Origin of the sequence: Diaphorobacter sp. LR2014-1 (genome assembly GCF_002916785.1) — a bacterium.
GTDB lineage: Bacteria > Pseudomonadota > Gammaproteobacteria > Burkholderiales > Burkholderiaceae_C > Diaphorobacter > Diaphorobacter nitroreducens.
Window position 1 is genome coordinate 1 of sequence record NZ_MTBE01000005.1, and the last position, 55770, is coordinate 55770.

53 protein-coding genes and 1 pseudogene (1 of these 54 only partly in view) are annotated in these 55770 nt (G+C 68.2%); 22 read left to right on the top strand and 32 right to left on the bottom strand.

Annotated elements, in window-relative coordinates; all coding sequences use genetic code 11:
* From trbG to gshA, 7 genes are all read left to right on the top strand, one after another.
* The coding region (gene trbG / locus BV908_RS05965; protein ID WP_103737517.1) for a P-type conjugative transfer protein TrbG at positions 1-586 on the top strand (586 nt) is incomplete at its 5' end.
* A gap of 2 nt (positions 587-588) precedes the next feature.
* The gene (locus tag BV908_RS05970) at positions 589-1854 is read left to right on the top strand and encodes a TrbI/VirB10 family protein (protein WP_103737518.1); all 1266 of its coding nucleotides are present in this window, start codon (positions 589-591) and stop codon (positions 1852-1854) included.
* The gene (locus tag BV908_RS05975; protein WP_028839645.1) at positions 1851-2093 is read left to right on the top strand and encodes a DUF2274 domain-containing protein; all 243 of its coding nucleotides are present in this window, start codon (positions 1851-1853) and stop codon (positions 2091-2093) included. The genes BV908_RS05970 and BV908_RS05975 overlap by 4 nt, the downstream gene beginning before the upstream one ends.
* 699 nt (positions 2094-2792) lie before the next feature.
* On the top strand, positions 2793-3836 hold the full coding sequence (locus BV908_RS05980) for a Ku protein (protein ID WP_103737519.1): 1044 nt from the start codon (positions 2793-2795) through the stop codon (positions 3834-3836).
* Between the two features lie 30 nt (positions 3837-3866).
* Positions 3867-6380 carry a DNA ligase D gene (gene ligD / locus BV908_RS05985; RefSeq protein WP_103737520.1) on the top strand — a complete coding sequence of 838 codons (2514 nt, stop codon included), beginning with the start codon at positions 3867-3869 and terminating at the stop codon, positions 6378-6380.
* 205 nt (positions 6381-6585) lie between these two features.
* On the top strand, positions 6586-7497 hold the full coding sequence (locus tag BV908_RS05990; RefSeq protein ID WP_103737521.1) for an SDR family oxidoreductase: 912 nt from the start codon (positions 6586-6588) through the stop codon (positions 7495-7497).
* 172 nt (positions 7498-7669) lie between these two features.
* Complete coding sequence (gshA, locus tag BV908_RS05995; protein WP_103737522.1) at positions 7670-9202, top strand: glutamate--cysteine ligase; 1533 nt, start codon at positions 7670-7672, stop codon at positions 9200-9202.
* 169 nt (positions 9203-9371) lie between these two features.
* Here the strand turns inward: gshA and BV908_RS06000 are convergent, their stop codons facing one another.
* Positions 9372-11069 (bottom strand): thiamine pyrophosphate-binding protein, encoded by a 1698-nt coding sequence (locus BV908_RS06000; RefSeq protein ID WP_103737523.1) that lies wholly within the window; start codon positions 11067-11069, stop codon positions 9372-9374.
* 213 nt (positions 11070-11282) lie between these two features.
* Here BV908_RS06000 and BV908_RS06005 point away from each other — a divergent pair, with 213 nt between their 5' ends.
* On the top strand, positions 11283-12200 hold the full coding sequence (locus BV908_RS06005; protein ID WP_103737524.1) for a LysR family transcriptional regulator: 918 nt from the start codon (positions 11283-11285) through the stop codon (positions 12198-12200).
* 46 nt (positions 12201-12246) lie between these two features.
* Here the strand turns inward: BV908_RS06005 and BV908_RS06010 are convergent, their stop codons facing one another.
* The 5 genes from BV908_RS06010 to BV908_RS06030 are packed head-to-tail and all read right to left on the bottom strand — an operon-like array spanning position 12247 to position 15860.
* Positions 12247-13413 carry an MFS transporter gene (locus tag BV908_RS06010; protein WP_041836022.1) on the bottom strand — a complete coding sequence of 389 codons (1167 nt, stop codon included), beginning with the start codon at positions 13411-13413 and terminating at the stop codon, positions 12247-12249.
* 16 nt (positions 13414-13429) lie between these two features.
* Positions 13430-14512 (bottom strand): ACR3 family arsenite efflux transporter, encoded by a 1083-nt coding sequence (arsB, locus tag BV908_RS06015; protein WP_103737525.1) that lies wholly within the window; start codon positions 14510-14512, stop codon positions 13430-13432.
* A 1-nt stretch (position 14513) separates the two neighbouring features.
* Positions 14514-15011 (bottom strand): arsenate reductase ArsC, encoded by a 498-nt coding sequence (locus BV908_RS06020; protein WP_015912967.1) that lies wholly within the window; start codon positions 15009-15011, stop codon positions 14514-14516.
* A gap of 17 nt (positions 15012-15028) precedes the next feature.
* On the bottom strand, positions 15029-15514 hold the full coding sequence (locus tag BV908_RS06025) for an ArsI/CadI family heavy metal resistance metalloenzyme (protein WP_103737526.1): 486 nt from the start codon (positions 15512-15514) through the stop codon (positions 15029-15031).
* Between the two features lie 22 nt (positions 15515-15536).
* Positions 15537-15860: a helix-turn-helix domain-containing protein gene (locus BV908_RS06030; RefSeq protein WP_047350588.1), complete on the bottom strand. Its 324-nt coding sequence runs from the start codon at positions 15858-15860 to the stop codon at positions 15537-15539.
* Positions 15861-15973: 113 nt separating this feature from the next.
* Here BV908_RS06030 and arsA point away from each other — a divergent pair, with 113 nt between their 5' ends.
* Positions 15974-17734, top strand: coding sequence for an arsenical pump-driving ATPase (gene arsA / locus BV908_RS06035; RefSeq protein ID WP_103737527.1), 1761 nt, complete (start codon positions 15974-15976; stop codon positions 17732-17734).
* Between the two features lie 72 nt (positions 17735-17806).
* On the opposite strand, the gene BV908_RS06040 is transcribed toward arsA, so the two are convergent.
* Entirely contained in the window at positions 17807-18016 is a 210-nt protein-coding gene (locus BV908_RS06040) for an oxidoreductase-like domain-containing protein (protein ID WP_103737528.1), read from the bottom strand.
* 15 nt (positions 18017-18031) lie between these two features.
* On the bottom strand, positions 18032-18253 hold the full coding sequence (locus BV908_RS06045) for a hypothetical protein (RefSeq protein ID WP_103737529.1): 222 nt from the start codon (positions 18251-18253) through the stop codon (positions 18032-18034).
* A 56-nt stretch (positions 18254-18309) separates the two neighbouring features.
* Between BV908_RS06045 and ylqF the strand changes: the two genes are divergently transcribed.
* Entirely contained in the window at positions 18310-19269 is a 960-nt protein-coding gene (ylqF, locus tag BV908_RS06050; RefSeq protein ID WP_103737530.1) for a ribosome biogenesis GTPase YlqF, read from the top strand.
* 106 nt (positions 19270-19375) lie between these two features.
* Here ylqF and BV908_RS06055 read toward each other — a convergent pair whose 3' ends face one another.
* The 7 genes from BV908_RS06055 to BV908_RS06085 form a co-directional block, all read right to left on the bottom strand.
* Complete coding sequence (locus BV908_RS06055) at positions 19376-19849, bottom strand: OsmC family protein (protein WP_011805708.1); 474 nt, start codon at positions 19847-19849, stop codon at positions 19376-19378.
* Between the two features lie 85 nt (positions 19850-19934).
* A complete protein-coding gene (locus tag BV908_RS06060; RefSeq protein ID WP_210433996.1) occupies positions 19935-21926 on the bottom strand; it encodes a hypothetical protein in 1992 nt (663 codons plus the stop codon).
* 179 nt (positions 21927-22105) lie between these two features.
* Positions 22106-22315, bottom strand: a complete 210-nt coding sequence (locus BV908_RS06065) for a hypothetical protein (RefSeq protein WP_011805706.1) — start codon at positions 22313-22315, stop codon at positions 22106-22108.
* Positions 22316-22369: 54 nt separating this feature from the next.
* Positions 22370-22939: an MgtC/SapB family protein gene (locus BV908_RS06070; RefSeq protein ID WP_103737531.1), complete on the bottom strand. Its 570-nt coding sequence runs from the start codon at positions 22937-22939 to the stop codon at positions 22370-22372.
* A gap of 224 nt (positions 22940-23163) precedes the next feature.
* Positions 23164-23922, bottom strand: coding sequence for a pseudouridine synthase (locus BV908_RS06075; protein ID WP_246867455.1), 759 nt, complete (start codon positions 23920-23922; stop codon positions 23164-23166).
* Between the two features lie 44 nt (positions 23923-23966).
* The gene (locus BV908_RS06080) at positions 23967-24254 is read right to left on the bottom strand and encodes a hypothetical protein (protein WP_011805703.1); all 288 of its coding nucleotides are present in this window, start codon (positions 24252-24254) and stop codon (positions 23967-23969) included.
* Positions 24255-24365: 111 nt separating this feature from the next.
* Positions 24366-24629 carry a hypothetical protein gene (locus BV908_RS06085; RefSeq protein WP_246867456.1) on the bottom strand — a complete coding sequence of 88 codons (264 nt, stop codon included), beginning with the start codon at positions 24627-24629 and terminating at the stop codon, positions 24366-24368.
* Positions 24630-24773: 144 nt separating this feature from the next.
* Here BV908_RS06085 and BV908_RS06090 point away from each other — a divergent pair, with 144 nt between their 5' ends.
* Positions 24774-25721, top strand: coding sequence for a DHH family phosphoesterase (locus BV908_RS06090; protein ID WP_047351103.1), 948 nt, complete (start codon positions 24774-24776; stop codon positions 25719-25721).
* Between the two features lie 59 nt (positions 25722-25780).
* Here BV908_RS06090 and BV908_RS06095 read toward each other — a convergent pair whose 3' ends face one another.
* Positions 25781-26272, bottom strand: coding sequence for a thermonuclease family protein (locus BV908_RS06095; RefSeq protein WP_047351104.1), 492 nt, complete (start codon positions 26270-26272; stop codon positions 25781-25783).
* Positions 26273-26673: 401 nt separating this feature from the next.
* Here BV908_RS06095 and rarD point away from each other — a divergent pair, with 401 nt between their 5' ends.
* Entirely contained in the window at positions 26674-27576 is a 903-nt protein-coding gene (gene rarD, locus BV908_RS06100) for an EamA family transporter RarD (RefSeq protein WP_103737533.1), read from the top strand.
* Positions 27577-27664: 88 nt separating this feature from the next.
* Positions 27665-28339 carry a hypothetical protein gene (locus BV908_RS06105; RefSeq protein ID WP_103737534.1) on the top strand — a complete coding sequence of 225 codons (675 nt, stop codon included), beginning with the start codon at positions 27665-27667 and terminating at the stop codon, positions 28337-28339.
* A gap of 61 nt (positions 28340-28400) precedes the next feature.
* Here the strand turns inward: BV908_RS06105 and BV908_RS06110 are convergent, their stop codons facing one another.
* The 3 genes from BV908_RS06110 to BV908_RS06120 all read right to left on the bottom strand — a co-directional run bounded on the left by BV908_RS06110 (position 28401) and on the right by BV908_RS06120 (position 30988).
* The gene (locus tag BV908_RS06110; RefSeq protein ID WP_103737535.1) at positions 28401-29441 is read right to left on the bottom strand and encodes a tetratricopeptide repeat protein; all 1041 of its coding nucleotides are present in this window, start codon (positions 29439-29441) and stop codon (positions 28401-28403) included.
* A 102-nt stretch (positions 29442-29543) separates the two neighbouring features.
* Positions 29544-30200, bottom strand: coding sequence for a pseudouridine synthase (locus BV908_RS06115; protein WP_103737536.1), 657 nt, complete (start codon positions 30198-30200; stop codon positions 29544-29546).
* Positions 30197-30988, bottom strand: a complete 792-nt coding sequence (locus BV908_RS06120) for a peptidoglycan DD-metalloendopeptidase family protein (protein WP_348639064.1) — start codon at positions 30986-30988, stop codon at positions 30197-30199. The genes BV908_RS06115 and BV908_RS06120 overlap by 4 nt, the downstream gene beginning before the upstream one ends.
* Positions 30989-31395: 407 nt before the next feature.
* On the opposite strand from BV908_RS06120, the gene BV908_RS06125 reads away from it, so the two are divergent.
* Positions 31396-32799 carry an aspartate ammonia-lyase gene (locus BV908_RS06125; protein ID WP_103737537.1) on the top strand — a complete coding sequence of 468 codons (1404 nt, stop codon included), beginning with the start codon at positions 31396-31398 and terminating at the stop codon, positions 32797-32799.
* A 234-nt stretch (positions 32800-33033) separates the two neighbouring features.
* Here the strand turns inward: BV908_RS06125 and BV908_RS06130 are convergent, their stop codons facing one another.
* The gene (locus tag BV908_RS06130; protein WP_103737538.1) at positions 33034-33597 is read right to left on the bottom strand and encodes a phasin family protein; all 564 of its coding nucleotides are present in this window, start codon (positions 33595-33597) and stop codon (positions 33034-33036) included.
* A 269-nt stretch (positions 33598-33866) separates the two neighbouring features.
* Here BV908_RS06130 and BV908_RS06135 point away from each other — a divergent pair, with 269 nt between their 5' ends.
* The 6 genes and pseudogenes from BV908_RS06135 (at position 33867) to BV908_RS06160 (ending at position 41229) form a co-directional block, all read left to right on the top strand.
* A complete protein-coding gene (locus tag BV908_RS06135) occupies positions 33867-34355 on the top strand; it encodes a thioesterase family protein (protein WP_103737539.1) in 489 nt (162 codons plus the stop codon).
* A gap of 179 nt (positions 34356-34534) precedes the next feature.
* Complete coding sequence (pncB, locus tag BV908_RS06140) at positions 34535-35734, top strand: nicotinate phosphoribosyltransferase (RefSeq protein ID WP_103737540.1); 1200 nt, start codon at positions 34535-34537, stop codon at positions 35732-35734.
* A gap of 64 nt (positions 35735-35798) precedes the next feature.
* Positions 35799-37214, top strand: coding sequence for a sodium:proton antiporter (locus BV908_RS06145; RefSeq protein WP_103737541.1), 1416 nt, complete (start codon positions 35799-35801; stop codon positions 37212-37214).
* Positions 37215-37293: 79 nt separating this feature from the next.
* On the top strand, positions 37294-38274 hold the full coding sequence (locus BV908_RS06150; protein WP_011805690.1) for a D-glycerate dehydrogenase: 981 nt from the start codon (positions 37294-37296) through the stop codon (positions 38272-38274).
* Positions 38275-38337: 63 nt separating this feature from the next.
* Positions 38338-40038 carry a DNA recombination protein RmuC gene (gene rmuC, locus BV908_RS06155; RefSeq protein WP_103737542.1) on the top strand — a complete coding sequence of 567 codons (1701 nt, stop codon included), beginning with the start codon at positions 38338-38340 and terminating at the stop codon, positions 40036-40038.
* Position 40039: 1 nt separating this feature from the next.
* Positions 40040-41229, top strand: a pseudogene (locus tag BV908_RS06160) (MFS transporter).
* 54 nt (positions 41230-41283) lie between these two features.
* Here the strand turns inward: BV908_RS06160 and BV908_RS06165 are convergent.
* From BV908_RS06165 to BV908_RS06185, 5 genes are all read right to left on the bottom strand, one after another.
* Complete coding sequence (locus tag BV908_RS06165; RefSeq protein ID WP_103737543.1) at positions 41284-42147, bottom strand: TIGR00730 family Rossman fold protein; 864 nt, start codon at positions 42145-42147, stop codon at positions 41284-41286.
* Positions 42148-42278: 131 nt separating this feature from the next.
* The gene (gene crcB / locus BV908_RS06170) at positions 42279-42674 is read right to left on the bottom strand and encodes a fluoride efflux transporter CrcB (RefSeq protein WP_103737544.1); all 396 of its coding nucleotides are present in this window, start codon (positions 42672-42674) and stop codon (positions 42279-42281) included.
* A 42-nt stretch (positions 42675-42716) separates the two neighbouring features.
* Positions 42717-44021, bottom strand: coding sequence for a TRAP transporter large permease subunit (locus BV908_RS06175; protein ID WP_103737545.1), 1305 nt, complete (start codon positions 44019-44021; stop codon positions 42717-42719).
* A 15-nt stretch (positions 44022-44036) separates the two neighbouring features.
* Positions 44037-44546: a TRAP transporter small permease gene (locus BV908_RS06180; protein ID WP_011805684.1), complete on the bottom strand. Its 510-nt coding sequence runs from the start codon at positions 44544-44546 to the stop codon at positions 44037-44039.
* Positions 44547-44583: 37 nt separating this feature from the next.
* A complete protein-coding gene (locus BV908_RS06185) occupies positions 44584-45561 on the bottom strand; it encodes a TRAP transporter substrate-binding protein (protein WP_103737546.1) in 978 nt (325 codons plus the stop codon).
* Between the two features lie 203 nt (positions 45562-45764).
* Here BV908_RS06185 and BV908_RS06190 point away from each other — a divergent pair, with 203 nt between their 5' ends.
* Complete coding sequence (locus BV908_RS06190) at positions 45765-46337, top strand: winged helix DNA-binding protein (RefSeq protein WP_246867457.1); 573 nt, start codon at positions 45765-45767, stop codon at positions 46335-46337.
* Positions 46338-46382: 45 nt separating this feature from the next.
* Here BV908_RS06190 and BV908_RS06195 read toward each other — a convergent pair whose 3' ends face one another.
* The gene (locus BV908_RS06195; RefSeq protein ID WP_103737547.1) at positions 46383-48206 is read right to left on the bottom strand and encodes a peptidase M14; all 1824 of its coding nucleotides are present in this window, start codon (positions 48204-48206) and stop codon (positions 46383-46385) included.
* A gap of 119 nt (positions 48207-48325) precedes the next feature.
* Between BV908_RS06195 and BV908_RS06200 the strand changes: the two genes are divergently transcribed.
* The gene (locus tag BV908_RS06200; RefSeq protein WP_103737548.1) at positions 48326-52045 is read left to right on the top strand and encodes a hydantoinase B/oxoprolinase family protein; all 3720 of its coding nucleotides are present in this window, start codon (positions 48326-48328) and stop codon (positions 52043-52045) included.
* A gap of 70 nt (positions 52046-52115) precedes the next feature.
* Here BV908_RS06200 and BV908_RS06205 read toward each other — a convergent pair whose 3' ends face one another.
* The 6 genes in view from BV908_RS06205 to BV908_RS06230 are tightly spaced (each overlapping or abutting the next) and all read right to left on the bottom strand, a layout consistent with a single transcriptional unit that may run on beyond the window.
* Positions 52116-52484, bottom strand: coding sequence for a monovalent cation/H(+) antiporter subunit G (locus BV908_RS06205; RefSeq protein ID WP_011805679.1), 369 nt, complete (start codon positions 52482-52484; stop codon positions 52116-52118).
* The gene (locus BV908_RS06210; protein ID WP_011805678.1) at positions 52481-52762 is read right to left on the bottom strand and encodes a K+/H+ antiporter subunit F; all 282 of its coding nucleotides are present in this window, start codon (positions 52760-52762) and stop codon (positions 52481-52483) included. The genes BV908_RS06205 and BV908_RS06210 overlap by 4 nt, the downstream gene beginning before the upstream one ends.
* On the bottom strand, positions 52759-53250 hold the full coding sequence (locus BV908_RS06215) for a Na+/H+ antiporter subunit E (RefSeq protein WP_015912998.1): 492 nt from the start codon (positions 53248-53250) through the stop codon (positions 52759-52761). Before BV908_RS06215 ends, BV908_RS06210 begins: the two co-directional genes overlap by 4 nt.
* Entirely contained in the window at positions 53247-54983 is a 1737-nt protein-coding gene (locus BV908_RS06220) for a monovalent cation/H+ antiporter subunit D (protein WP_103737549.1), read from the bottom strand. The genes BV908_RS06215 and BV908_RS06220 overlap by 4 nt, the downstream gene beginning before the upstream one ends.
* A complete protein-coding gene (locus BV908_RS06225; RefSeq protein WP_047349161.1) occupies positions 54980-55345 on the bottom strand; it encodes a Na+/H+ antiporter subunit C in 366 nt (121 codons plus the stop codon). Before BV908_RS06225 ends, BV908_RS06220 begins: the two co-directional genes overlap by 4 nt.
* On the bottom strand, positions 55345-55770 hold the end of the coding sequence (locus BV908_RS06230; protein WP_103737550.1) for a monovalent cation/H+ antiporter subunit A. It continues 2529 nt past the right edge of the window; only the last 426 of its 2955 coding nucleotides appear in the window; the start codon falls outside the window, past its right edge; it ends in the stop codon at positions 55345-55347. Before BV908_RS06230 ends, BV908_RS06225 begins: the two co-directional genes overlap by 1 nt.

The window sequence follows — 55770 nt, forward strand, 5'->3', positions numbered from 1 at the left end:
GGTGACGGTGGCCGCCGGCGATACCGTGCGCTGGATCGTGGGCGACACGTCCAGCGGCAGCGGTGCCGACCTGCGCGTGAACGTGCTGGTCAAGCCGATCCGCTCGGGCCTTAAGACGAATCTGGTTATCACCACCAGCCGTAGGACGTACCTGCTGGAGCTGGCTTCGACGGAAAAAACGTGGATGGCATCGGTGTCGTGGGAATACCCGCGCGACCGGGTGCTGGCCTTGCAGCGCCAGGCGCAGGCTGCCAGCGCCGCCGCGCCGGTGGATTCCGGCTTGTCGCTGGAGAACCTGCGCTTCCGCTACGCGATCAGCGGCAGCAATCCGCCCTGGAAGCCACTCCGTGCCTTCGATGATGGCGCGAAGGTCTATATCCAGTTCCCTCCCGGTATCGCTCAGGGTGAATTGCCGCCGCTGTTCGTGATTGGGCCGCAAGGTGACGGGCAACTGGTCAATTACCGCTTCCGCGCGCCGTACTACATTGTGGATCGCCTCTTTGGCGCTGCCGAACTGCGCCTGGGTGGTGACAAGGGCGACGTGGTGCGGATCGAGCGCACGGATGGCGTGGCACGGAGGAACTGACCATGAGCCAGGACGACACCCCCGACCTCGCCACGCCGCAGGCGGGCAAGGTCGCGCCCGAGGCGGTTGCGCTGCGCGCCCAGCCGCGCCCGGTCACGCGCCTGAACCGGCGGACGCTGGCCATGCTCACCGGCGGCCTGTCGGTCGCCGTGCTCGGGGCCACGATCTGGTCATTGCAGCCGCATCGGCGCGGCGCAGGCGAACAGACCGAGCTTTACAACGTGGATCGTGTGTCGAAGTCTGAAGGGCTGGACGGCCTACCGTCCGACTATTCCAAGCTGCCGAAGGTGCCCGAACTCGGGCCGCCGCTGCCGGGCGATCTCGGCCCGGCCATCGTGAAATCGCAGCAGCCGGTTACGGCCGCCTACACGGCCCCCGGCCACGATCCGAACGATGCGCTGCGCAAGGAAGCCGAAGCGGCCGCAGCCTCGTCCGTGTTCTTCCGTTCAGGTGCGCAGGCGGCCGCTCCCGTGGCGCAGTCGCGGGTCGCCGCCGCGCCGGGCTTCGCCGCCAATGCAGCGTTCGACCCGATGGCCGCCGGACCGGCCTCGACGGCGGCCCAGCCCGCCGACCCGACCGCCGTGCAGAACCGGCAAGACCAGAAAGAGGCGTTCCTGAAAGGCGGCTCTACGGAAACTCGCAATTCCGGCAATCTGGCGCTGCCGGCGTCGCCGTATCAAGTCATGGCCGGAACGGTGATTGCCGGGGCGCTGGTGACGGGCATCAAATCCGATCTTCCGGGCGACGTGATCGCCACAGTGACGGAGCCGGTCTATGACACGGCCACGGGAAAATTCCTGCTGATCCCGCAGGGATCGCGCATCCTCGGGCGCTACAACAGCCAGGTCAGCTACGGGCAGAGCCGTGTCCAAGTCGTCTGGAACCGGATCATCCTGCCCGACACGTCCTCGCTGACGCTCGACAACCTTGTTGGCACCGATCCCGCAGGCTACGCGGGCCTGGAAGACGATGTGGACTGGCATTGGAATCGCATCGTCGCTGGCGCGGTGCTGACGACGCTGCTGGGTGTCGGCGCCGAGCTGGCCGCGCCGGAGAGCCGCCAGGACGGCAATCGCATCGTGATCGCGGGGCGCGACAGCGCGCAGGACAGCATCAATCAGGTCGGCCAGGAGATCACTCGGCGCAACATGAACATCCAGCCGACGCTGACCACGCGGCCGGGCCTGCCGGTGCGGATCATCGTCAATCGGGATCTGGTGCTGCGGCCCTACCAGCCGCTGTTCTTCAATCGGGGAGCTTCGCAATGAGAACGACCAAGACGCTGCGACTCGGGCCGCTGCCTAAGACCGAGAGCGTCAAGCTGACCTTCGCTTGCCCGGCCAGCCTGAAAGCCGACCTCGACCGCTACGCCGCGCTGTACGCGCAGACGTATGGCGAGGCGGTCGATGCCATGACTCTGATCCCGCACATGCTGGAAGCGTTCATGGCGGGAGATCGTGGGTTCAGGAGGGGAGGGCGGGAGGCTCCAAAGGTTGCAGCGAAGTGAGGCTTGGAGGAAGACCGCTGTGCTTTCTGCGCTATCCTAGAGGGTGATTGACGATGGAGTTGCCAGAGTCGTCGCCCCTCAAATCCCTACATCTTCCGCACCAGACAAAGCTCTTGTCGGATGACGGTAAAAGCGACGGTAAAGGCTCAAGTCAATCACCGCCAATCCCTTTAATCATGCGTGTTTGGGGGCCTGTTGATGATGGAGTGGGAGTGACGCTTACCGGCGTCTAGGAGGCAGTAGGTGCTGCTCCTGTAACCCACGTCAACTTCCGCACAACGCCCGGTCTGAACGCCGGGCGTTGTTTTTTTGCTCTAAAAATAGGAGCTGCTGGCGCTTGCTAGGTAGGGGTTGAAGCCTTTTTTTGTGAATATGGATTGCATTGGGGAAGAGGGGGTGGATTGCGCCGAACGGGGCGCACACGGGGCTGCCTATGAACGTGTGGCTTAGTGCTGGTGCCTGCCAGGCTGCCTGAACAAGCAGCGCGAGCCGCTGGTCCGCGTGCGGGCAGCGCAGTTGTCGGTGCAGGGCGATGCACCGGGGGCGCGGCGATGGGGATGCGGCAGCGTCCGCACATCAGGCCGACGGCAAGAAGCCTCCGCACATAGTCCAACGCCCCAGGATGACTGGAGATTCCACCACGATAGAAGCAACCGCTGTCCTACATCTGCGCCCCTGCGCCATGGATAGCGTTTGCACATGCGATCTAAGCAACCGACCGCGAGCGACGCTCTGCCATCTAACGCGAAGCAGGGGCAGGGCAAGGCCCCCACCTCGACACGCACCCTCTGGAAGGGGGCGATCAGCTTTGGCCTCGTCCATATTCCCGTGGGCTTGTACTCGGCGACCGTCAGCTCGGGCATCGACTTTGACTGGCTGGACCGCCGGTCGATGGAGCCGGTGGGGTACAAGCGTGTGAACAAAATCACGGGCAAGGAAATCGCCACGGTCGATATCGTCAAGGGTGTGGAGTATGAAGAAGGCCGCTACGTCATTCTGACGCCCGAGGAAATCGCGGCCGCCTTTCCCAAGGTCACGCAGACGATCGAGATCGAGGCGTTTCTTGACGCCGACGAGATCCCCTTTGTCTACCTGGAGCGTCCCTATTACACGGCACCCCTCAAGCGTGGCGAAAAGGTGTACGCACTGCTGCGCGAGGCCCTGCGCCAGAGCAACCGCGTGGGCGTGGCCAAAGTGGTGATCCAGTCCAAGCAGCACCTGGCCGTGCTCATTCCGTGCGGCCGAGCGCTGATCCTCAACCTGCTGCGCTGGGGAGGGGAGATCCGCTCATTCGAGCAGCTGGCCCTGCCGCCGCTGGATGCGAAAGCCGCGGGTATCAAGGACGCGGAGTTGGCCATGGCCATGCAGCTCATCGAGGACATGACGCAGGAGTGGAACGCGGACCGCTTCCGCAATTCCTTCTCTGAGGAGATCCACAGGCTGGTCGAGGCCAAGGCCTCCGCGGGAGAGATTGCCCATGTCGCTCAGCCGGATGAAGGACCGGCGGTGGCTGCGGGGGCGGAGGTGCTGGACCTCACCGCGTTGCTCAAGCGCAGCCTGGAGGGCGCCTCGGCCACCCCGCCGCGCAAGGACAAACCCGCCTCCGTGACCCGCCTTGCACCGTCGGGCAAGACAGCGGCCAAATCGACCGCCGCCAAAAAGTCACCGGCCCGCAAGACGGCGGCCAAGGCGGCGCCTGCCAAGCCCACTGCGGCCAAGAAGCCTCGCCGCGCGCACGGATAGCCGTGCGTACACCGGACAAGGCGACGGACCATGCCCCGCAAAGACCCGCTGGCGGTGTACAAGCAAAAGCGCAACTTTGCCGTGACGCCAGAGCCCGCGGACGGCGGAGCGCAGTCGCAGGCGCTGCAGTACGTAATCCAGAAGCACTGGGCCAGCCGCCTGCACTATGACCTGCGCCTGGAGCTGGACGGCACCATGAAGAGCTGGGCCGTACCCAAGGGCCCCAGTTACGACCCGGCGGACAAACGCATGGCCGTGCAGGTGGAAGACCACCCGATTTCCTACAACCAATTCGAAGGGCAGATCCCGCCGCGCCAATACGGCGCGGGGCGGGTCATCATCTGGGACCGCGGCTATTGGGTACCGCAGGGCAATCCGCGCGAAGACTACCGCAAGGGGAAGCTCAAGTTCGAGATCCACGGCCACAAATTGCACGGCCACTGGACCCTGGTGCGTATGCATGGCCGGGACGACGATAAGCAGCCCCCCTGGCTGCTGATCAAGGAGTGCGACGGGCTAGAGCGTGCGGCCGAGGAGTTCAACGTGGTGGACGAAATGCCCGACAGCGTGGCAGACCAGCCGCCGGTTGCGCCACCAGCGCGCGCATTCGCTCAGCGGGCCGGGCCCGCGCAGATTCAGCCCACGGCAGCGGCGGTGCCGTGGACATCCGCGCCCACGGCACCGCTGCCTGACCAGCTATCCCCGCAACTTGCCACGCTGGTGGACGGACCGCCGGCCGACCTTACGCAGTGGCTGTGGGAGCTCAAGTTCGACGGCTATCGCATGCTGGCCCGGGTTCAGCGCGGCAAGGCACGGCTGTACACCCGTAACGGCAACGACTGGACCGCCAGGATGCCCGCCCTGGCGCAAGCGCTGGCCGCCTTGCCGCTGTCCTCTGCATGGATCGACGGCGAGGTGCTGGTGCTGGACGCCCAGGGCGTCCCCGACTTCCAGGCGCTGCAGAACGCGTTTGACGGGCGATCGACCGACGCGCTGGTCTTTTACGCCTTCGACTTGCCTTTTGCGCACGGGCGCGATCTGAGGCAGATGCCCCTCACTGAACGGCGCGCGCTGCTGCGCAGCGTGCTGCAGCCAGCCTCCTCAGACCGGGTGCGGTTCAGCGAAGCGTTCGAAGCCCGGCCGGCGGACCTGGTGGCCTCGGCCTGCCGGCTGGGATTTGAAGGGGTGATCGGCAAGCGCAAGGACAGCGTGTATGCCTCCCGCCGCAGCACGGATTGGATCAAGCTCAAGTGCAGCCATCGGCAAGAGTTCGTCATCGGCGGATACACCGACCCGCAGGGCTCACGCACAGGGATCGGTTCACTGCTGCTGGGCGTGCATGACGAGGGCGGTGCCCTGCGCTATGCCGGCAATGTGGGCACGGGTTTCAGCGAGCGCGTTCTCGCGGACCTGGCCCGGCGGCTGGGCGCTTTGCGCACCCAGGACAGCCCGTTTGCCCAGCCGCGCTCCATCCCCCGCAAGGTGCATTGGGTGAGGCCCACGCTGGTGGCGGAGGTTTCCTTCGCCGAATGGACGAAAGAGGGCAAGGTGCGCCACGCCGTGTTCCGCGGGTTGCGCGACGACAAGCCCGCCGCCGCCATCGTCCACGAGGAGCCTGCGCACCTGCAGGGGGCTGCGCCCAGCCGCGCCGCGCGCGTGGGGGGGCTGCAGGTGACAAGCCCGGCGCGCGTGGTGGATCCCTCCACCGGGTTCACCAAGCTTGATCTGGTGCGGTACTACGCCACGGTAGCGCCCCTCATGTTGCCCCACCTGCAGGGGCGGCCGGTATCCCTGCTGCGGGCGCCGCAAGGTCTGGAGGGCGAGCTCTTCTTTCAAAAGCACCTGGACACGGGGGCATTGGACGGGGTGAGTGCGCTGTCACCCGACCTGGATCCTGGCCACCCGCCGCTGCTGGAAGTGGCCACGGCGCAGGGCCTGCTGTCGGCCGCGCAGATGAACACCGTCGAGTTTCACACCTGGAATGCTCGCAAGGACCGGATCGAGCGGCCCAACCGCATCACCTTCGACTTGGATCCGGGCGAGGGCGTGCCGTGGGCGCACGTGCAAGAGGGCGCAGCGCTCGTGCGCTTGATGCTCACCGAGCTGGGCCTGCCATCGTTCCTCAAGACCAGCTGCGGCAAGGGACTGCATGTGGTGGTGCCCATCAAGCGACTGCACGGCTGGGATGCCGTGAAAGACTTCAGTCAAGCCGTGGTGCAGCATCTGGCGCGCACCCTGCCGCAGCGTTTCGTGGCCAAGAGCGGACCCCGCAACCGTGTGGGAAAGATCTTCGTGGACTACCTGCGCAATGGCTTTGGCGCCACCACGGCCTGTGCATGGACGGCGCGCGCGCGGCCGGGCATGGGCGTGTCCGTGCCCGTCGCCTGGCAGGAACTGGACGCGCTCACGGGTGGCGCCCACTGGACGGTGCAGACCGTGGGCCGGCGCTTGAAGACGGGCAATGGCCCCTGGTCGGGCTATGACGAGGCTGCCGTGTCCATCGGGCCGGCGATCAAGGCGCTTGGGGAAAAACGCCACCCATAGCCCTGGTGGCCCTGCATGCAATCATGGTGGGGCGAAGGCATACAAGCGGTCTAGGCGGCCGCTGATTGAACCTGGTTGCTTCCTGTATCCTTTGAATCGCCCCGGTCATCGGCCGGGGCCATTTCTTTTCGCTGCGCGTGTGTCCGGCCACCGGTGGCCGCGGGCCTGCGTGTCTGGTGGCAATCTTTCGTTCAAAGACTTCAACATGTCCCTTGATTTCCACGGCCGTGTGGCCATCGTGACGGGTGCGGGTGGCGGCCTGGGCCGTCAGCATGCTTTGGCGCTGGCAGCGCGTGGCGCCAAGGTGCTGGTCAATGATCTGGGCGGTGCCGTGGACGGCAGCGGCGGCTCGGTGTCCGCCGCGCAGGCCGTGGTGGATGAGATCCGCGCCGCAGGCGGCGAGGCGCTGGCCAACGGTGCGTCGGTGACCGATTTCGCGGCCGTGCAGGCCATGGTGCAGCAGGCCATGGACGCGTGGGGTCGCGTGGACATCCTGGTCAACAACGCGGGCATCCTGCGCGACAAGTCGTTTGCCAAGATGGACATGGCGGACTTCAACCTCGTGGTCCAGGTCCACCTCATGGGCGCGGCCCATTGCTGCAAGGCGGTGTGGCCGCACATGCAGGCGCAGAACTATGGGCGCATCGTGATGACGACGTCCTCCACGGGGCTGTACGGCAACTTCGGCCAGGCCAACTACGGCGCGGCCAAGCTGGCCCAGGTGGGGTTGATGCAGACGCTGGCGATCGAAGGGGCCAAGTACGGCATCCATGTGAACGCCTTGGCACCCACGGCCGCCACCCGCATGACCGAGGGCCTGATGCCCGAGGAAGTGCTGGCTGCCCTCCAACCCGAGGCGGTGGTACCCGCCATGCTGGTGCTGGCGCATGAGAGCGCGCCCACGCGCACCATTCTGTGTGCAGGCGCGGGCACATTCGAGGCCGCGCACATTACGCTCACCCAGGGCATCCACCTGGGACAAGGTGCCGATGTGCCGGAGCAATTGGCCGCGCGCCTGGCCGAGGTGACGGCCCGCGGAGCGGGTGAGCAGGTACCGCAAAGCGGCGCCGCACAGGGGACGAACGAGGTGGCGCAGGCCCTGGCTGCGCACCGCTGACACGGCCTGTCCGGGGCGGTGCTGCCCCGCTGCTACCGTACCAAGAGCGACCGGGCAGAGGCCGGCGGCAGTTCCCCGGTGTCAGGCCGGCGCTTGATGTGGGCGCGGGCAGGCCGCAGCGCGGCGTGCTAAGTTTCGGCCCCACATCAAAAAAGATGGAACAACCACCACCATGAGCACACTCCCACAGCGAATCGCAGCCCTGTCCGCCGACCGGTTGGCAGGCATGCGCCGCGGCATCGAGAAGGAGGGGCTGCGCGTGCTGCCCACGGGCGCCCTGGCGCTCACACCCCATCCGGTGGCGCTGGGCTCGGCCCTCACGCACCCCTGCATCACCACGGACTACAGCGAATCGCAGATCGAGCTCATCACCGGTGCCCACCGCACGGTGCAGGAATGCCAGGATGAACTGACCGAGATCCACCAGTTCGTGCACCGCGTGCTCCAGCAGCAGCCGGGCGGCGAGATGCTCTGGGTGTCCAGTATGCCCTGCATGTTGCCTACGGACGAGACCATTCCGCTGGCGCGCTATGGCTCGTCCAACCCGGGGCGTGCCAAGAGCGTGTACCGCATGGGCCTGGGCCACCGCTACGGCCGGCGCATGCAGACCATCTCGGGCATTCATTACAACTGGTCGCTGCCCGGCGTGGGCAGCGACGAGTACTTTGCGCTGATCCGCAACTTCCGCCGGCACGCGTTCGTGCTTCTGTACCTGTTTGGTGCATCGCCTGCGCTGTGCCCGTGCTTCGTCGAAGGGCGACAACACAGCCTGCAGCCGCTGGGCGACGGCAAGCGCGCGCTGTACCTGCCGCATGCCACTTCGCTGCGCATGGGGCGCCTGGGCTACCAGAGCGACGCCCAGGCCACGCTGGCCGTCAGCTACAACGGCTTGCAGGGCTATGCCGATTCGCTGCACGAGGCGCTCACGCGGCCTTATCCGGCCTACGAGGCGATTGGCGTGCGCAACCCCGGCGGCGACTACAACCAGCTGGGCACCAGCCTGCTGCAGATCGAGAACGAGTTCTACGGCACCATCCGGCCCAAGCGCACCGTCCACAGCGGCGAGCGCCCGCTGCACGCGCTGCGCGAGCGCGGCGTGGAGTATGTCGAGGTGCGCCTGATGGACCTGGACCCGTTCGTGCCCGTGGGCATCACCGCCGACACCATGCGCCTGCTGGACGTGTTCCTGCTGCACTGCCTACTGTCGGACAGCCCGCCCGACACGCCGGCCGAGATCGCCGAACTCAAGAACAACCAGCACCTGGCGGCCGAGCGCGGGCGCGAGGCCGGCCTGCAGCTCATGCGCCGCGGCCAGCGTGTGCTGCTGACCGATTGGGCCGCCGAGGTGCTGGCCGAATGCGCGCCCATTGCCGCCACGCTGGATGCCGCCCACGGCGGCGAGGCTTATGCGCACGCGCTGACGGCGGCCCAGGCGACACTGGCGGCCCCGCACTCCACACCGTCCGCGCGCGTGCTGGCCGAGCTGCAACAGCAGCATGACAACGACTTCATCGCCTTCGCACTTGCGCATTCCCAGTCGGCGCAGGACATCCTGATGGGGCAGCCCTGGAGCGAGTCGCAGCAGGCGCGCTACCAGGCGCTGGCCGAGCGGTCGCTGGAGGAGCAGCGGGCCATTGAAGTGGCAGATGACCTGCCGTTCGAGGCGTGGCGCGAGCGGTTCATGGCGGTCGAGCAGTTGGGGTAGTTTTTTGAGGGTGGCGCTTATGGCGTAAGCGCCGCCAGCTATTCTTTTTGATGTTGCTGCGCGGGGGCGCATAACCCGGTCGGCACCCAAGCATTCGGCAGCAAAAACTCAAAAACGATAGCTGTCCGCGCTTGCCCCACAAGCGCAGAGCCCCATTTAGCCCTTCAGATCACCCCTTGCGCGCCATTGCCGCCGACCGGATGCCATCCAGCGTTCCCGTGGGTGTGATCGCCTGCGGATCGATCAGGCAGTGCAGCACGCTGGGCAGCCCGCTCGCCCGTGCGCGTGCCAGTGCCGGGGCGAAGTCTTCGGTGCGCTCCACGCGCTCGCCGTGCCCGCCGAAGGCCTGGGCATAGGCCTTGAAATCGGGGTTCTTGAGCTGTGTGGCGCTAATGCGCCCAGGGTACTCGCGCTCCTGGTGCATGCGGATGGTGCCGTACATGGCGTTGTCCAACAGCACCACTATCAGCGGCAGGCCGTACTGCACGGCGGTGGCGAACTCCTGGCCGTGCATCAGAAAGTCGCCGTCGCCCGCAAACACCACCACCTCGCGCTCGCGCCACAGGCGCTTGGCGCCCACGCCGGCCGGCAGGCCGTAGCCCATCGAGCCGCTGGTGGGGGCCAGTTGGCTGGCATAGGTGGTGAACGGCCAGAAGCGGTGCACCCAGGTGGCGAAGTTGCCCGCGCCGTTGCAGAAGATGGTGTTGGCGGGCAGCACCGCGCGCAGGTGCTGCATCACCTCGCCCATCTGCAGCTTGCCGGGGATGCGGATGGGCGCCGGGTCGCTCCAGGCCAGGTACTCGGCGCGCGCAGCCTCGGTGTGCGCGGTCCAGCGCGGCTCGGCCGCGGGGCGCAGGCCGGCCAGGGCGGCGGCCATGGCCTGCGGCGTGGCGTGGATGGCCTGCACCGGGCGGTAGAGCCGGCCGAGCTCGTCGGCGTCGGCATGCACATGCACCAGCGGCTGCGCCGGCACGGGAATGTCGAACAGCTCGTAGCCCTGCGAGGGGATCTCCGACAGCCGCCCGCCCAGCACCAGCACCAGGTCGCTCGCGCGGATGCGCGCCAGCAGTTGGGGGTTGACGCCCAGGCCCAGGTCGCCCGCGTAGCTGGCGTGGCTGGCCGGGAATAGCATCTGCCGGCGGAACGAGCAATACACCGGCAGCCGCCAGGCGCTGGCAAAGGCCTGCATGTCGCGCACCGCCTGGTCGGACCAGCGGCTGCCGCCCACGATGACCACCGGCCGCTCGGCCGCCTGCAGCCGCGCCGCCAGTGCCTGCAGTGCGGGCGCGCCGGGGTAGGTCTCGGGCACGGAGTAGGGCAGGGCATCGGCCACCTGCACGGCATCGGTCAGCATGTCCTCGGGCAGGGCCACCACCACGGGGCCGGGGCGGCCCGAGGTGGCGACGTGGAATGCGCGCGAGACCAGCTCCGGCACGCGCCGCGCATCGTCGATCTGCACCACCCACTTGGCCATGGTGCCGAACACGGCGCCGTAGTCCAGCTCCTGGAACGCCTCGCGCCCCAGCGCACCGCGCGCCACCTGGCCTACGAAGACGATCAACGGCGTCGAATCCTGGTGCGCGATGTGGATGCCCGCCGATGCGTTGGTGACCCCCGGCCCGCGCGTCACGAAGCAGATGCCCGGGCGGCCGGTCAGCTTGCCCTGCGCCTCGGCCATCATGGCCGCGCCGCCCTCCTGGCGGCACACGGTGACGGCGATGTTGGCGTCGTGCAGGGCGTCCAGCACGGCCAGGTAGCTCTCGCCCGGCACGCAAAAGAGCTGCTGCACGCCGTGCACGATGAGCTGCTGGACGAGGATCTGCCCGCCCGTGCGGGATGCGGCGGTGGAGGTAGCGGTGTGCGGCATGGAGGTCCAAGAGAAGGCGAAGCTGCAAATATCGCCCAGCCATGCGCGCTTGCATAGCAAAAAAGCGGAACGACTTGTTGCTTAAATCGCATCAAGTGGCAATATCCCGTCCCAGCCCTGCCTGCCGCCAGCGCTTATGGATCAAGCGCTGGCGCCTTATGCGTTACCACAAGCCTTGGTCGGGTTCATTCTTTGATTGCATGAATTAACGCCATGTTTCGCAAACTTTTCCTGCCGCCCCTGGCCGACCTGCTCGCCTTTGAGGCCGCCGCGCGCCACGCCAGCATCTCACGTGCGGCGGAGGAGCTGCACCTCACGCAAAGCGCCGTCTCGCGCCAGGTGCGTCAACTGGAGGCACAGCTCGGTCAGGCCCTGTTCACCCGGGTGCGCCAGCGCGTGGTGTTGACGGATGCGGGGCGCCTGTACGCCGCCGACGTACGCGCCGTGCTGCAGCAGCTCGGTGCCGCCACGCAGAAGGCCATGGCCCTGGCCGATGGCGGCGGACTCCTGCACCTGGCGGTGCTGCCCACGTTGGGCGCGCGCTGGCTGGTGCCGCGCCTGCCTGCGTTTGCCGCGCTGCACCCGGAGCTGACGGTGAATCTTTCTGCCCGTGGCGAGCCTTTTGACTTCGCCCAGGAACCGTTCGATGCCGCTATCCACTACGGTGCGCCCCATTGGGCCGGCGCCGTGTGCGACTACCTGCTGCACGAAGAAGTGGTGCCGGTGTGCAGCCCCGCGCTGCGCACCCGTCACCGCATCGAGACCCCTGCCGACGTGGCCGGCCTGACCCTGCTGCACCAGACCACGCGCCCCATGCTGTGGGCCGACTGGTTCGAGCAGGAGGGCGTGCCCGCGCCCCAGGCCCTGCGCGGCCCGCGCTTCGAGCAGTTCGCCATGATCGCCCAGGCCGCCATCTCCGGCCTGGGCGTGGCCCTGCTGCCGCGGTTTCTGATGGAGGAGGAATTGGCGAGCGGTGCGCTGGTGGAGCTGCCCGGTGGCGTGCTGACCAGCAGCGATGCGTACTACCTCGTGGTGCCGCTGGCGCGTGCAGAGTCGGCGGGGGTGAAGGCCATCAGGGCGTGGCTGCGGGAGGTAGCGGGCCAGCAGGAGCGGGGCCGCGTTGGTGGATGAGCGTATGGTGCGCACCGCGGGCGGACACCTTCCCTGGCAATAGCGGTCAAGCGTCGCCGGACCGTTTCATGCCTGCGGCCAGGGCGGCCAATGCCAAAGATGCCAGGACCGCCAGTGTGGCGGAGAGCCAGAGCGCCGCGCCGCCCCAGCGCTCCACGGCCAACCCGAACAGGAATGGCGCCCCGGCCTGCACGATGCGCGCGGGCACCATCAGGAACCCCTGCCGCTGCCCATAGCCTTGTGCGCCGAAGATCAGCAGCGGCAGGGTGCCGATGGCAATGGTCAGGATGCCGTTGCCGAGCCCGTGCAGTACGGCGAACGCGGGCGCCGCGTGGCTGCCCAGCAGCATCAGCAGTACGACGCCCAGCGGATGCGCCAGCGTGGCCAGCCGCGCCGACAACAGCGGATGCGACCGCTTGAGCACGGTGAATTCGACCCATCGCCCCGCGACCTGGGCCGGCCCCACCAGCGCCGCAATGCCGATCGCGCCAGCCAAGGCCACGCCCGAAGCCTGCAGGACCTGCGGCAGATGCGCCGCCATCGCGGTGCTGTTGAACCACGCAATGGCAAACACGCAGGCCATGAGCACGGCCGCACGCCGCCGGGCCGGTGCCGGGCTCGCCGCTGCCTGTGGATGAGGACTCCCTGCCGCAGCGGCCTGCGCACCGGCCGAAGCGGCCGGCGCGGCCGTGGGCAGCATCGCGTTCAGCGGCAGGCCGATGAGCAGATGCAGCGCCGCCCATGTCAGGCAGGCCTGCCGCCAGCCGAACGCCGACTCCAGGGAGGCCGTCAATGGCCAGCCGATCGTGCTTGCAAAGCCTGCCAGCAAGGTGATGCCGGTGATCGCCCGCCGGGCGTCCTGGCCATGCAGGCGGACCACGGTGGCGAACGCGGCCTCGTAGAGGCCGCTGCCCATGGCCAGGCCCATCAGGGCCCAGGCAGCAAAGACATGGGCGGGCTGTGAGGCCAGGCTGAGCGCCGCGAGCCCTGCGGCAAACACCAGGTTGCTGACGATCAGTACCGGCCGCCCACCAGCCCGGTCAATGGCGCACCCCGCCCAGGGGCCGGTTGCTGCGGCAACCAGCAGCGCCATCGAGAACGCCCCAAACACCGCCGACGAAGACATGCCGACGTCTCGCCCCATCGGCGCGGCCACCACGGCCGGCAGGTAGTACGACGACGCCCACGCCAGTGTCTGGGCCACGCCCAGCATCAGCGTGGTGGTGGTTCTACGCTGCACGCTTTGCACCCGCGTCGTACCAGCCCTTGGATGAATTCACGACTTTGACGACCAGCAGCATCACCGGCACTTCGATGAGCACGCCCACCACCGTGGCCAGTGCCGCGCCCGACTCGAAGCCAAACAGGCTGATGGCGGTGGCCACGGCCAGTTCAAAGAAGTTGGATGCGCCAATCAGGGCGGACGGGCAGGCGACCGCGTGCTTCTCGCCCGCCGCGCGGTTGAGCCAGTAGGCCAGCGCCGAGTTGAAGAACACCTGGATCAGGATGGGCACGGCCAGCAGCGCGATGATCAGTGGCTGGCGCAGGATGGCCTCGCCCTGGAAGGCGAACAGCAGCACCAGCGTGAGCAGCAGCGCCGCAATGGACCACGGCCCGATGCGCTGGAGTGCCGCGTCGAACGCGGCCTGCCCCCGTGCCAGCAAGGCGCGCCGCCACCACTGGGCCAGCACCACCGGAATGACGATGTACAGCGCCACCGAGGTGAGCAGGGTGTCCCATGGCACCGTGATGGCCGACAGGCCCAGCAGGAAGGCCACCAGCGGCGCGAACGCCACGATCATGATGCTGTCGTTCAACGCGACCTGGGACAGCGTGAACAGGGGATCGCCGCCGGTCAGGCGGCTCCACACGAACACCATGGCCGTGCAGGGGGCGGCGGCCAGCAGGATCAGGCCGGCGATGTAGCTGTCCAGTTGGTCCGCTGGCAGGTAGGGGGCAAACCACTGGCGGATGAACAGCCACCCGAGAAAGGCCATGGAAAACGGCTTGACCAGCCAGTTCACGAACAGCGTGACCCCGATGCCGCGCACGTGGTGCCGCACCTCGCCCAGGGCGGAAAAGTCCACCTTGAGCAGCATCGGGATGATCATCACCCAGATGAGCAGCCCCACCGGCAGGTTCACGCGGGCCACTTCCCACGACCCAATGGTCCGCGCTGCACCGGGAAACGCCTGGCCCAGCCCGATGCCCACCACGATGCACAGCAGCACCCACACGGTGAGATAGCGCTCGAACACGCTCATGGGAGCGCCTGCCGCGCGTTGGGCGGTGGTTTCGCACTGGGCACTCATGTCATTTCCCTGCGAGTTCGCGGGCGCTGGTCTGCAATACCGCTTTCTCCAGCTTGTCGGCGGGCAGGTTGATCAGCAGGTCCAGGCGGCGCTTGATCAGGTGCAGCGTCTGGCGGAAGGCTTCGAGCTTTTCTGAGTCAGGCGCGTCGCCTTCGGAAGGGTCGGCGAAGCCCCAGTGCGCCGTTGCGGGGTGACCGGGCCAGATCGGGCAGACCTCTCCCGCGGCGTTGTCGCACACGGTGATGATCAGGTCCATCGTGGGCGCGCCTGGGGCGGCAAACTCATCCCAGCTCTTGCTGCGCAAGCCCTCGGTGGAGACGCCTGCTTTTTGCAGGACCTGCAGACCCAGGGGATGCGGCTGCTGGTTGTCGCGCGGGCTGCTGCCGGCAGACCAGGCCTTGAAGCGCCCGCCCGCCATGGCGTTGAGCAAGGCCTCGGCCAGGATGCTGCGCGCGGAGTTGTGCGTGCAGAGAAAAAGAACGTTCAAGGGCGTCGTCATGAAGGACCTTCAGCGCATCAGCAGCAGGTGGATGAGGAAGTGGCGGGCCCGCAGCAGGGCGCCTTGGATGCCGTGGCCGCAGGCGCCTTTGGCGCGCAGCATGCGCCGGCGGCAGCCGTTGGGCTGGACTCGTTGAACATGGGAATGTCGCCGAGCGTGTGAAAGTGCTCCCACGCGATGCCCTGCGGGTCGGTAACCCAGTGCTTCTCGCTGCGCGCATAGCAGCAGGTGGTGGCGCCTTCGTCGAGCAGGGCCATGTCGGCCGATGCGGCCCTGGCCTTCAGTTCTGACAGTTCGGCCGCGTCGTCCACCTGAAAGCCCAGGTGATCCAGGCCTGGGGAGGTGCCCCGCGTGGAGATCGCGAAGTTGACCCGCGGATCGTCGAGCATCCACTTCGCGTAATCGGCCTCCACGCGAGCGGGCTCAGCCGCGAAAAGCTGGGAGTAAAAACGGATGCTCTGGGCCAGGTCTTCCACATGCAGGTGGACATGGAATCGCTTCATGGGGTTCTCCTTCAAAAGTGGGTCAGCAGTCGCAGCTCTTTGCTGCCTCCGCCAGGCAGGACGCGCCCTGGCAGCAGTTCTCCGTGAGGTAGCCGAGCAGATCGTCCATCGTGTCGAAGGAGGCCCGGTAGATCAGGTTGCGCCCCTGACGCTCCTGGCTGACGAGGCCGGAGTGCACGAGCTCCTTGAGGTGAAAGGACAGGGTGTTGGGTGCTACCGCCAGTTGCTCGCACAACGAGCCCGGTGTGAGTCCCTCTGCGCCCGCCACGACCAGTGCGCGAAACACCCGCAGGCGCACTTCTTGAGCCAACGCAGCGAGTGAGCGGATGACATCGATTTCTTGCATCAAACGACTATACAACGATATTGGAAGTGTTGTAAATTTCTTCGGTGCAACATTACGCATGCCTGAGGCAATCCCTTATCCCCGCCCATTCGGTGCATTGACCACGAACGCTTATGCCATCTCACTTCACCCTTCTGGACGCGCCCACCAGGTACCTGTTCTTCACCGGGAAGGGTGGTGTCGGCAAGACCTCGGTATCCACAGCGGTTTCCATCGCCTTGGCGGACGCGGGTAAGAAGGTTCTATTGGTCAGTACCGATGCGGCATCGAACCTCGATGAAATGCTCGGCATTGCGCTGCGCAACCATCCGGTTCCTGTGCCAGGGGTTCCGGGCCTGATGGTCCTGAACATCGATCCGGAAGCCGCGTCGCAGAACTACCGTGCCCGTGTCATTGAACAGATGGGCACGCAGGCTACGGCTGAGGAGGTGGACCTCGTGCGCGAGCAGCTCTCGGGTGCCTGCACCACCGAGATCGCCACCTTCGATGAGTTCTCTCAACTTCTGTCGGAGGGAGGGCGGGGTTTCGACCATGTCGTGTTCGATACCGCCCCCACGGGCCATACCTTGAGGCTTCTCAGCCTGCCCAAGGCATGGAGCGGGTTCCTCAAGGGCAATGACCGCGGAGCATCCTGTCTGGGGCCGCATTCGGGGTTGAAGATGCAGGAGCAGCTTTTCAACCGGGCGCTGGCATCCCTGAACGACGCTTCGCTCACCACCATTGTTCTGGTGGCGAGGCCTGAGGCGGGAGCGCTCAACGAAGCCGCCAGGTCTTCCGACGAACTGCGTGAGTTGGGCCTTTCCCACCAGCGCCTGGTGATCAACGCGGTTTTCAAGGCGCAAGACCCTCGCGATGCCGTCGCCCTGGCCATCGAGGCTCTGGGACAGGAGGCCATGCAGGAGATGCCGCAGGCGCTGAAACGTCTGGCGGCTGACGTGATTCCCATGCGGCCCGTCGATTCCGTGGGGCTGCAGGCGCTGCGGGCGCTGCTGTCGCCATCACCGACCGAGGTGCCTGCGGCCGCCCTGGAAGCACCCGACTTCGCGCACCAGAAACTGTCCGCGCTGGTGGCGGAGCTGGCGCGGGGTGAGCGTGGATTGATCATGGTGATGGGCAAGGGTGGCGTGGGCAAGACCACCATTGCCGCGGCGATCGCCCTGGGACTGGTCAAGCTCGGCAAGTCCGTACACCTGAGCACCACGGACCCCGCCGCCCACCTGGCGGTGACGCTCGACGGCGAGGTCCCGGGCCTGACCGTCGGGCGCATTGACCCCAAAGCAGAGACCCAGAAATACGTGGACAAGGTCGTTGCCGCCAAGTCGGCCGGCATGACCCCGGCGGAGAAGGACCTGTTGATGGAAGATCTGCGTTCTCCATGCACGGAGGAAGTGGCGGTCTTCCATGCGTTCTCGCATGTGGTGTCTCAGGCCCGAAGCGCGTTCGTGGTGCTCGACACCGCGCCCACGGGCCACTCGCTGCTGCTCATGGATGCCACGGGCGCCTACCACCGCCAGATGGTGCGGGAGTTCGAAGGCAAGGCGTCGGGGCGCATCACCACCCCCTTGATGCGGCTACAGGACCCTGACTACACCAAGATCATTCTGGTGACGCTGCCCGAGGCCACCCCGGTGTCGCAGGCCGCCGCGCTGAAGGAGGACCTGCAGCGGGCCAGGATCGGCACCTTCGCCTGGGTGGTCAACAAGTCACTGTTGGCCAGCAACACCCGCGATCCCCTTCTTCAGGCCCGGTTGAACAGCGAGAGGCGGCAGATGGAGCGGGTTCAAGCATTGGCGCAAGGCCGGTTCTATCTGATTCCCTGGGCGGCGACCCCGCCCGTGGGCGCAAAGGCGCTGGGGGATCTGCTGGAGCCTTAACCTGCAGAGGCTGCCCTTCCTGGCATGCAAGAGCCTCGCGGGCCGCGGCACACATTCAGCCCCGGTGCAGCGTCAGCAGGAGCCCCCGCCGCGCTGCGCCAGCGCGCCCTGCGCATCTTCGCACCACCACTGCGCGGCCGCATAAAAGCCCTCCCACACGCACCCGTTGCACCCGCGGCCGCAGCAGGTGGTGGGCTCAGGCGGCGGTGGGCGCAGCGCTACACCGGCGTGGGCGGCCTGCGCCTGCAGGGCGGCGAAGCGCTGGCGGGTGGCTTGCAGCATGAAGGTGACGGGGCCTTACCGGCGCCCGCGCCAACGGACCAAACCGTAGCGCGCCAGAAAGGCGCAGCCCAGCACCAGCGCGAACCACCCCACGACGTGGCCCTGGGCCATCATCTCGCGCACGTCGGGCGAGCGGGCAATGTAGGGGGCCAGCAGGATGATCACGCCAATGAGCGCGCACACCGCGCCCTTGAGCAGCAGCTCGGAATCTTGTTTGCGCTGGGAGAAAGAGGGCATGGCGGCGATTATCCTTGGCGGCTTCGCAAGCCCCCATTCGTGAAAGTACACAGTCCATGGCCATCCAGTGGTTTCCCGGTCACATGCACCTGACGCGCAAGGCGATCGGCGAGCGCATCAAGGACATCGATGTGGTGATCGAGCTGCTGGACGCGCGCTTGCCGGGCTCCAGCAGCAATCCGCTACTGGCCGAGCTGACGGGCCATAAGCCCGCGCTGAAGGTGCTCAACAAGCAGGACGTGGCCGACCCGGCGCGCACGCCGGCGTGGCTGGCCTGGTACAACGCGCGGCCCGGCACGAGCGCGATTGCGCTGGATGCGTCCGACGCCGCGCCCGCGCGTCGGCTCATCGACGCGTGCCGGCAGCTTGCGCCCAACCGGCGCGGCCTCTCCAAGCCCATGCGGGTACTGATCTGCGGCATTCCCAATGTGGGCAAGTCCACGCTGATCAACACCCTGTCCGCCAAGCGCGAAGCCAAGACGGGCGACGAGGCCGGCGTGACCAAGCAGGAGCAACGCATCGTGCTGGACGATGACTTTTACCTGTGGGACACGCCTGGCATGCTGTGGCCGCGCATCACCGTGCCCGAAAGCGGCTACAAGCTCGCCGCCAGCGGCGCCGTGGGCCGCAATGCGTACGACGAGGAAGAAGTGGCGCTGGAACTGTTGGCCTACCTCAAGCAGCACTACGCACCGCTGCTGGATGCGCGCTACAAGCTGGGGCTGGACGCGGCGGCCATCGCCGCCAAGCACGATGATGAGCTGCTGGAGCTGATTGCCAGGAAGCGCGGCGCGGTGATGAGCGGCGGGCGCCTCAACCTGCAAAAGGCCGCCGAGATCGTGCTCACCGACCTGCGCAGCGCAGCGCTGGGCCGTGTGACGCTGGAGACGCCGGCCGAGTTCGAGGCCTGGCTGGCCGCCGCCGAGGTGCAGGAAAAGGAACGCGCCGCGCGCAAGGCCGAGCAGCTGCGCCGCAACGAGCGCCGCACGCGCAACGCCCCGCGGGACGAGGACTGATCAGGGCCAGGTTCGCTCGCAGGATCTGCGCAGTTCACAGGCCCTAGGNCCTAGATTGGCGCGGTTTTCACGCCATTCGCACTGGCAAAAATAGTGTGAACAGGCCCTAGGCCAGCACCGGATCGCAGCGCACCTCGGTGGTGACCGAGTTGGCGATGAAGCACTGTTCATGCGCCTCATGGTGCAGGGCGTGCAACTGTTCGTGCGTGGGCTGCGGGTCGCCGCCAAAGCGCACCGCCGGGCGCAGCGTGACCACGGTCATGGCCATGCGGCCCTGGGCGTTGCGGGCCATCACGCCCTCGGCTGCGTCGCGGTAGTCGTCCACGCAAAAACCCTGCCGCGCGGCGATGGAGAGGAACCACAGCATGTGGCAGCTCGACAGCGCGGCGACGAAGGCTTCCTCCGGGTCCACGGCGGCCGCGTCGGACCAGGGCAGCGGCACGACGTGGGGCGACGAGGAGCCGGCCAACTGCGCGCCACCGTCAAAGCGCAGCAGGTGGCGGCGGCTGTAGCGGTTCTTGAGGAAGTCCTGCGGCGTGGCGTCGCGCGTCCAGGTGATTTCGGCGTGGTAAATGGCCATCGTGGTGTTTGAATGAAAAATGCCTCTAGCGCCCGCCTGTCAAGCGCGAGCAGCTATGGATATTGAAGCAATGCACGCGCTGCCCCTACCAGGCCAGCGGGCTGGATGCATCCGCCCAGAAGATGAAGCGCCGCAGCTCCGCATAGCGCGACGTGCTGAGCAGGGCCGGGTCGGTGCCGCTGCCCTTGCGCAGCAGCACCAGGTAGCCGCTGGCGCTGCCCACGGCCAGGGTGTGGCCGTCGGGCGCTGCGGCGATCGCCAGGATGGCGCCGCCGATGTGGTGGCGCCAGAGGGCCGTGCCGTCCTCGGCCAGGCCGTGCAGATCGCCCTGTGCGTCGCCCTCCACACGCAGGCCATGGACGGTGGCGGCGGGGCACGACGCAGGCAGGTTTGGCGGTGCGACCGTGGGGCTCAGCGCCCACGCATCGGCGCTGACCCGCCACCACGCGGGTGCTTGCGTGGGATGCACGGGCTCCGTGCGGGCCAGCAGACGGCCATCTTCCAGCCACTGCAGGGTGTCCACGGCGTGGCCGGTGCGTGCGGCGTGGTGGGCATAGACATGGGGCGCGAAGGCAAAGCGCCGGTGAAAGCGTGCGGACAGGTCGCCGTCGGCCAGCGCGTGTACAGCGCGTGCCAGTTGCAGCACGGCGCCAGCCTGGGGGCCGCGCGGGTCGGTGGGCTGCGCAGGCATGAAATGCACAGGGGCGGGCAGCGGTACGGTCGCCGGGGGCGTGCCGGCTGCCGCGGCACCGGGCGCCACACCACGGGCGGGTACAGCATCGCCTACCGCTGCGGCCGCCACGGCAGCGGCCGCCGCAGCGGATGACGCCGCGGGTTCCGTGCCGTGCTCCAGGGCCGCCGCGGCCTCAGCGTCGTCGGCCTGCCGCAGCCAGTGCTCCCGCACGCGGGCGGCGTGGGCCCGGCCGTGGGCCTGCCAGTCGTGCGACAGCGCCATGAGGACGGGCCCGAACACCTCGGCGTCGGCCTCGTGCGGCGCGAAGGGCGGCAGGCGGGGCAGGGGCGGGGCATCGCCGGACAAGCCGCTGGAGTGCAGCGCCTGTTGCTCTTGTGCATGGGCGGCGTGCAGGCGCTGCTCCAGCGTGGTGAACAGCTCCAGCAGGTGCTGCATGTGCTGCACGGCGTGGTTGGGCAGCGGCGTGCGCGGATCGCTCTGGCGCTGGCTGTAGGTGATGCGCAGGCCGTTCGGGTGGGCCGTGCCCTCCGGCAAGGCATCGCCGGGCGTCAAGTCGATCTGGTAGCAGGCATGTGCGTCGTCCTCGGGGTCGCCAGCGCGCTCGCTGCCGTTGCGCCAGCTGAACTTGAGCGCCCGCCCCCATGAATGGCCCCCCTGCTGGCCGGGCTGGCGCGCGCCGATCCACACGTCGCCCTCCCACCAGCCGTTGCGCTCGGGGTCGCTCCATGTGTTGTAGCGGGTGGTGAATGCGGGCAGCAGCGTCAGCGCCTCGATGCGTGCGGGGGTGAGCGTGGCATGCAGCCGCTCGCGCAGCGGCCGGCCGGCGCGGCGCTGGCCCTCGGCCAGGCGCCAGTAGGCCAGCACCTCGCGCCAGCCCTCTCCGCAGGCGACCAGCGCGCCGGCTGCCGCGTCGCCCGCCCCGGCCTGTGCGGGGAGCGGTTGCCATGCGCCGGGCTGGCCGGCGCTGTCGTAGGCGCGGTATTGGCGCACCAGGCCGTCCGCGCCGGGGGGCGGAGGCGGGATGCCAGAGCGCAACCGCGCCCAGGCCTGCGCCAGCGCGTGGGTAGGTGCGCTCTCGGCCGGGGGCAGGGCGAGCCAGAAGTCCCAGCGCTTCCAGAGAGTGATGAACAGGGCGTCGTGGTAGGCGTCCTGGTCTTCATCCACGTGGCTGCGCGTGAGCAGAAAGTCCGTCTGCCCGAACCAGCCGGCTGCCTTGTGCTGGCTCTTGTCGGGCAGGGCGGCCTGGAGCAGCCGCCGCAGTTGCGCCGCGTCCATTGCATCGCCTGCGCACAATCCGTCGTCCACCGGCAGCCCGGGCTCTTCGGACAGAGCCGGCTTGACCGCGCTGGCAGGCGGAGGCACGAATGAAGAGGGGCTGGACATGGCAAAGGCGCACGGTTGTGTGGCGCATGGTAGCGCCGACACCGCTGCGCCATCAATGTGCGGCCCGTGGGCCCCCAAGGGCCATGGGTAGCGGGGCGTCGGCCATGGCTGGGCCTGGGTTCTGTCGCTGCGGCGGGCAGCGCGGGGCCTTGCCGACCGGGGCCCGCACGCGGGAGGGACTACAGCACGATCTTGCCGTCGGCGACATACAGCTCGTACTGGTCGCGCGGCAGGGCGGTGAGGCCCGCGGTGTTGTTGTCGTCGCGCCAGCTCAGCGTGACGCTGTCGGTGGCGAAGGTGAGTTCCACCGGTCCTTCCGGAATGGCAATGGGCATGCCGTCTCCTTCCCGGTAGGTGACGTGGCCTTGGATGGTGGCTTGCTGGGGCATGTGCGTGCTCCTGGGTCGTTGCGGTCAAAAGGGGGACGGGTGCCCCCTACCGCATTACAGGCCATCCTGCGGCGTGTCGGCTGTCAGACCAGCGCGCGTTTTGCGCCGCAGGCGTTTGCGTCGAGCCGCGGGCTGGCCCGGGTCCGTCGGGGCGACGCGCTGTACCAGCGGAATCACCCACAGCACCACCACTGCCAGCAGCGTGGCCAGGATGGCCGTGCTCTCACGCCCCAGGCCCGCAGCCACGCCGATGGCGGCCGTAAGCCAGATGCCGGCTGCGGTGGTCAGGCCCTTGACCTGACTTTCCGCGTCGCCCTTCAGGATGGTGCCCGCGCCCAGGAAGCCGATGCCGGCGATCACCCCTTGCAGCACACGGCTGTTGTCCGCCGGGGCAATGCCCGCCTGCTGCGCGACGAGCACGAACAACGCGGCGCCCATGGCCACCAGCATGTGGGTGCGCATGCCTGCGGCCTTGCCGGCCTGCTCGCGCTCCCACCCCAGCAGGCCGCCCAGCAGCGCGGCCACGCCCATGCGCAAGACCACCCGCGTGGTTTGCTGGGGGTCGCCAATGTCCGAGAACTCGTGGGCGGCCACGGCCAGGGCGTCAGCCCACCAGCCGGTCATGGCGTGCCACGCCTGAAGACCAGGCGAGAAAGGGGCAAAGCGGGGAGGAAAGCGTGGGGCGCTGCACGGTGCATGGCCGCCAGTGTGAAGCGCGCAGACAGGGGTGGGCAGCGGCGGCCGCCGCTCCTGTGGGTAGGACACGGCCGGGTGGACGGATGCTCCGAAAAGCTGCAGGGCGTTAGATAAAAATTGGCCGGTAGCGCTTGCTAGGTAAGCGCTACAAGCTACTCTTTTGGTAGCGCGTCTTCGATGTCCTGCTGCCAGGGCAGGGTCCAGATGCGTTGCTGCCAATCGGGCGCTGCGGCCGCGTTTGGCGGCGTGGGTGCGCTGGCGGTGGTGGATGCTCTGGCAGCGGGCCACTGCAATCCACTGTGCAGCGTGACCAGGCGGCCGTCTGCGGGGTGGGGCAGGCTGAGCTGCCACGCATGCAGCCACAGGCGGTGCAGGCCGAGGCGCTGTGCCCACCAACGGTTGAGCGGCCCCTTGCCGTGGGTGGCGTCGCCCAGGATGGGGTGGGCCAGATGCTTGAGGTGGCGGCGGATCTGGTGGCGGCGCCCCGTGGTCGGCTCGGCCCGCACCAGCGATGCGCGCGTGGTGGCGAAGCGGGGGTCGCTGCATTCGGGCAGCTCCAGCCGCGCCAGGCGTGTGAGGCGCGTGTGGGCGGGCTGGGTGGGGGCGTCGGGCGGCGCGTCGTCGGGGCGCAGCGGGTGGTTCACTTCGGCCTGCGCCGGCGCCCAGCCGCGTACCAGCGCCAGGTATTGCTTGCGCACGGCATGCCGGGCGAAGGCATCGGCCAGGGCCCGCGCGGCGGCGGGGTGCAGGGCCATGACGAGCACGCCGCAGGTGCCCTTGTCCAGCCGGTGCACGGGGTAGACGTGCTGGCCGATCTGGTCGCGCAGCGCCTGCATCACGAAGCGCGTTTCGCCCGCATCCAGTCCTGTGCGGTGCACCAGCCAGCCCGCCGGCTTGAAAACGGCCACCATGTGCGCGTCCTGCCACAGCAGGCGCAGCGGAGGGTGCGCGGGCGTCAGGGGTTGCGCCCCGGGGTGAGCTGGATGGTACTCAGGCCCGAATGGGGCGGGTCCTGCTGCGAGGTGAGCCAGTACACCCACAGGCCGCGCAGCCACGCGCCCATGTAGATGATGGACACGGCAAAGATGCCCCACTGCTCGGCCTTCCACGAGGCGTAGAACCAGAACGGCTGCCCCAGCAGCCCGAAGATGCAGGCCCAGCGGCGCAGCGCCGTTCTGCGCGCCTGCGACAGCCAGGCGGCGGTGGCACCCAGCAGGGCGATGGCGATCTGGTCAAGTCCCATGGTGATGTGGCCGTTGCGTGGTGGTAGGGTGTTAACTGGATGTTTGTACAGCCATGATAGCAGTGGCGGGGGCTGCAGCGGCCAGGAGCTCCCGCAGGCGACGCGGGCGCGCTACGCCTTGGCGGTGGGGAGGGGCGTGCCGGGGAGCCGGTCGCGCCGGGCGATGAATTCGCGGGCCGCCTGGGCGCGCAGGGTGGCCCGGCCCAGCCCGGTGATGGTGATGACGCGTGCCGAGCGTACGGATTCGCCTTCGCCGGGCAGTTCAGCCTGCACCATGCCCGCGGCGCGCAGGACACGCAACTTGTCCACCTCTGCCTCACCGACGACGGGGGCGGGAAACTGGTCCCGCTGCGCAAGTTGACGGAGAAGTTCCATGGGCATGTGACTGGCTCCCGGTGCTGCGCCGCGCAAACGGTGCGGCGGAGGGGGTTATTGTGGCCCCTGGGGCGAGGCCGGTACAACAAAGGCCCCGTTCTCAAGTGGGCAGTTCGGCGCCGTGCGCTGACCGACAATCCCGCCATGACTGTGTCTTCGCGCTCCACCTTCCTGCCCCTGTCGCTGCTGGCCGCGCCGCAGCGGGACGACCCGCACCCGCTGGTGCTGTACCACGGCCGCTGCGCCGACGGTTTTGCCGCCGCGTTGGCCGCCTGGCGCTTTTATGGCGGCCAGGTCGAATGCCTGGGGCTGACCCACGGGCAGGTGGCCACCGTGGACGACCTGCCGCCGCTGCAGGGGCGGGCCGTCTATGTGCTGGACTTTGCGTTTGCGCCCGACCTGCTCGCCGCCATCGACGCGCGTGCCGCCCGGCTGGTGCTGCTGGACCACCACAAGAGCGCGGCCGAGCAGTTGGAGGGCTTTGCCTGCCGCTGCGGGGGCCTGCACTTCGACATGGGCAAGTCTGGCGCGCGCCTGGCGTGGGAGTTCTTCCACCGTGACGCACCACTACCCGCCCTGGTGCGCCACGTGGAAGACCGCGACCTGTGGGCCTGGCAGTACCCCGACACCGCGGGCTACGTGGCGGCGCTGGACATGGAGCCATTCGACTTCGCCCGTTGGCAGCAGATCGCCGACTTCACGCCCGCCGAGACGGCGGCCTTCGTCGCACGCGGGCAAGCCATGGACGAGAAGTTCCGCCATTTGGCGCAGGACGTGGCGGGCGGCGCACAGCCGCTGGTGTTCAACGGCGAGGCCGGACTGATGGTGAATGCGCCCGGCGCCTTCCACAGCCTGGTGGGCGAGTTGCTGTCGCGCCAGAGCGGCACCTTCGCGCTGATGTGGGTGGTGGGCAAGGACGGGCAGGTCAAGGTGGGCCTGCGCTCGCAGCGCGGCTACGACTGCTCGCCCCTGGCCGTGAGCATGGGCGGTGGCGGCCATGCCCAGGCCTGCGGCTTTCGCCTGCCTGGCGAGCGGCTGGCGCAGTTGCTGTCAGGTGTGTTCCAGGCCGACGAAACGGGTGCGAGTTCCTAGCCAAAATGGCCCGTAGCGCTTGATGGAAAAGCGCGAACAGCTATTGAAATGATAGTCGCCTACCGGTGCCGGCGCCGGTAGTCCCAGGGCGCCTGCGGGCGCGGCTGCGACCACAGCCCAGTCTGGCTGGCGCGTGCCTGGCGCTGCAGCGCCACCAGGTGGGGGTAGCGCTGGGCCTGCGGTGCATAAACCCAGGCCAGGCCGGCGCGCACCTGGGCCGTGCCCACGTCCTGCCCCTGGCAGCGCACATGCGCCAGCGTGCGGCCGTAGTCGTCGTGGCCCAGCGTGCGCAGGGCGGCCTGCTGGCGAAAGCACAGGCGCGCCAGGTTCTGGCGCGCGCGCTGGCCGAAGGCCTGGCGGCTCTCGGGCGCGTCGATCGCCACCACGCGCACGCGCTGCGGGCGCCAGGCCCCCGGCGTGCCGCAACGCACGGTGAGCGTGTCGCCATCGCTGATGGCAATCACAAGGCAGAGGAGGGCGGCAGCGGACACAGGTGGGGCAGAGGTGAAGAGCGGATAAAAGTGCGGCGAGGCGTGGGCGTGGGCCGGCATGCGACCGCGCAGGTGTCGCACGGTGACGCCGCAAGGGCGCGCACTATAACCGTGTCGGATGCGCGCTTGCAGGTCCGCGCGGCGTCGCGGCCTTGCCCGTACCGGTTGCCTAAAAAATGAGCGATGCACTGCAGCCCAATGCCGGCGCGGCTTGCGCAGGGTTGTCCCGGCGGTTGTCCACAGGGCCGCCCACAGGCGGTGGGCATAAGTGGTGCGGCGGCGGGGCGCGCGCCAATGGCCGACAATCGCGGGTCGCACGCGGGCGAAGGCCTGCCCTTTCCTCGTTCGGGCGCCTGCCTGCTGTCCTCGTCCGGATGCGTGCCTGTCGTGTCTTGCCCGAGGCGGCGACGCTGCGTTGTCGCCGGGTTTCCCGCATCGTTTCTTGTCCACCTGCTGCCGTTGTGATCCAAGGTCTTGTTGCGTCCATCGTCGCGTCCGTTCTGTTCGGCGCCATGTATTACCTGGCACCGGCGCTGGCGCCGCTGGACGGCGAGCAGATCTTCGGCTGGCGCGTGCTGTGCACGCTGCCGTTCACCACGGCGCTGCTGCTGGCGCGCGGGCAGTGGCCGCGTGTGCGCCTGCTGGCTGCGCGCGCGTGGCGGCAGCCGCTGCTGGCGCTGGGGCTGCTGGCCAGCGCCGCCATTCTGGGCGTGCAGCTGTGGCTGTTTTTATGGGCGCCGCTGCACGGGCGGGCGCTGCCGGTGTCGCTGGGCTACTTCCTGCTGCCGTTGGTGATGGTGCTGGCCGGGCGGGTGCTGTACCGCGAGCGTCTGTCGCACCTGCAGTGGCTGGCCACGGCACTGGCGGGCGCGGGTGTGCTGCACGAGGTGCTGCGCGCCGGCGGCATGTCGTGGGAGACCTGGCTGGTCGCGCTGGGCTACACCGCGTATTTCGTGATGCGCCGGCGCCTGGGCACCGACCACCTGGGCGGCCATTGGCTGGACATGCTGCTGCTGGTGCCCGCGGCGCTGTGGTTCGTGGTGCGCGCGCCGTCGTCCCTGCCGCTGGTGCTGGAGCATGCGCACCTGTGGGCGATGGTGCCCGTCCTGGGCGTGCTCAGCGCCGTGGCGCTGGCGTTGTACATGGCCGCCAGCCGCCTGCTGCCGCTGGGGTTGTTTGGTCTCTTGAGCTATGTGGAGCCGGTGCTGCTGGCGCTGGTGGCGCTGGCGCTGGGCGAGAGCATCGGCGCGGCGCAGTGGCCCACCTACGGCCCCATCTTCGCCGCCGTGGCGCTGCTGGTGCTGGACGGCGCACTGCGCCTGCGCCGCCCGGCCGTGCAGGTTCAAGACAAAAAGCCGCTCTAGCGCCCATCCATCAAGCGCTGGCAGCTATTAAAATCGATGCAAACGGTGCCATTCGCAGCGCCGCACAGCCACCCGAGGGAGCCCCCACATGCACGCCACCGTGCCCCATCCGCGCCAGCGTTTGCGCGCCTTTTCTGCGGCGAGCGTGTGCTTCGCCCTGGCCACCGCTGGCCTGCTGGCGCTGCCCGCCACGCCCGCGGGCGCGCGCGACGCGTCCACCGCCTGGGGCAAGCGCCTGGTGGAGTCGTTCGAATTGACGCCCGAAGACCTGGCGCGGCTGGCGCGACACCAGGACAAGACGGCCGGCAGCAAGCCCGCGGGCTTTTTCTCCGAAACGGTGGCCTGGAAGGCGCCGCGCGCGCTGGACCTGCCCGCCAGCGGCAACCCCTACACGCTGGTGGTGCACGTGGCCGGCGTGGCCCAGGCCGACGGCGAAGGCCTCACGCGCTGGATGGCCGGCTGGGACACGGACAACGGCACGCGCCTGTCGATGGTGCAGGGCGCTGCGTTCGGGACGGGCACGCGCGCGGGCCAGGTGCTGCAGCTGGCGGGCACGGCCGGGCCGGTGAGCTTCAAGGAGGACCGCAAGGTGGCGCCGGCGCTGGAGTTCGCAGGCGCGAGCAACCTGCGGCTGGACGGCGTGCGCGTGGAGGTGTGGTCCGGCATGCGGCGCAGCTCGTTCGTCGAGCTGCTCATGTCCGCCGTGCCGCTGCTCACGGGTGTGGTGTTCCTCGCGCTGGTCGTCTGGTGGCGCAAGCGCTAGCGCCGCGCGGCGCACTGCACACCGTGCAGGCCGCCCGTGGCGCTGGCGGGCGCGTGCCGCGCTAGAAGCCCAGCGGCTGGCCGGGCTTCCAGGCGTCGGCCAGGCGCTCGGCCTCGGCAATGTCGCTGGGATGCAGCTTGTCCTTGAGGCGGACCAGGCCTGCACGGGCGCTGGACGGGTAGTGCTGCTCTGTCAGCAGCGCGTCGCGCTCCGGCGCGGCGCGCGAGGCGCGTTCGGCCAGCGTGAGCAGCATCCACGCGGGGACGGGGCGTTGGCTTACGGGATCGGCACCCCGCGCGTAGAGCATGCCCAGGCTGTACAGGCCCGCGCCGTCGCCCTGGCGCGCCGCACGCAGGTACCAGTTCTCGGCCAGTGAGGGCTGGCGCGGCACATGTTCACCGCGCTCATACAGACCCCCCAGGCGCACGGCGGCGGTGGCATCGCCCGCGCGGGCGGCGCGCTCCAGCCATTGCAGCGCCTCGGCCGGGTCCAGCGGCTGGCCGATGGCGTTGCGGTAGCTGCTGCCACCCAGCAGCATGGAGCCCAGCAGCACCATGGCCCGCGGCTCGCCCTCATCGGCCAGCGCGCGCACGGCAGGCAGCGCCTGGGCGCCTTCGCCCATGCGCCACTGGTGTTCCAGTGCATCGATGCGCGCCCGCCCGTCCTGCACGGCGCGGGCCTGGCTGACATCGGCGGCGCGGCTGTCGCTGGCGGCGCGTTGCTCCTGCTGGGCGCTGCGCTGGCGCTCGCCGTTCCACTTCCAGCCCAGCAGCGCGGCCCCGGCCAGCACGGCGCTGCCCAGGGCGATCCAGGCCCAGGGCAGGCCCGCGCTGGCCCGGGCGCGGCGCGGGTCCAGCGGGACGGGCTGGGTATCGTCATCTTCATCGTGGCCCGCGCGTGCGCGTGGGCGCGGCGTGGCCTTGTCGTAGACCACCGCGCAGCGCGGGCATTGCCAGGCGGGGGCGGTGTCGCTGGCCTGGCGCGTGTAGTGGCAGCGTGGGCAGGTGCGTGCGACGTGCGATGAGGCCGCAGCAGGCGCGGGTTGCGTGGGCGCGGGGTCGAGCGGGGCGAGGGACAGGCCGTCGCCAGGGTTTGTGGTCATGGTGTTCAGTTCCTCCCGCCGCGATTGTCGCTGCTGGGTGGAGGGTGCTGAGCGTAAGTGAAGAATCCGGCGCAAAGCCAATGCAGGAAAGCGCCAGCAGCTCTACTTTTTGCGGTGGTGCGGCACTGGCGAGGGCGGGCTGGCGGGCAGCCAGCAGCCCGGCTCCAGCCCGTCCAGGGCGTAGGGGCCGATGGCCGCGCGCACCAACCGCAGCGTGGGGTGGCCCACGGCGGCGGTCATGCGGCGCACCTGGCGGTTGCGGCCTTCGCGGATGATGAGTTCGATCCAGCAGTCGGGAATGTTCTGGCGCACGCGGATGGGCGGATCGCGCTCCCAGAGGGCGGGGGGCGGCTCCAGCCGGCGCACGCGTGCGGGCAGGGTGGGGCCGTCGCCGAGCTGCACGCCATGGCGCAGGGCCTGCAGCGCGGCCTCGTCAGGAATGCCCTCCACCTGCACCCAGTAGGTCTTCTCCATCTTGTGGCGCGGATCGCTGATGCGTGCCTGCAGCGCCCCGTCGTCGGTGAGCAGCAGCAGCCCCTCGCTGTCGGCATCGAGCCGCCCCGCCACATAGACGCCGGGCACGTCGATGAAGTCCTGGAGCCCGCGCCAGCGCCCCTCGGGCGTGAATTGGCTCAGCACGCCATAGGGCTTGTTGAAGCGCAGCAGCCGCGCCGCGCGCTGGGGGGCGGGCGCCAGCGCGGCCGCGGCCGCGGGGCGGCGCAGCGCCAGGCGCGGGCGTGGGGCAGGGGGCGTGCTCATGCGGGCAGGAACAGGGCCGGGTCCACCATGGTGCGGTTGAGCATCACGCCCCAGTGCAGGTGCGGGCCGGTCACGCGGCCGGTGGCCCCTACCCTGCAGAACGCATCGCCCGTGCGCAGTACGTCACCCACCTGGCACTCCATGCGGCTGAGGTGGCAGTACATGCTGAGCAGGCCGCCGCCATGGTCCAGCCACACGGTGCCGCCGTTGAAGAAATAGTCGCCCACATCGATCACCCGGCCCGCCAGCGGCGCGGCGACAGGGGTGCCCGTGGCGGCGGCAATGTCCATGCCGCTGTGCGGATTGCGCGCCTGGCCGTTGAACACGCGCCGCAGACCGAAGCTGCTGGAGCGCCGTCCCGGCACGGGCTGACGCATCTGCAGTCCCTCTGGCAGGGGCGTTGAAAAGGTGGCCATGACGTGCTGCTGGTGGGCGCGCTCACGCTCGTGGCGGGCCAGGTCTTCGGGTGCCAGATCCACCGTGCGCGGTGCCACGGTCAGGCGCTGCTCGCGGTACTGCTTGGCTGCCACGCGGTAAGGCACGCGCCGCGCCGGTGCGGTCGGCGTGGCCTGTACCGTCACCTCGGCCTCGCCCGTAGGCGCGGCCAGCGGGATGCCGACGATGGCCGTCCACTCGATCGCATCGCCCAGCACCAGCACCGGGATGTCGCCCGCGTGCACCACCGGCCGATCGGCCGCGGGGCCCAGCGACAGCCGGGCCACGCCCCCGGGCACGGCCAGGGCCTGCGGCCATTGCTGGGCGGTGCCCGCCAGGACCAGCGCGGGCATGCCGGGCGCCAGGGCGAGGCCCAGCGCCTGCAGCAGCGTGCGGCGCCGTGCGCCTGAGGGGGAAAGGGGCGGAAAAGTGGGGTCGCAAAGAAATGGCACGGCCGCAGTGTAGAGCGCTCCTGGCCGCCGCCTGCCCGCCGCGTGGGCATGGTTATGCGCAAAGCTAAGGTTCTCATGCGCGTGCGAGGCAGTGGGTCATAATCCCTACCCAATGCCCTGGGCGCCATGGTGCCCGGGGCATTGCCACGTCTGGCCCGGCACTTGCGCCCACAAGGTGCGCGCCCGGCCCCAGGGCGCTCCACGGCTGCACCCACCAAGCACCGCCTGCACCTCAGGCGGTGTTTTCACTTGGGGCCTGGCTTTGTTCCCCTTTTGTTTATTCCATTTCGCTAGAAAGCAGATCGACCATGCGTCAAGAACATGACTTCATCGGTATCAAGACCATTCCCCCGGACGCGTATTGGGGCGTCCACACCGCTCGTGCCGTAGAAAACTTTCCCATCACCGGCCACACCGTGGCCCACATGCCCGAGTTGATCCGGGCCTTTGCCTTCGTCAAGAAGGCCGCCGCCCACGCCAATCTGCAGCTGGGCGCGATCAACGCAACCCAAGCCCGCGCCATTGCCCAAGCCTGCGACGACCTGATCGCCGGACAGTTGCACGACCAGTTCGTCGTGGACGTGATCCAGGGCGGTGCCGGCACCTCCACGAACATGAATGCCAATGAGGTGATCGCCAACCGTGCCCTGGAGCACCTGGGATTGCCCAAGGGCCGCTATGACACGATCCACCCGAACGATCACGTCAACGCATCGCAAAGCACTAACGATGCCTACCCCACGGCGCTGAAGATCGCCACCTATTTCGGTATCGAGACGCTGCTCAAGGCCCTGTCGGCCCTGCGCGGCGCGTTCGAGGCCAAGGCCGAGGAATTCAAGGGCATCCTGAAGATCGGCCGCACCCAGTTGCAAGATGCCGTGCCCATGACGCTGGGCCAGGAGTTCGCCGCCTTCGCCGCCATGATTGCCGACGATGAGCGCCGCCTGCGCGAGTCCGCCTACCTGATGACCGAGGTGAACATGGGCGGCACCGCCATCGGCACCGGCATCAACGCGCCCGTCGGCTACGTGGACGTGGTCATCCCTGAGCTGGCGCGGCTGTCGGGCGTGCCGGTCAAGGCCGCGGCCAACCTGATCGCCGCCACGTCGGACACGGGGGCCTTCGTTGACATCTCGGGCGTGCTCAAGCGCATCGCCGCCAAGCTCTCCAAGATCAGCAACGACCTGCGCCTGCTGTCCTCGGGTCCGCAGGCCGGCGTGGGCGACATCCAGCTGCCCGCGCGCCAGGCGGGCTCGTCCATCATGCCCGGCAAGGTCAACCCCGTGATCCCCGAGGTGATGAACCAGGTGTGCTTCGAAGTGATCGGCAACGACGCCGCCATCACCATGGCCGCTGAAGCGGGCCAACTGCAGCTCAACGCCTTCGAGCCGCTGATGGGCTGGGCGCTGCACAAGAGCCTGCACCACCTGGCCAGGGCCTGCCACACCCTGCAGGTGAACTGCGTGGAGGGCATCGTGGCCAACCAGGGGCTGCTGACGGAACGCATCGCCGCGTCGGTGACGCTGGTGACCGCGCTCAACCCGCTGATCGGTTACGAGAAGGCGGCCGCCATCGCCAAGTCGGCCATCGCCACGGGCAAGCCGATTGCCGTGGTGGCCGAGGACCTGGGCATCATGACCCAGGCCGAGATGCACAAGCTGCTGGTGGCCGAGCGCCTCACGCAGGCGGGCGCCATCCAGGCCGCTGATTGACGGGCGCTGCCGGGGCCTCGGCTGCTGCCGAAGGCGCCGGTAGGCCGCGGCGGTCATCCGCCCAAAAAAAAGCCCAGTCAGGGACTGGGCTTGAAGGGATCCAGGAAACCAGAGTTTCGAGAGGATCCAAGGAGACAACTGGAGGGCCCTGCGACGTTCATTCCCATCGCCGGGCCAGTGAGTGAATTATAGGGGTAAACCCTGAAATCTGCCAGCGACGTGGCAGCGATCCACTCAACGCTTGCGGGGAGCCGCGGTTGCGGCGGTCGCCGTCTTGGCGGCGGTGGCGGCAGAGCTGGCCACGGCGTTGAAGTTGGCTTCGGCCACATCGCTGGCCTGCTTCACGGCCTTTTGCACCGACTCGAAGGCGTTGTTGGCGGCAGACACAGCGCTCTTGAAGACGGCGACGGTGGTCTCGGAACCAGCGGGGGCGTTCTTGGCGGCGCTGTCCACCAGGTTGGTGAAGTTGCGCTGCACTTCTGCGGCCTGGGCTTCGAAGGTCTTGCCGAACTCGGCGCCCGTGCCGGAAGCGATGTCGTACAGGTGGCGGCTGTAAGCCACGGCCTTTTCCGCCAGGGGCTGGAACAGGCTGGCTTGCAGTGCGAGCAGCTCTTGTGCGTCCTTGGCGGACAGCACGGCCTGGGTGTGGCTGGCGGCTTCGGCCAGGGCGGCGCGCGAGGCGGTCACGTTCAGTTCGACGAGCTTCTCCACGCCCTCGAAGGCCTTGTTCGTCAGGCCGAACAGGGTCTCCAGGTTGGCCTTGTGGGAAGCGAGGATTTGCTCAGGGGTCAGCGACATGTCATATCTCCATTGAATGCCCGGGATGGGCGGGTTGAGACATCTGCCCTGACTGACCTGTGCGTCATGTTGCAGTGCAGCATGAGCCGAATTTTAGGGATCCTGTCGATAGGCGCAAGCATTTTTGTTGCAATGCAGCATTTTTAGGGGCAACTCCCAAAGTTCTGTTGGTTACATCTGGACCGGCGGTGGACTGCGCGCTGCCTATTACGAACGAAGACAGGGGACAAGGGGAGGCCGCCGCTGGCCGCTGGCAGAATCAGCGCCTCATGAACACGTCCCTCTCTCCCTCAGGTGCGGCAGGCGCTGCAGGCACGGCCCAGCGGCCCCGGCCGCAGCCGCGCGAGGCCTACGCGGTGTTTCGCTCCATCGGTACACGCTGGATGGACAACGACGTCTATGGCCATGTGAACAACGTCGTGTACTACAGCTGGTTCGACACCGCGGTGAACGCCTACCTGATCGAGCAGGGCGTGCTGGACATCCATCACGGCGACACCATCGGGCTGGTCATCGAGACGCAGTGCAACTATTTCGCGTCGCTGGCGTTCCCGCAAACCATCGACGCCGGCATCCGTGTGGCGCGGCTGGGTGAGACGAGCGTGCGCTACGAGGTCGGCCTGTTCGCCCAGGGCGAGGCCATGAGTGCGGCTTGCGGCCACTTCGTGCATGTGTACGTGGGACGGGACGACCGCCGTCCGCGTGCGCTGCCCGATCGGCTGCGCCAGGCACTGCAGCCCTTGTGCGCGGCGCGTTGATCGCGGGCGCGGCGCGCCGGCTTTCCCTGAGGGCTGCCGGGGCTGCGCGCCGGTTCGCGGCGGCCCGGGTGGGTTGATGCTAGAATCAGGGGCTCGCCGGCCCTGCCACGCGTGTGTGGCGGCGCGGCGGATCCCCATCGCCATGTCCAGTAGCGGGACAGTCTGCCCCGCGCGCATCCATGATCATCACCAGCCTGCTCGACACCGACCTGTACAAGTTCACCATGATGCAGGTGGTGCTGCACCAGTTTCCGGGCGCGCAGGTGGAGTACCGCTTCAAGTGCCGCAACCCGGGTGTGGAGCTGGCGCCCTTCGTCAGCGAGATCCGCGACGAGATCCGCGCTTTGTGCAGCCTGCAGTTCCAGGACGCGGAGCTGGCCTACCTGCGCTCGCTGCGCTTCATCAAGAGCGACTTCGTCGACTTCCTGGGGCTGTTTCGCCTCAACGAGAAGTACATCCGCGTGAGCGCGCTGCCCTCGGGCGAGATCGACATCACCATCACCGGGCCCTGGCTGCACACCATCCTGTTCGAGATCCCGGTGCTGGCGATCGTGAACGAGGTGTACTTCCGCAACACGCAGAAGGTGCCCGACTTTCCCGAGGGGCGCCGCCGGCTCGAAGCCAAGATCGGCCAGCTGCAGCAGCCGGGGTTGGACAGTCTCAAGATTGCCGACTACGGCACGCGCCGGCGCTTTTCCCGCGCCTGGCACGAGGAGATGCTGCGCGTGCTGTGCACGCGGCTGGGCGTCGATGACTGGCGCCAGGGCATGCAGGGGCAGTTCGCGGGCACCAGCAACGTGCTGTATGCGATGCAGCTGGGCGTCACGCCGCTGGGCACCATGGCGCACGAGTACCTGCAGGCTTGCCAGTCGCTGGGGCCGCGGCTGCGCGACAGCCAGGTGTTCGGCTTCGAGATGTGGGCCAAGGAGTACCGCGGCGACTTAGGGATTGCGCTGTCCGACGTCTATGGCATGAGCGCCTTCCTGCGCGACTTCGACCTGTACTTCTGCAAGCTGTTCGATGGCGCGCGCCACGACAGCGGCGATCCCTTCGCATGGGGCGAGCGGCTGCTGCAGCACTACCGCGACAACCGCGTGGACCCATTGACCAAGACGCTGATCTTCAGCGACGCGCTGACCGTGCCTCGCATCATCGAGCTGTACCAGCGCTTCAACGGCCGCTGTCAGCTGGCGTTCGGCATCGGCACCAACCTGACCAACGACCTGGGCTACGAGCCACTGCAGATCGTGATCAAGATGACGCGCTGCAACGGCCAGCCCGTGGCCAAGCTGTCGGACGCACCCGGCAAGAACATGTGCAACGACGAGAAATACCTGGCTTACCTGCGCCAGGTGTTCGAGATTCCCTCGCCGCAGTGAGCGCGCGCCTGGCGCCGCCGGCGGCATTTCAACTTTCCCAAGAATGACCCGAGGAGACCTGTCCATGAACCCCATCCGCACCCTGGCCCTTGGGCTGCTGTGCCTGGCACCCGCGCTGGCGGGGGCGGCGGAGATCGACGGCAGCCAGCTGTCGGTGCTGTGGGGTGTCCCGTTTGCCGGCGTGCTGTTGAGCATTGCGCTGCTGCCGTTGCTGGCGCCGCTGTTCTGGCACCACCACTTCGGCAAGGTCACCGCCGCGTGGGCGCTGGCGTTTCTGGTGCCGTTTGCCGTGGTCTTTGGCCCCGGCGTGGCGGCGGCGGGCTTCGCGCATGCGCTGGTCGCGGAATACCTGCCCTTCGTGATCCTGCTCACGGCGCTGTTCACCGTGGCCGGTGGTATCTATATCCGTGGCAATCTGCACGGCAGCCCGGCCCTGAATGCCGGCTTTCTCGCCGTGGGCGCGGTGCTGGCCAGCTTCATGGGCACCACGGGCGCGTCCATGCTGCTGATCCGTCCGCTGATCCGCGCCAACGACAACCGCAAGCATGTGGCGCACGTGGTGGTGTTTTTCATTTTCATCGTCTCCAACGCCGGCGGCTCGCTCACGCCGCTGGGCGATCCGCCGCTGTTCCTGGGCTTCCTCAAGGGCGTGGATTTCTTCTGGACGGCGCGGCACGTGTTTCCGGAAACGCTGTTCCTGATTGGCGTGCTGCTGGTGCTGTTCTATGCGCTGGACAGCTGGTACTACCGCCAGGCGGGTGAAGTCAGCCGCACCGATCCCACCCCCGACTCGGCACCGGCCGCGCTGGGTTTTGACGGCAAGATCAATTTCGTGCTGCTGGTGGCCGTGGTGGGGCTGGTGCTGCTCAGCGGCATTTGGAAGTCGCCCGTGGAATGGGTGATCGCCGGCACGCCGCTGGGCCTGCCCGGCTTGGTGCGCGATGCGGGGCTGATCGCGGTGACCGTGGCGTCGCTGGCGCTGACGCCGCGGCAAGTGCATGCGGACAACCAGTTCGGCTGGGGCCCGATGCAAGAGGTGGCCAAGCTATTCGCGGGCATCTTCCTGACCATCATTCCCGTGATTGCCATGCTCAAGGCCGGCGTGAACGGGCCTTTCGGAGCCATCGTCTCCGCCGTCACGCGGCCCGACGGCTCGCCCGATCCGGCGATGTATTTCTGGGCCACCGGCCTGCTCAGCTCGTTCCTGGACAACGCGCCCACCTACCTGGTGTTCTTCAACACAGCCGGCGGCGATGCGGCCACGCTGATGACCACGCATGCCGCCACGCTGGCCGCCATCTCGGCGGGCGCCGTGTTCATGGGCGCCAACACCTACATCGGCAACGCGCCCAACCTCATGGTCAAGGCGATTGCGGAGGACCGGGGCGTGAAGATGCCCAGCTTCTTCGGCTACATGCTGTGGTCGTGCGGCATCCTGGTGCCGCTGTTCGTCGTGATGACCTTCATCTGGTTGCAATGAGCCCGGGCCTGAACCGCGGGGTGCCTCGGCACGGCCCCGCGTTCAGGCTGCCGACACCTGACCGAAAGGAGCACTTCCCATGTCCAAGCCCCACATCCTCGTCGCGCGCAAGATCTTCCCCGAGGTCATTGAGCGCCTGACGCAGCATTTCGAGGTGTATGCCAACCAGGACGACAACCTGTGGACGCAGGCCGAGCTCATCGAGCGGCTGCAGGGCAAGGACGGCGCGTTGCTCACCGGCACCCAGCCGGTGAACGCCGAGCTGCTGGCCGCCTGCCCGCAGCTGCGCATAGCGGCCAACATGACGGTGGGCTACAACAACTTCGACATCGCCGCGATGACCGCCGCCGGCGTGCAGGGCACCAACACGCCCGACGTGCTGACCGAGACCACGGCCGATTTCGGCTTTGCGCTGCTCATGGCCACGGCGCGGCGCATCACGGAGAGCGAGCATTACCTGCGCGCCGGCCAGTGGACGCGCTGGAGCTACGACATGTTCGCCGGCTGCGAGGTGCATGGCAGCACGCTGGGCATCCTGGGCATGGGCCGCATCGGACAGGGCATTGCCAAGCGTGGGGCGCACGGCTTTGGCATGAACGTGATCTACCACAACCGCTCGCGCCTGTCGCCCGCGCTGGAGGCCGAATGCAAGGCGCGTTACGTGGGCAAGGACGAGCTGCTGGCCCAGGCCGACCACCTGGTGCTGGTGCTGCCCTACACGCCCGAGTCGCACCACGCCATCGGCGCGGCCGAGATCGCGCGCATGAAGCCCACGGCCACGCTGATCAACATCGCGCGCGGCGGCATCGTGGATGACGCGGCGCTGGCTCAGGCGCTCAAGGAGCGCCGCATCGCTGCCGCGGGGCTGGACGTATTCGAAGGCGAGCCCGCGGTGCACCCCGCGTTGCTGGAGGTGCCCAACGTGGTGCTCACCCCGCACATCGCCAGCGCCACCGTGCCCACGCGGCTCGCCATGGCGCAACTGGCGGCGGACAACCTGGTGGCGTTCTTCGACGGGCGCGGCGCCCTCACTCCCGTGAACACGCCCGCCAAGGTGTGAATGAAATTGGCCTCTGGCGCTTGATGGACAAGCGCTAACAGCTATTGTTTTGATAGTTAAAAAATGACATTCGAAATGACCGCCGCACTGGCGTTGCTGGTGCTCACCGTGGCGTTGCTGGCGGTGCTGCTACTGCGCCGCCCGCGCGTGGACCTGCCGCCCGAATGGCTGGCGCGCCTGCAGTCGCTGGAATCTGCGGTGCAGGCCACGCAGCTGGCCGTGGCCAAGAATGACGGAGCGCTGGATGCCATGGCCCAGCAACTGCGCGGGTTCACCCAGACCACGCAGGCCCTGCTGGACGAGCGACTGGCGCTGGCGGCGCAGGAGTCGCGCACCAGCCGCGGCGAGCTGCAGGCGTCCTTTGCCGCGCTGCAGTCGCGTCTGGAGCAGCACCTGGCGCAGGCGCGCGCCGATGCCGCCGTGGCCCGCAAGGAGCAGGCGGATGCGCTGGCCGCCTTTCGTGCCGAGCTGAGCCAGACGGCGCAGGCGCTGGCGGCCGACAGCCTGAAGTCGCGCGACGCCATGGCCGAGAGCACGCAGCTCTTCGGCCAGCGCATCCAGGAGCGCTTCGAGGCGCTGAGCGGCACCACGCGCGGCACGCTGGACTCGCTCAAGGGCGACATCCAGGGCCAGCTGGGCACCATGTCGGGCGCGCTGCGCGACCAGCTGGAAGGCACCACACACCAGTTGCGCAGCCAGTTCTCCGCCCTGCAGGAGTCCATGGGGCAGCAGCTGTCCGGCCTGGTCGCCAGCAGCCAGAACAATGCCGAGGCGCTGCGCGGCGCGCTCAACGAGCGCCTGGCCGCCATCCAGGGCGATAACGCCGCCAAGCTGGAGGAGATGCGCCGCACCGTGGACGAAAAGCTGCACGCCACGCTGGAGCAGCGCCTGGGCGAGTCCTTCAAGCTGGTGAGCGACCGGCTGGAGCAGGTGCACAAGGGCCTGGGCGAGATGCAGACGCTGGCCGGCAGCGTGGGAGACCTGAAGCGCGTGATGACCAACGTGAAGACGCGCGGCACCTGGGGCGAAATGCAGCTGGGCGCGATCATCGACAACGTGCTCACGCCCGAGCAGTTCGCCCGCAACGTCAAGACCATGCCGGGCAGCGACGATCTGGTGGAGTTTGCCATCCGCCTGCCGGGCAAGAGCGACGAGCAGCCCGTGTGGCTGCCCATCGACTCCAAGTACCCCGTGGAGCACTACCAGCGCCTGCTGGACGCGCAGGACACGGCGGACAAGCTCGCGATCACGGCGGCGGGCAACGCCTTCGAATCCTCCATCCGCCTGGAAGCCAAGAAGATCTTCAGCAAATACGTGGCGCCTCCGTACACCACCGACTTCGCGGTGCTCTACCTGCCCACCGAAGGGCTGTTTGCCGAAGTCATGCGCCGCCCCGGGCTGGTCGAGGCGGTGCAGAACGACTGCCGCGTGATGATCACCGGGCCTGCCAATCTGGCGGCCATGCTCAGCAGCTTGCAGATGGGCTTCAAGACGCTGGCCATCGAGAAGCGCTCGTCCGAGGTGTGGAGCGTGCTGGGCCAGGTGAAGACCGAGTTCGCCAAGTTCGGCGACGTGGTGGAGGCCACGCGCAAGTCCATCGACGCGGCGGCCAAGAAATTCGAGCAGGTGGATGTGCGCACACGTGCCATCCAGCGCAAGCTGCGCGGCGTGCAGGAGCTGCCCGCGCCGGAGCCGGCGGCGGGGCAGGGCGATGCAGAGGGTGCACCCTTGCCGGACCTGCTGATCGAAGACGAAGGCGAGTGACTTGAACCTGGCGCTCGCGCGGCTGATCGCCGGCCAGATCTGCATCCACGCCAGCATGGCGGGCATGCGCATGGCCGCGCCGCTGCTGGCGCTGCGCGAGGGCTACAGCGCGGCGGCCGTGGGCGTGTTGCTGGCGCTGTTCGCGCTCACGCAGGTGTTCCTGGCGCTGCCCGCGGGGCGCTATGCCGACCGCCATGGGCTCAAGCGCCCGGTGCGCCACGCGGTCGTCGCGGCCGTCCTGGGTGCCGGCGCGGCGCTGGTGTGGCCGACGTTTGCGGTGCTGTGCGTTGCGGCACTGCTCACCGGTGGCGCCACGGGGGCTGCCACGATTGCCTTGCAACGCCACGTGGGCCGCGCCGCGCACGGCGGCACGCAGCTGCGCCAGGTCTTCAGCTGGCTGGCCATCGGGCCGGCGGTGTCCAACTTCCTGGGCCCGTTCTGCGCGGGGCTGCTGATCGATCACGCGGGTGCGCAGGCGGGCGCGACCATGGGCTTTCGCGCGGCCTTCGCGCTCATGGCGGTATTGCCGTTGGCCACCTGGTTCTGGGTGCGCGGCACGCAGGAGATGCCGCCAGTGGTGGCCGCGGAGGACGGCACGCGCGCGCGGGCCTGGGACCTGCTGGCCGAGCCCGGCTTTCGGCGGCTGCTCATCGTGAACTGGCTGCTGTCGTCGTGCTGGGACGTGCACACCTTCGTGGTGCCGCTGCTGGGGCATGAGCGGGGGCTGTCGGCCTCGGTGATCGGCTCCATCCTCGGCGCGTTCGCGATGGCCGCCGCGGTGATCCGCGTGCTCATGCCGCTGGTGGCCGACCGGCTGCGCGAATCCACCGTGGTCACCGGCGCCATGGTGGCGACGGCACTGCTGTTCGCGGTCTATCCGCTGCTGCCGACGGCCGTGACGCTGGGAGCGTGCTCGGTGCTGCTGGGGTTCGCGCTGGGCTCGGTGCAGCCCATGATCATGAGCATGCTGCTTCCCAACTCACGCCCGCGCACCGCCATGGCGAGGCACTGGGTCTGCGGCTGATGGCGATCAACGGCTCCAGCGTGGTGATGCCGCTGCTGTTTGGCACCGCGAGCGCGCTGGTGGGGCTGAGTGGCCTGTTCTGGGCCGTGGGCGCCACCGTGGGGCTGGGTGCGCGCGTGGCCTGGCGGTTGCGCGGCGAGGCGCCGGCCCCTCCGCCGCATCCCTGACAGGCCTGGATTGGCAAGGCGGTCCGCAGGGTGTGCCGCGCCGCTGGTGCGCGGTCAGAGTTCGTAGAACGTGCGGATGATGCTCCAGGCCTCGGCTGGGTCGTCGGTGTAGTGGAACAGCTGGAGGTCCTCGGGCGAGATCGTGCCTTGCTCCACGAGCGCCTCGAAGTTGATCAGCTTCTTCCAGAAGGCCACGCCGAACAGCACGATGGGCACGGGCTTGGCCTTGCCCGTCTGCACCAGCGTGAGCACTTCGAACAGCTCGTCCAGCGTGCCGAAGCCGCCAGGGAACAGCACCAGGGCCTTGGCGCGCATCATGAAGTGCATTTTGCGCAGCGCGAAATAGTGGAACTTGAACGACAGCGAGGGCGAGATGAAACGGTTGCCGCTTTGCTCGTGCGGCAACGAGATGTTGAGGCCCACGTTGAGCGCCCCTGCGTCGTGTGCGCCGCGGTTGGCCGCCTCCATGATGCCCGGGCCGCCGCCGGTGCAGATGTACAGGCGCTCGGCGGGCGGGCGGCTCTCGCTGTACTCGGCCACCAGGCGCGCGAACTGGCGGGCCTGGTCGTAGTAATAGGCGTTCTTCACCGCACGCTCGGCGCGCGCAATGCGCTCGGTATCGCCGCTGGCGCGTGCATCGGCCAGTTGCTGCTCGGCCGCTTCGGGCGAGATGAAGCGTGCGCTGCCGTACACCACGACGGTGTGCTCGATGCCCTGCGCCGTCAGGCCCAGGTCGGGCTTCAGCAGCTCCAGTTGGAAGCGGATGCCGCGCGTCTCGCGGCGCAGCATGAACTCGGGGTCGGCGAAGGCGAGGCGGTAGGCATCGGCGTGCAGCGGATTGCCGGCAACGGCGTAGTTGTGCAGCTCGGCCCAGGCATGGGCCAGGCGGCTGTCTTGAAGGTCGGTATTGGCTTGCATGGATGATTTTTCAGTGGAGGCGGCCGTCTGTGGGGCAGTCGCCGGGGTGCGCAGTGTAGCGAGGGGATTTTAATGAAAATGGCCTGTAGCGCTTATGTATCAAGCGCTAGCAGCTATTAAATTAATAGTGATCAAACGTCTTGCCGCGCGCCCGCCCATAGCCAGGGCAGGCTGTGCAGCCCGGCCCAGGTCATGCACAGCGAGCCGGCCACATGCAGTGCACACAGGCCCAGGGCCTGGGACAGGCGCTGCTGCTGCAGCAGCCCGACCACTTCGGCCGAGAAGGTGGAGAAGGTGGTCAGCGCCCCCAAAAAGCCCGTGATGAGCAGCGCGCGCCATACCGGGTCCAACTGCGGCAGCGCCTGGAACAGCGCCAGGCACAGGCCGATGAGGTAGCCGCCGATGAGGTTGGCCGCGAGCGTGCCCCAGGGCAGTAGCGCGCCCTGCGTGTTGAGCCACAGGCCCAGCCGCCAGCGCGCGAGCGCGCCGGCGCAGGCACCGGCGCAGATGGCAAGAACGTGGAACATCGGCGCATTGTAGGGAGGCGCTGCCGAGCGGCGGCGGCCTCGTCAACGCGCCGTCATTTGCTGCGGGAGCCAGGTCACGATGCCCGGAAACACATAGATCAGCGTGACGGCCGCGCACATCAGCAGGAACATGGGAGCGGCCACGCGGGCGATCCACGGCAGCTGCTTGCCCGTCATGCCCTGCAGCACGAACAGGTTGAAGCCCACGGGCGGGGTGATCTGCGCCATCTCCACCACCAGCACGACGAAGACGCCGAACCAGATCGGGTCGATGCCCGCTGCGCTCACCGTGGGCATCAGCACGCCCATGGTCAGCACCACCATGGAGATGCCGTCCAGGAAGCAGCCCAGCACGATGTAGAACACGGCCAGCGCCACCACCAGTTGCGCCTGGCTCAGCCCCAGCGAAGAGATCCATTCCGCCAGGTGCCGTGGCAGGCCGATGTAGCCCATGGCCAGCGTGAGGAAGGCCGCGCCCGCGAGGATCAGCGCGATCATGCAGTACAGCCGCGTGGCGCCCATGAGCGCGTCGCGAAAGCTCGCCCAGTTCAGCGACCCCTGCGCCGAGGACAGCACCAGCGAGCCCACCACGCCCACGGCCGCGGCTTCGGTGGCGGTGGCGATGCCCGTGTAGATGGAGCCCAGCACCGCGGCGATGAGCAGCACCACGGGAATCAGCGCGCGCGATTCGCGCAGCTTGTCCAGCAGGCCCATCTGCCGGTCTGCCGCTGGGACCTGGTCGGGGTGGCGCAATGCCCAGAACATGATGTAGCCAGAGAACAGCGCGGCCAGCAGCACCCCGGGCAGCACGCCGGCAATGAACAGCTTGGAGATCGATACCTCGGCCGTCACGCCGTAGACGATCATGATGATCGAGGGCGGGATCAGCAGGCCCAGCGTGCTGGCGCCGGCCAGCGTGCCGATGACCATCTTCTCGGGGTAGCCGCGGCGCGTGAGCTCGGGCAGCGTCATCTTGCCGATGGTGGCGCAGGTGGCGGCGCTGGACCCCGACACGGCGGCAAAGATGGTGCAGCCCACCACGTTGGTGTGCAGCAGCCGCCCGGGCAGGCCCTGCACCCACGGGGCCAGGCCCTTGAACATGTCTTGCGACAGCCGCGTGCGAAACAGGATCTCGCCCATCCAGATGAAGAGGGGCAGGGCGGTGAGCGTCCAGCTCGACGAGGAGCCCCAGATGGTCACCGCCATGGCGTCGCCCGCGGGGCGCGAGGAAAACAATTGCATGCCGATCCAGGCCACGCCCGAGAGCGTGAGCCCGATCCACACGCCGCTGCCCAGGATCAGGAACAGCGACAGGATCAACAGGCCGGTGATGGCAAGGTCACTCATGAAGGCGTCTTCCGGTCATTCGTTGCGCAGGGCTTCGCCCGGCCTGGCGCCCGCGCGCCGGCCCAGGAGCTGCAGCACCAGTTCGTCCACGAAGGCAATCGCCATCACCATCGCGCCTACGCCCATGGACAGCTGCGGTAGCCACAGCGGCGTGGCGTCGCTGCTGGTGGAGATGTCGTTGAACGCATGCGACTGCCAGGCCAGCCGCACGCTGTAGTACGCGAACAGCACGGCCAGCAGCGTGCCCAGGGCCAGCGCGAACAGCTCCAGCGCCTGGTGCGCGCGCCCCTTGAGGGCGCTCAGCACCAGCGTCACGCGGATGTGCTCGCCGCGCTTGAGGGTATGCGCCAGCGCCAGAAAGCCCGCAGCTGCCATGAGGTAGCCCGCATAGGCGTCGATGCCCGGTACATGGAAGCTGAGCTGCCGGCTCACGATGGACAGCAGCACGGCGCACAGAAGCGCCACCATGCACAGCGCCGCCAGCGCGGCGGCGCCGTCATAGAGGAAGTTCAACAGGCGTCGCATCGTGGTCTGGCGCGTGGAGGCTCTGGGCGGGGAGGTGTTACTTGCGGTAGGCGTCGATCAGCGCCTTGCCGTCGGGCCCGGCCTTGTCTAGCCATTCCTTGAGCATGGTGTCGCCCACCTTGGCCATGTCGGCCTTCAGCTGGCTGCTGGGCGGCACTACCTGCATGCCCTCGGCCTTGAGCTTGGCCAACGTGTCCTCGTTCACGCGGCGGCTGGCGGCCCAGCCGCGGGTCTCCGCGTCGGCGGCGGCCTTGAGCACGGCTTCCTGCACGGGCTTGTCCAGCGCATCGAACGCCTTCTTGTTCATGATGAGCGCGTTCTTGGGCAGCCAGGCCTGGGTGTCGTAGTAATACTTGAGGTGCTCGTAGAGCTTGCTGTCCACGCCCGTCGCGCCCGAGGTCATGGTGGACTCCACCACGCCGGTGGCGAGCGCTTGCGAGAACTCGGCGGCCTGCACCGTCACCGGCTGCGCGCCCACCAGCTCGGCGATGCGCGCGGTGGCGGGGCTGTAGGCGCGCCACTTGATGCCCTTCAGATCGGCGGCGTTGTTCACGGGCTTCTTGGTGTAGATGCCCTGTGGCGGCCAGGCCACGGCGTACAGCAGCACCATGCCTTGCTCGGCCAGCTTCTTCTCCAGGAACGGCTTTTGCGCCTTGTACAGCTTCATCGACGCGTCGTAGCTGTCGGCCAGGAAGGGCAGGCCGTCCACGCCGAAGATCTGCCATTCGTTCTGGAAGTTGGCGAGCAGGATCTCGCCGAGCTGCGCCTGCGCGCCCTGCACGGCGCGCTTGATCTCGGGCGCCTTGAACAGTGCGGCGTTGGCATGCAGCGTGATCTTGAGCTTGCCTCCCGACGCCTTGTCCACGTCGCTGATGAACTGCGCCAGGTTCTCCGTGTGGAAATTGGTGGCCGGGTAGGCGGCGGCCAGGTCCCACTTGGTCTGGGCATGCAGGGCGGGGGCGCACAGGCCGGTGAGGGCAGCCAGTGCAACGGCGACAAGGTTTCGACGCTTCATCTCGGGGGTCTCCGCAAGGGTTGAGAAGAGAGGGGGCTCAGCGCGTTCACTGTAGCGGGGGCCACAGGGAAACGGCCTAGGTGATTCACCTGAATGTCGATAAATTGCCGGCAAATCATCGGGCTGCTCCCTACAATCAATCGACATGCACATCCCATGCCAATGCCATCTGTCGCTTTTTGCGCAGTCCTCGGAGTGAAACCATGACCGCAGCCGCCAGACCCAAGTCCCCGGCCCCCGCTGCCACTGCCAAGGTGGGCAAGGCCGCCAAGGCGCGCGGGCCCATCGTGTCGTCCGCGCATCTGGTGTCGGACCGCAGTGCGGAGATGAGCGAGTTCGAGTTCGGCCTCATCGTCGCGGGCAATGCGTTCCACCGCTGGGTGGTGCACTGCATGGCCGCGGCCGGTCTGCGCGACCTCACGCCGCTGGACGTGGTGGTGCTGCACCACGTGACGCACCGCGCACGCGACAAGCGGCTGGCCGACATCTGCTTCATCATGAACGTGGAAGACACGCACGTGGTGAACTACTCGCTCAAGAAGCTGCTGGCGCTGGGCGTGGTGGCCTCCAGCAAGAACGGCAAGGAAGTGACCTACGCCGCCACCGAGGCGGGCCGCGCCCATGTGCAGCGCTACCGTGAGATCCGCGAGAGCTGCCTGATCGATGCGCTGAATGCCGACGACGGCCTGAACCGCGACATTGGCGAGCTGGCGCGCCTGCTGCGCGTGCTGTCCGGCATGTACGACCAGGCGGCCCGTGCCGCGGCGTCCATGTGAAAAATGCTATTTATTTGATAGCTGTTGGCGCTTGTCGGTAAAGCGCTAGAGGCCTGTTTGGCTTGAAGTGCCGACGGGTGATGGCAGATGCGTGGCAATGTCTTGCCAGGCCTGCACGGCGGCCAGGGCGGTATGCATCTGCACCGTGTGCGCAAAGCGGAAGGCGTCGCCGTGCACCGTCTCGTCGGGGAACTCGGTGATCAGCGTCACCGGCGCATCGTGCGACGTCTGCGACTGCATGCAGGCGATGCCATCCAGCACCTCGAAGGGCAGCGGGCCCGCGTGGTGCTCGTAGAGGGCCCGCTGGCGTGCGTTGAAATCTGCCAGCCCCGGCACCTGCCGCAGGCGCGCGCACACGGCCTCCAGCAGCGCACGCGCGGGCAACTGCCAGCCGGCGTGGTAGCGCAGGATGAGGAAGAACCCCTTGGGCAGCATCCACTGCTCGAATCCACGCGGCACATAGCCCGACAGCGGTCGCGTCCACTCATGCGCGGGGTAGCCATGCAGGTTCACATGCAGTTGCGCGCCCGACAGCGCCAGCGCGGACTGGCGGGCCTCGCGCTCGTAGAGCGGCGCGTGGTCGCGGTATTCCACATCGTCGCCCAGCGCGGTGTAGCGCGCGGCATGGTGCATGTGGCCCGGGTGGCGGGCGCTCAGCGCGCGGTGCAGAGCGTAGCCGTCGGGGTTTTCCAGCGCGATCAGCGCGAAGTGCGCGCCGGGTTGCGCCTGCAGCACTTCGGCGGCGCGCAGCGCGCCCACGATGCCCGATGTCTCGTTGGCATGCTGGCCCGCACTGATGAACACCGGTGCCTGCGTGCCCGCGTGGTACTGCCCCCATACGGTGCGTCCCTGGCGTGACCGGGCACTGAAACGTTGCGCGGGCCAGGCGTGCAGGGTCTGGGTGATGCGATCAGGGGCAGGGGACTTGGCCAGCGTCGCCAAACTGTCCGGGGCGTGGGCCGTTGGGTGGGCTGGCAGGTCGTCGGCGCACGCCGCGAAGGGCAGCAGGTCCACCTGTACGTGCGGAGCGCCGTCGCCCGCGCGCACGTCGGGCACGATCTGCCCGGGCTGCAACCGGCGGTCGCCCACGGGGCGGCCGCTGTGCTGTTGGAAGAACTCCAGCAGCGTGAAGTACAGGTCCTCGTGCAGCGCCTCCAGGGTGCTTATGGTCTCGCCGGCGGCGCCCACGGGCTGCTCGTAGCCCGGCAGGTCCACGCGCAGCAGCAGGCGGTCGAAGTACGGCTCATGGTCCGGCCACGCGTGACTGCGCACCGCCTGCACCGCCGCGGCGAAGGCCTGCTCGTAGTCGGTGCATACGGCGGTGTCGATCAGGTCGGCAGCGCCTTCCTGTGTGCCCACGCGCAGCCAGCCGGTGGGCGAGAGCACCGTGGCGCCCGTCATGTCGGTGTGTACGCGGTTGGGTGCGTGCACGTGCTGCACGGTGCGGGTGCCGTCGCGCAGCTTCAGTTCCACGTGGTAGCCGCCACCGGCGTCGTCGTGGGGCTCCATGTGCAAGATGCCGCCCCCCAGCAGGGCGGCGAGCGGATAGGCCTCCAACCGAAAGCGCTGTGCAGGCCCGTGCGCCGCCAGCGGATAGCGCACGCGGGCCTGCACCACCTGGGTGCAATCCACGTGGTCCATGAAATGCTGTACCAGCGGCTTGTAGGCACTGTGAAAGCGGGCATGCACGCCTGCGGCTGCCAGCTGCTGCGCCGCAGCAAGGCGCGCGGCCTGGCTTTCGAACACCCAGCCTTCCACGTGGCAGCCGCGCCAGCGCGGCTCGCCAAAGCGCTGTACCCAGGCGTGCAGCGTGCGCTCCAGTGGCAGGTCAAGCAGCCGGGAACCTGTGGCGGCGGGCGGTTGGGTCATATGCGTGGGCGGGGTGGTGAATATCCGGTATGGATCATGCAGGCTTGCAGATAAATTATCGGTAAATTGTGGGTTCTTTCTCCGCAATGTTTCACACGCGGCACACAAAGGAAACGGGTATGGCAAAGAAACTCTGGCAGTTCTGGGTGGATCGGGGGGGTACGTTCACCGATATCGTGGGCCGGCGCCCCGACGGCAGCCTGGTGACGCACAAGCTGCTCTCCGAGAACCCCGAGCAGTACCGCGATGCGGCGGTGGCGGGCATCCGCCACCTGCTGGGGCTGGCGCCGGGCGAGGCCGTGACGCCTGAATTGGTGGAGTGCGTGAAGATGGGCACCACCGTGGCCACCAACGCGCTGTTGGAGCGCAAGGGGGAGCCCACGCTGCTGGTTACTACGCGTGGCTTCAAGGACGCGCTGCGCATCGCCTACCAGAACCGTCCGCGCATCTTCGATCGGCACATCGTGCTGCCGCAACTGCTGTACAGCCGCGTCATCGAGGCGCAGGAGCGCGTGGGCGCGCACGGCGAGGTGGTACAGCCGCTGGAGGAAGACCACCTGAAGGAGCGTTTGTGGGCCGCTTATGACGCGGGCCTGCGCAGCGTGGCCATTGTGTTCATGCACGGCTACCGCTATCCCGCGCATGAGGAAGCAGCCGCCCGCCTGGCGCTGGCTGCCGGGTTCACGCAGGTCAGCACTTCGCACGGCACCAGCCCGCTGATGAAGTTCGTGAGCCGGGGCGACACCACCGTGGTGGACGCGTATCTGTCGCCCATCCTGCGGCGCTACGTGCAGCAGGTGGAGGCCGAGATGCCGGGCGTGCCGCTGTATTTCATGCAGTCCTCGGGGGGGCTCACGGATGCGCACCGCTTCCAGGGCAAGGACGCCATCCTCTCCGGGCCGGCCGGCGGCATCGTGGGCATGGCGCGCACGGCGCAGATTGCGGCGCAGGCCGAGGCAGCGCCAGGGGCCGGTGCGGCCGGAACGCAGCCGCCGGTGCGCGTGATCGGTTTCGACATGGGCGGCACGTCCACCGACGTGAGCCATTTTGCGGGTGAGTTCGAGCGCGAGTTCGAGACCCAGGTGGCGGGCGTGCGCATGCGTGCGCCCATGATGAGCATTCACACGGTGGCCGCGGGCGGCGGTTCCATCCTGGAGTTCGACGGCGCCCGTTTCCGCGTAGGCCCCCAAAGCGCCGGCGCCAACCCCGGTCCCGCCAGTTACCGCCGCGGCGGCCCGCTGGCCGTGACCGATGCCAACGTGATGGTGGGCAAGATCCAGCCCGCGTACTTCCCGCGTGTGTTCGGCCATGGTGCCGACGAGCCGCTGGACGCGGCCGTGGTGCGCGAGCGTTTTGCGGCGCTGGCGGGCCAGACCGCAGGCGCGGCGGATGGCGCAGCCGCGCTGACGCCCGAGGCCTGCGCGCATGGCTTCATCCAGATCGCGGTGCAGCAGATGGCCAACGCCATCAAGAAGATCTCCGTGGCGCGCGGTTACGACGTCACGCGCTACACGCTGCAGTGCTTTGGCGGCGCGGGCGGCCAGCACGCCTGCCTGGTGGCCGATGCGCTGGGCATGCAGCAGGTGCTGGTGCATCCGCTGGCGGGCGTGCTGTCGGCCTACGGCATGGGGCTGGCCGACCAGAACGTGATGCGTGAGAAGGCGGTGGAGGCACGCCTCACACCCGAGGCGCTGCCCGGCATCACCGCCACGCTGGATGCACTGGCCGAGGCCGCCGAGGCCGAGATGGCGCAAGAGCGCCTCTCGGGCGGCGACATCGTCGTGCGACGGCGCGTGCATGTGCGCTACGAGGGTACCGATTCGGCGCTGGCCGTGCCCTTTGGCGACCTGCAGGCGATCACGCGGGGCTTCGAGGCCGCGTACCGCCAGCGTTTTGCCTTCCTCATGCAGGGCAAGGCACTGATGGTGGAGGCGGTGTCGGTGGAAGCCGTGGTGGCGGGCGATGCGCCGGTCGAGCATGCGCAGGATCTGCAGCCCGAGCGCGAAGTGCCGCGGCGCGACACCGTGCGCATGTTCACCGTGGGCACGGACGGCACGCCGGCCTGGCACGACGCCGCGCTGGTGGTGCGCGAAGACATGCGCCCCGGCGACCTGCTGCAGGGCCCGGCCATCATTGCCGAGAAGAACGCTACCACGGTGGTAGAGCCGGGCTGGCAGGCACGGCTCACGTCCCTGGACCATCTGGTGCTGCACCGCCACCTGCCGCGCGCCCAGCGCCATGCCGCGGGCACGCAGGTGGACCCGGTGCTGCTGGAGGTGTTCAACAACCTGTTCATGAACATTGCCGAGCAGATGGGGCTGCAACTGCAGAACACCGCGTACTCGGTGAACATCAAGGAGCGGCTGGACTTCAGCTGCGCGCTGTTCGACGCCGAGGGCCAGCTGATTGCCAACGCGCCCCACATGCCGGTGCACCTGGGGTCCATGGGCGAGAGCATCCGCACCGTGATCGCACGCAACCGCGGCCGCATGCGGCGCGGCGACGTGTTTGTGCTGAACGACCCATACCACGGCGGCACGCACCTGCCGGACATCACCGTGATCACGCCGGTCTACATCGGCGACGACCACGGTGAAGCGGCCGAGCCCACCTTCTACGTGGGCAGCCGCGGCCACCATGCGGACGTGGGGGGCACCACGCCGGGATCGATGCCGCCGTTTTCCACGCGCATCGAGGAAGAGGGCGTGCAGATCGACAACGTGAAGCTGGTGGATGCCGGCGTGCTGCGCGAGGCCGAGATGATTGCGCTGCTGGAGAGTGGCGAGTACCCCAGCCGCAACCCGCAGCAGAACCTGGCCGACCTGAAGGCGCAGATCGCCGCCAACGAGAAGGGCGTGCAGGAGCTGCGCCGCATGGTGGAGCACTTCGGCCTGAGCGTGGTGCAGGCCTATATGCAGCATGTGCAGGACAACGCCGAGGAGTCCGTGCGCCGCGCCATCACGCGGTTGGCCGCGCGCGTGCAGGACGGGCATTTCACCCTGCCGCTGGACAACGGCGCGCAGATCACCGTGGCCGTGCGCATTGACGCTGCCACGCGCAGTGCGGTGATCGACTTCACCGGCACCAGCGCGCAGCAGTCCAACAACTTCAATGCGCCCACGGCGGTGTGCATGGCCGCGGTGCTCTACGTCTTCCGCTCGCTGGTGGAGGACGACATTCCGCTCAACGCCGGGTGCCTCAAGCCCCTGCAGGTCATCATTCCGCCGGGCTCCATGCTCAATCCCAACCCACCGGCATCGGTGGTGGCGGGCAACGTGGAGACCTCCAGCTGCATCACCAACGCGCTGCTGGGCGCCTTGGGCGTGTCGGCGGCCAGCCAATGCACGATGAACAACTTCACCTTCGGCAACGCGCGCTACCAGTATTACGAGACCATCTCGGGCGGCAGCGGGGCGGGCGGCCAGTTCGACGACGCGGGCGCGCTGGTGGGGGGCTTTGATGGCACGAGCGTGGTGCAGACGCACATGACCAATTCACGCCTGACCGATCCGGAGGTGCTGGAGTTCCGCTTCCCCGTGCGGCTGGAGAGTTACGCCATCCGCGCCGGTTCGGGCGGCGGCGGCCGCTGGAAGGGCGGCGACGGCGGCGTGCGCCGCATCCGCTTCCTGGAGCCCATGACCGCGAGCATTCTGTCCAACGGCCGGGTGCACGGCGCCTTCGGCATGGCGGGTGGGCAGCCGGGCATGCCCGGCGTCAACCGCGTCGTGCGTGCGGACGGCCGGGCGGAGCCGCTGCAGCACATCGGGCAGGCGCAAATGGAAGCGGGGGATGTGTTCGAGATCCACACGCCGGGCGGTGGTGGCTTTGGTGGCCGCTGAGTGGGTTTGAGTGAAATAAGGCTCTAGCGCTTGCTGGTCAAGCGCTAGTAGCTATATTTTCAATAGCAAATCACGAGTCGAGCGTGCTGCTGTCCGCCACGCGGCTGAGGCTGGGCGGCACCTTCTCGCCCGCGCGGCGCGCGCGAAACAGCGCGGCGCGCATCAGGAAGATGTTGGTCACGGGCACGGTGATGGCGATGAACAGGGCAATCAGCAGCGCATGCAGCGCCAGGCCGTTGCCCGTCACGGAGAAGTACACCAGCGTGGCATGCATGATGCACCAGCAGCCCATCGTGGCGATGATGGAGGGTGCGTGCACGCGCTCGAAGTAGGTGGCCAGGCGCAGCAGCCCCAGTGACCCCATGAACGCGATGGCCGCGCCGCACAGCACCAGCGCGGACAGCACGATGTCCAGCCACAGCGGCAGTGCGTCGCTCATTCGATCACCTCGCCGCGCAAGAGGAACTTGGCCATGGCCGTGGAGCTGACGAAGCCCAGCAGTGCGATCAACATCGCGGCCTCGAAGTAATTGGTGCTGCCGTAGTAGATGCCCAGTACCAGCATGAGCAGCATGCCGTTGAGGTACATGCAGTCCAGCGCCAGCACGCGGTCCTGCGCGGCGGGGCCCTTGAGCAGGCGCACCAGGCACAGCACCATGGCCGCGGCCAGCAGGAACATGGCGATGGGCAGCGCCCAGGACAGTACGGAACCGGTCATTCGAAAATCTCCATCAGCGGGCGCTCGTAGCTCGCCTTGACGTGGTCGATGATGGCCTGCGCATCGTCCACCTCCAGCACATGCAGCATCAGCAGACTGCGGTCCAGCGACAGCTCGGCCCAGGAGGTGCCAGGGGTTATGCACACGATCATGGCCAGTACGGCGAGGGCGTTGGGGTCGCGCAGTTCCAGCGGAATCTTGACGAAGTCCGGCGGGTGGCGGCGCTGTGACGGCAGCAGCAGAAAGCGCAGCACGGCAAGGTTGGACCGCGTGGTGTCCACCATCACCGTGAAGCACAGCCGGATGATCGTGCCGAGGTGGCGCACGCGCACCTTCTGCGGGCGCAATTCGCTGAACAGCACCGGCAGGCCCCATGCGAGTACCAGTGCCAGCAGGACGTGGCCGATGCTGGTGGTGTGGTTGAGCAGCAGCCACATCACGAACAAACCCAGGGAGACCAGCGGGGCGGGCAGCAGCTTCTTCATCATGGCGCGGCCTTCGTGGTGGCAGAGCTTTCCGCGCGCTCAGGCGTCGGCGTCGTGGTGGGGCCGGGAATGGGCGCGGCCGTCATCACGGCGCGTACATACGTGCCCGGCGCATGCAGCCCGTTGGCCGTTGCCTCGGTGAAACGCATCACGCCGTTGGCCTGCAGGGTGAGCGCCACGCAGGCCCCCAGCAGTATGGCGATGGGTAGCCCCTCCATCACGCGCAACTGGGGCGTGGGGCGGTCGTGCGCGGCCCAGAAGTGGCGTATGCCCGAGCGCGTGAGCGCCAGCAGCGCCAGCAGACCCGTGGCGATCATCAGCGCGATCAACGTCCAGCCCGGCAGGCCGGGCTGTGTGCCGGCCGAAGAGCCGAGCCCCAGCGGGTTTACCAGCGCCGTCAGCATCGCGAACTTGCCGATGAAGCCGGACAGCGGCGGTAGGCCCGCAATCACCAGCGTGCAGGCCATGTAGGACAGACCCAGAAACGCGGCCGCGGCGGGGATGACGCGGCCGACCAGCACTTCCTCGTCCTCGTCCAGGTTCAGGCCGGTGGTGGGCATCAACTCGGGGGTGAGGAAGGGCGCCACGTCGTCCAGTTCGTAAGGCGCCAGCGACGCGCCATCGTTGCGCCAGCGGTCGATGAGGTCGGCCAGCAGGAACAGCGCGCTCACGGCCAGCGTGGAGCTGGGCAGGTAGTACAGCAGCCCGGCAGTGAGCGCGTTCTGCCCGAAGCCTGCTGCCGCCAGCAGCGTGCCCGACGACAGCACGGCCGCATGACCGGCCAGGTGGGTGAGGCGCTGCGAGGCCATCATGCCGATGGCGCCGAAGGCCATGGTGACCATGCCGCCGCCGATCAGCCACAGGCTGCCGAACAGGGAGGAGGGACCGGCCTCGCTGCTGAACATCAGCGTCCACAGGCGCAGCAGCGTGTAGATGCCCACCTTGGTCATCAGGGCGAACAGCGCACCCACGGGCGCCGTGGCCGCGCTGTAGGCCGGCACCAGCCAGAAGTTCAGGGGCCAAACAGCCGCCTTGATGAGAAACGCCGTGGCCAGGATGGCGGCCGCCGAGTGCAGCAACCCCCGGTCGGCGGCCGACACCTGCGGGATGGCCTGCGCCAGGTCGGCCATGTTGAGCGTTCCCGTGATGCCGTACAGCATGGACGCACCGATCAGGAACAGCGAGGACGCCGCCAGGTTGATGGCGATGTAGTGCAGGCCGGCCTGCACGCGCGTGCGGCCGGCGCCGTGCAGCAGCAGGCCGTACGAGGCTGCCAGCAGGATCTCGAAGAAGACGAACAGGTTGAACAGGTCGCCCGTGAGGAAGGCGCCCCCCAGTCCCATGAGCTGCAACTGGAACAGCGTGTGGTAGTGCACGCCGGCGCGGTGCCAGCGCGCACCGGCGAACACAATGGAGCACAGCGCCACGAAGCCCGTCAGCAGCAGCATCATGGCCGAGAGCCGGTCCAGCACCAGCACGATGCCGAACGGCGCCGGCCAGTTGCCCGGCAGGTACACACCCATGGTCGCGGGCGCTCCGGATTCGTGCGACCACAGCAGCAGCGCCACGGCCACCAGCAGCCCGAGCAGGGTGGACAGGATGTTCAGGCCCAGCTTCAGGCGCTGCTGCTCTTCCTTCATGGTGAGCAGCAAAGCGGCCGTGAGCATCGGCAGCCCGATGGGCGCCAGCATCAGGTGCGGCATGAGCAGGGAGGTCAGCTCCGCGATGCGGCTCATGGCATCTCCTGCGTTTCACGCGAGTGCGAGCCGTCCACGTGGTCGGTGCCCGACATGCCCCGCGAAGCCAGCAGCACGACGAGGAACAGTGCGGTCATGGCAAAGCCGATCACGATGGCGGTGAGCACCAGCGCCTGGGGCATGGGGTCCGCGTAATGCTGCAGATCCTGCGGCACGCCGGGCACGAGCACGGGCTCCTTGCCCACGGCCAGGCCCAGGCGACCCATGCTGAAGATGAACAGGTTCACGGCATACGACAGCAGCGACAGGCCCATGATGACCTGGAAGGTGCGGGGGCGCAGCAGCAGCCAGACGCCCGAGCCCGTGAGCACGCCGATGGACAGAGCCAGCACGATTTCCATCAGACGGCTCCTTGTGTGGCCGGGACGGCTGCTTGCTCGCTGGCCGCTTGTTGTTCTTCTTCCATGAGACGGGCGTGGTAACGGTGGCTGCGCACCGACTGGTGGGCGATGGCCGTAAGGATGAGCAGCGTGGAGCCGACGACGAGCGCGAACACGCCCATGTCGAAGAACATGGCGCTGGCCACGTGGAGGTCCCCGATCAGCGGCAGGTGCAGGTGCGCGGTGTGGCTGGTAAGGAACGGATAGCCCAGCGCCACGGCGCCCAGTCCGGTGCCCAGCGCCAGCAGCAGGCCGGAAGCAATCCAGCGCCGCGGATACAGGGGCAGGTGCGCCTCGACCCACGATGTGCCCGAAATGATGTACTGCAGCACCAGCCCCACCGAGAACACCAGCCCCGCCACGAAGCCGCCGCCCGGCTGGTTGTG

Excerpts from the sequence above, each read along its gene's own strand:
- BV908_RS06185 (WP_103737546.1), bottom strand. The coding sequence starts at position 45,561 with ATGAAGCGTCGAAACCTTGTCGCCGTTGCACTGGCTGCCCTCACCGGC.
- BV908_RS06210 (WP_011805678.1), bottom strand. The coding sequence starts at position 52,762 with ATGACCGGTTCCGTACTGTCCTGGGCGCTGCCCATCGCCATGTTCCTG.
- BV908_RS06075 (WP_246867455.1), bottom strand. The coding sequence starts at position 23,922 with ATGGTGGCCGTTTTCAAGCCGGCGGGCTGGCTGGTGCACCGCACAGGA.
- gshA (WP_103737522.1), top strand. The coding sequence starts at position 7,670 with ATGAGCACACTCCCACAGCGAATCGCAGCCCTGTCCGCCGACCGGTTG.
- BV908_RS06145 (WP_103737541.1), top strand. The coding sequence starts at position 35,799 with ATGAACCCCATCCGCACCCTGGCCCTTGGGCTGCTGTGCCTGGCACCC.
- arsB (WP_103737525.1), bottom strand. The coding sequence starts at position 14,512 with ATGAGTGCCCAGTGCGAAACCACCGCCCAACGCGCGGCAGGCGCTCCC.
- BV908_RS06020 (WP_015912967.1), bottom strand. The coding sequence starts at position 15,011 with ATGACGACGCCCTTGAACGTTCTTTTTCTCTGCACGCACAACTCCGCG.
- BV908_RS05980 (WP_103737519.1), top strand. The coding sequence starts at position 2,793 with ATGCGATCTAAGCAACCGACCGCGAGCGACGCTCTGCCATCTAACGCG.
- BV908_RS06215 (WP_015912998.1), bottom strand. The coding sequence starts at position 53,250 with ATGATGAAGAAGCTGCTGCCCGCCCCGCTGGTCTCCCTGGGTTTGTTC.
- ligD (WP_103737520.1), top strand. The coding sequence starts at position 3,867 with ATGCCCCGCAAAGACCCGCTGGCGGTGTACAAGCAAAAGCGCAACTTT.
- rmuC (WP_103737542.1), top strand. The coding sequence starts at position 38,338 with ATGACATTCGAAATGACCGCCGCACTGGCGTTGCTGGTGCTCACCGTG.
- BV908_RS06025 (WP_103737526.1), bottom strand. The coding sequence starts at position 15,514 with ATGAAGCGATTCCATGTCCACCTGCATGTGGAAGACCTGGCCCAGAGC.
- BV908_RS06065 (WP_011805706.1), bottom strand. The coding sequence starts at position 22,315 with ATGCCCCAGCAAGCCACCATCCAAGGCCACGTCACCTACCGGGAAGGA.
- BV908_RS06220 (WP_103737549.1), bottom strand. The coding sequence starts at position 54,983 with ATGAGCCGCATCGCGGAGCTGACCTCCCTGCTCATGCCGCACCTGATG.
- BV908_RS06030 (WP_047350588.1), bottom strand. The coding sequence starts at position 15,860 with ATGCAAGAAATCGATGTCATCCGCTCACTCGCTGCGTTGGCTCAAGAA.
- BV908_RS06110 (WP_103737535.1), bottom strand. The coding sequence starts at position 29,441 with ATGACCACAAACCCTGGCGACGGCCTGTCCCTCGCCCCGCTCGACCCC.
- BV908_RS06010 (WP_041836022.1), bottom strand. The coding sequence starts at position 13,413 with ATGCTGGGCGTGGCCCAGACACTGGCGTGGGCGTCGTCGTACTACCTG.
- BV908_RS06095 (WP_047351104.1), bottom strand. The coding sequence starts at position 26,272 with ATGCCGGCCCACGCCCACGCCTCGCCGCACTTTTATCCGCTCTTCACC.
- BV908_RS06080 (WP_011805703.1), bottom strand. The coding sequence starts at position 24,254 with ATGGGACTTGACCAGATCGCCATCGCCCTGCTGGGTGCCACCGCCGCC.
- BV908_RS05975 (WP_028839645.1), top strand. The coding sequence starts at position 1,851 with ATGAGAACGACCAAGACGCTGCGACTCGGGCCGCTGCCTAAGACCGAG.
- BV908_RS06040 (WP_103737528.1), bottom strand. The coding sequence starts at position 18,016 with ATGCTGCAAGCCACCCGCCAGCGCTTCGCCGCCCTGCAGGCGCAGGCC.
- BV908_RS06150 (WP_011805690.1), top strand. The coding sequence starts at position 37,294 with ATGTCCAAGCCCCACATCCTCGTCGCGCGCAAGATCTTCCCCGAGGTC.
- BV908_RS06070 (WP_103737531.1), bottom strand. The coding sequence starts at position 22,939 with ATGACCGGCTGGTGGGCTGACGCCCTGGCCGTGGCCGCCCACGAGTTC.
- BV908_RS06190 (WP_246867457.1), top strand. The coding sequence starts at position 45,765 with ATGACCGCAGCCGCCAGACCCAAGTCCCCGGCCCCCGCTGCCACTGCC.
- BV908_RS06090 (WP_047351103.1), top strand. The coding sequence starts at position 24,774 with ATGACTGTGTCTTCGCGCTCCACCTTCCTGCCCCTGTCGCTGCTGGCC.
- BV908_RS06225 (WP_047349161.1), bottom strand. The coding sequence starts at position 55,345 with ATGGAAATCGTGCTGGCTCTGTCCATCGGCGTGCTCACGGGCTCGGGC.
- BV908_RS06125 (WP_103737537.1), top strand. The coding sequence starts at position 31,396 with ATGCGTCAAGAACATGACTTCATCGGTATCAAGACCATTCCCCCGGAC.
- BV908_RS06000 (WP_103737523.1), bottom strand. The coding sequence starts at position 11,069 with ATGCCGCACACCGCTACCTCCACCGCCGCATCCCGCACGGGCGGGCAG.
- arsA (WP_103737527.1), top strand. The coding sequence starts at position 15,974 with ATGCCATCTCACTTCACCCTTCTGGACGCGCCCACCAGGTACCTGTTC.
- pncB (WP_103737540.1), top strand. The coding sequence starts at position 34,535 with ATGATCATCACCAGCCTGCTCGACACCGACCTGTACAAGTTCACCATG.
- BV908_RS06005 (WP_103737524.1), top strand. The coding sequence starts at position 11,283 with ATGTTTCGCAAACTTTTCCTGCCGCCCCTGGCCGACCTGCTCGCCTTT.
- BV908_RS06045 (WP_103737529.1), bottom strand. The coding sequence starts at position 18,253 with ATGCCCTCTTTCTCCCAGCGCAAACAAGATTCCGAGCTGCTGCTCAAG.
- BV908_RS06205 (WP_011805679.1), bottom strand. The coding sequence starts at position 52,484 with ATGAGCGACGCACTGCCGCTGTGGCTGGACATCGTGCTGTCCGCGCTG.
- BV908_RS06055 (WP_011805708.1), bottom strand. The coding sequence starts at position 19,849 with ATGGCCATTTACCACGCCGAAATCACCTGGACGCGCGACGCCACGCCG.
- BV908_RS05990 (WP_103737521.1), top strand. The coding sequence starts at position 6,586 with ATGTCCCTTGATTTCCACGGCCGTGTGGCCATCGTGACGGGTGCGGGT.
- BV908_RS06180 (WP_011805684.1), bottom strand. The coding sequence starts at position 44,546 with ATGCGACGCCTGTTGAACTTCCTCTATGACGGCGCCGCCGCGCTGGCG.
- BV908_RS06130 (WP_103737538.1), bottom strand. The coding sequence starts at position 33,597 with ATGTCGCTGACCCCTGAGCAAATCCTCGCTTCCCACAAGGCCAACCTG.
- crcB (WP_103737544.1), bottom strand. The coding sequence starts at position 42,674 with ATGTTCCACGTTCTTGCCATCTGCGCCGGTGCCTGCGCCGGCGCGCTC.
- BV908_RS06060 (WP_210433996.1), bottom strand. The coding sequence starts at position 21,926 with ATGTCCAGCCCCTCTTCATTCGTGCCTCCGCCTGCCAGCGCGGTCAAG.
- BV908_RS06200 (WP_103737548.1), top strand. The coding sequence starts at position 48,326 with ATGGCAAAGAAACTCTGGCAGTTCTGGGTGGATCGGGGGGGTACGTTC.
- BV908_RS06105 (WP_103737534.1), top strand. The coding sequence starts at position 27,665 with ATGCACGCCACCGTGCCCCATCCGCGCCAGCGTTTGCGCGCCTTTTCT.
- BV908_RS06115 (WP_103737536.1), bottom strand. The coding sequence starts at position 30,200 with ATGAGCACGCCCCCTGCCCCACGCCCGCGCCTGGCGCTGCGCCGCCCC.
- BV908_RS06120 (WP_348639064.1), bottom strand. The coding sequence starts at position 30,988 with ATGCCCGCGCTGGTCCTGGCGGGCACCGCCCAGCAATGGCCGCAGGCC.
- BV908_RS06135 (WP_103737539.1), top strand. The coding sequence starts at position 33,867 with ATGAACACGTCCCTCTCTCCCTCAGGTGCGGCAGGCGCTGCAGGCACG.
- BV908_RS06175 (WP_103737545.1), bottom strand. The coding sequence starts at position 44,021 with ATGAGTGACCTTGCCATCACCGGCCTGTTGATCCTGTCGCTGTTCCTG.
- BV908_RS06195 (WP_103737547.1), bottom strand. The coding sequence starts at position 48,206 with ATGACCCAACCGCCCGCCGCCACAGGTTCCCGGCTGCTTGACCTGCCA.
- BV908_RS06085 (WP_246867456.1), bottom strand. The coding sequence starts at position 24,629 with ATGGAACTTCTCCGTCAACTTGCGCAGCGGGACCAGTTTCCCGCCCCC.
- ylqF (WP_103737530.1), top strand. The coding sequence starts at position 18,310 with ATGGCCATCCAGTGGTTTCCCGGTCACATGCACCTGACGCGCAAGGCG.
- BV908_RS05970 (WP_103737518.1), top strand. The coding sequence starts at position 589 with ATGAGCCAGGACGACACCCCCGACCTCGCCACGCCGCAGGCGGGCAAG.
- BV908_RS06165 (WP_103737543.1), bottom strand. The coding sequence starts at position 42,147 with ATGCAAGCCAATACCGACCTTCAAGACAGCCGCCTGGCCCATGCCTGG.